The sequence below is a fragment of the Nocardia sp. 852002-51101_SCH5132738 genome (genome assembly GCF_001665695.1).
Lineage (GTDB): Bacteria > Actinomycetota > Actinomycetes > Mycobacteriales > Mycobacteriaceae > Nocardia > Nocardia nova.
The window spans coordinates 1-56,118 of record NZ_LZML01000032.1 but is presented as its reverse complement, the minus strand read 5'-3'; the positions used below and the strand labels follow the sequence as shown (position 1 = coordinate 56,118).

General features: G+C 67.8%; 58 protein-coding genes and 1 pseudogene (1 of these 59 only partly in view). 22 read left to right on the top strand and 37 right to left on the bottom strand.

Annotation, left to right across the window (positions count from 1 at the left end; genetic code table 11):
* From gltB to A5789_RS04885, 3 genes are all read left to right on the top strand, one after another.
* Positions 1 to 1,890: the 3' end of a glutamate synthase large subunit gene (gltB, locus tag A5789_RS04895; protein ID WP_064904431.1), read on the top strand. The gene continues 2,763 nt to the left of window position 1, outside the view; 1,890 of the gene's 4,653 nt are visible here — the last part of the coding sequence; the start codon falls outside the window, past its left edge; it ends in the stop codon at positions 1,888 to 1,890.
* Positions 1,891 to 1,949: 59 nt separating this feature from the next.
* On the top strand, positions 1,950 to 3,419 hold the full coding sequence (locus tag A5789_RS04890; RefSeq protein ID WP_063015301.1) for a glutamate synthase subunit beta: 1,470 nt from the start codon (positions 1,950 to 1,952) through the stop codon (positions 3,417 to 3,419).
* A 443-nt stretch (positions 3,420 to 3,862) separates the two neighbouring features.
* Positions 3,863 to 4,786 (top strand): cutinase family protein, encoded by a 924-nt coding sequence (locus tag A5789_RS04885; protein ID WP_082857092.1) that lies wholly within the window; start codon positions 3,863 to 3,865, stop codon positions 4,784 to 4,786.
* Between the two features lie 63 nt (positions 4,787 to 4,849).
* On the opposite strand, the gene A5789_RS04880 is transcribed toward A5789_RS04885, so the two are convergent.
* The 4 genes from A5789_RS04880 to lysX all read right to left on the bottom strand — a co-directional run bounded on the left by A5789_RS04880 (position 4,850) and on the right by lysX (position 9,893).
* Positions 4,850 to 5,164, bottom strand: coding sequence for a hypothetical protein (locus tag A5789_RS04880; RefSeq protein ID WP_064902488.1), 315 nt, complete (start codon positions 5,162 to 5,164; stop codon positions 4,850 to 4,852).
* Positions 5,165 to 5,417: 253 nt separating this feature from the next.
* Positions 5,418 to 5,687 carry a hypothetical protein gene (locus A5789_RS04875; RefSeq protein WP_064902487.1) on the bottom strand — a complete coding sequence of 90 codons (270 nt, stop codon included), beginning with the start codon at positions 5,685 to 5,687 and terminating at the stop codon, positions 5,418 to 5,420.
* 155 nt (positions 5,688 to 5,842) lie between these two features.
* Positions 5,843 to 6,487, bottom strand: coding sequence for a histidine phosphatase family protein (locus A5789_RS04870; RefSeq protein ID WP_063015304.1), 645 nt, complete (start codon positions 6,485 to 6,487; stop codon positions 5,843 to 5,845).
* 70 nt (positions 6,488 to 6,557) lie between these two features.
* Positions 6,558 to 9,893: a bifunctional lysylphosphatidylglycerol synthetase/lysine--tRNA ligase LysX gene (lysX, locus tag A5789_RS04865; RefSeq protein WP_063015317.1), complete on the bottom strand. Its 3,336-nt coding sequence runs from the start codon at positions 9,891 to 9,893 to the stop codon at positions 6,558 to 6,560.
* Between the two features lie 156 nt (positions 9,894 to 10,049).
* Here lysX and A5789_RS04860 point away from each other — a divergent pair, with 156 nt between their 5' ends.
* Entirely contained in the window at positions 10,050 to 10,271 is a 222-nt protein-coding gene (locus A5789_RS04860; protein ID WP_030516732.1) for an RNA-binding S4 domain-containing protein, read from the top strand.
* Positions 10,272 to 10,314: 43 nt separating this feature from the next.
* Here A5789_RS04860 and rraA read toward each other — a convergent pair whose 3' ends face one another.
* The 7 genes from rraA to A5789_RS04825 form a co-directional block, all read right to left on the bottom strand.
* Complete coding sequence (gene rraA / locus A5789_RS04855) at positions 10,315 to 10,800, bottom strand: ribonuclease E activity regulator RraA (protein ID WP_030516733.1); 486 nt, start codon at positions 10,798 to 10,800, stop codon at positions 10,315 to 10,317.
* A gap of 70 nt (positions 10,801 to 10,870) precedes the next feature.
* Positions 10,871 to 11,329: an SRPBCC family protein gene (locus A5789_RS04850; RefSeq protein WP_064902486.1), complete on the bottom strand. Its 459-nt coding sequence runs from the start codon at positions 11,327 to 11,329 to the stop codon at positions 10,871 to 10,873.
* 89 nt (positions 11,330 to 11,418) lie between these two features.
* On the bottom strand, positions 11,419 to 12,360 hold the full coding sequence (locus tag A5789_RS04845; protein WP_064902485.1) for a CopD family protein: 942 nt from the start codon (positions 12,358 to 12,360) through the stop codon (positions 11,419 to 11,421).
* Positions 12,357 to 12,911: a copper resistance CopC family protein gene (locus A5789_RS04840; RefSeq protein WP_082857247.1), complete on the bottom strand. Its 555-nt coding sequence runs from the start codon at positions 12,909 to 12,911 to the stop codon at positions 12,357 to 12,359. Before A5789_RS04840 ends, A5789_RS04845 begins: the two co-directional genes overlap by 4 nt.
* Positions 12,908 to 13,567, bottom strand: a complete 660-nt coding sequence (locus A5789_RS04835; RefSeq protein ID WP_064902484.1) for a YcnI family protein — start codon at positions 13,565 to 13,567, stop codon at positions 12,908 to 12,910. The genes A5789_RS04840 and A5789_RS04835 overlap by 4 nt, the downstream gene beginning before the upstream one ends.
* A gap of 75 nt (positions 13,568 to 13,642) precedes the next feature.
* Complete coding sequence (locus tag A5789_RS04830) at positions 13,643 to 14,152, bottom strand: hypothetical protein (RefSeq protein ID WP_063016494.1); 510 nt, start codon at positions 14,150 to 14,152, stop codon at positions 13,643 to 13,645.
* 109 nt (positions 14,153 to 14,261) lie between these two features.
* Positions 14,262 to 14,903: a DUF6474 family protein gene (locus A5789_RS04825; protein WP_030516739.1), complete on the bottom strand. Its 642-nt coding sequence runs from the start codon at positions 14,901 to 14,903 to the stop codon at positions 14,262 to 14,264.
* A gap of 397 nt (positions 14,904 to 15,300) precedes the next feature.
* Here A5789_RS04825 and A5789_RS04820 point away from each other — a divergent pair, with 397 nt between their 5' ends.
* Together A5789_RS04820 and htpG are read left to right on the top strand one after the other, a co-directional pair.
* Entirely contained in the window at positions 15,301 to 16,971 is a 1,671-nt protein-coding gene (locus A5789_RS04820) for a TM0106 family RecB-like putative nuclease (RefSeq protein WP_064902492.1), read from the top strand.
* Positions 16,968 to 18,983 carry a molecular chaperone HtpG gene (gene htpG / locus A5789_RS04815; RefSeq protein ID WP_064902483.1) on the top strand — a complete coding sequence of 672 codons (2,016 nt, stop codon included), beginning with the start codon at positions 16,968 to 16,970 and terminating at the stop codon, positions 18,981 to 18,983. The genes A5789_RS04820 and htpG overlap by 4 nt, the downstream gene beginning before the upstream one ends.
* Before the next feature lie 85 nt (positions 18,984 to 19,068).
* Here htpG and A5789_RS04810 read toward each other — a convergent pair whose 3' ends face one another.
* The gene (locus A5789_RS04810; protein ID WP_082940460.1) at positions 19,069 to 20,421 is read right to left on the bottom strand and encodes a lipase family protein; all 1,353 of its coding nucleotides are present in this window, start codon (positions 20,419 to 20,421) and stop codon (positions 19,069 to 19,071) included.
* A 235-nt stretch (positions 20,422 to 20,656) separates the two neighbouring features.
* Complete coding sequence (locus tag A5789_RS04805; RefSeq protein WP_030516743.1) at positions 20,657 to 21,424, bottom strand: SDR family NAD(P)-dependent oxidoreductase; 768 nt, start codon at positions 21,422 to 21,424, stop codon at positions 20,657 to 20,659.
* A 186-nt stretch (positions 21,425 to 21,610) separates the two neighbouring features.
* On the opposite strand from A5789_RS04805, the gene A5789_RS04800 reads away from it, so the two are divergent.
* On the top strand, positions 21,611 to 22,366 hold the full coding sequence (locus A5789_RS04800; protein WP_064902482.1) for a TetR/AcrR family transcriptional regulator: 756 nt from the start codon (positions 21,611 to 21,613) through the stop codon (positions 22,364 to 22,366).
* Between the two features lie 18 nt (positions 22,367 to 22,384).
* Here A5789_RS04800 and A5789_RS04795 read toward each other — a convergent pair whose 3' ends face one another.
* Positions 22,385 to 22,822: a VOC family protein gene (locus A5789_RS04795; RefSeq protein ID WP_064902481.1), complete on the bottom strand. Its 438-nt coding sequence runs from the start codon at positions 22,820 to 22,822 to the stop codon at positions 22,385 to 22,387.
* Positions 22,822 to 23,391 (bottom strand): DinB family protein, encoded by a 570-nt coding sequence (locus tag A5789_RS04790; protein ID WP_064902480.1) that lies wholly within the window; start codon positions 23,389 to 23,391, stop codon positions 22,822 to 22,824. The genes A5789_RS04795 and A5789_RS04790 overlap by 1 nt, the downstream gene beginning before the upstream one ends.
* A gap of 61 nt (positions 23,392 to 23,452) precedes the next feature.
* On the opposite strand from A5789_RS04790, the gene A5789_RS04785 reads away from it, so the two are divergent.
* Positions 23,453 to 24,442, top strand: a complete 990-nt coding sequence (locus A5789_RS04785; protein WP_064902479.1) for a YafY family protein — start codon at positions 23,453 to 23,455, stop codon at positions 24,440 to 24,442.
* On the opposite strand, the gene A5789_RS04780 is transcribed toward A5789_RS04785, so the two are convergent.
* The 4 genes from A5789_RS04780 to A5789_RS04765 form a co-directional block, all read right to left on the bottom strand.
* Entirely contained in the window at positions 24,425 to 25,141 is a 717-nt protein-coding gene (locus A5789_RS04780; protein ID WP_064902478.1) for a TMEM165/GDT1 family protein, read from the bottom strand. The two genes, A5789_RS04785 and A5789_RS04780, sit on opposite strands and share 18 nt — an antisense overlap.
* Positions 25,142 to 25,499: 358 nt before the next feature.
* Entirely contained in the window at positions 25,500 to 26,027 is a 528-nt protein-coding gene (locus A5789_RS04775) for a hypothetical protein (protein ID WP_030516749.1), read from the bottom strand.
* A 220-nt stretch (positions 26,028 to 26,247) separates the two neighbouring features.
* On the bottom strand, positions 26,248 to 26,871 hold the full coding sequence (locus tag A5789_RS04770) for a superoxide dismutase (RefSeq protein ID WP_030516750.1): 624 nt from the start codon (positions 26,869 to 26,871) through the stop codon (positions 26,248 to 26,250).
* Positions 26,872 to 27,131: 260 nt separating this feature from the next.
* Positions 27,132 to 27,740: a hypothetical protein gene (locus A5789_RS04765; protein WP_063016479.1), complete on the bottom strand. Its 609-nt coding sequence runs from the start codon at positions 27,738 to 27,740 to the stop codon at positions 27,132 to 27,134.
* Positions 27,741 to 28,188: 448 nt separating this feature from the next.
* Between A5789_RS04765 and A5789_RS04760 the strand changes: the two genes are divergently transcribed.
* From A5789_RS04760 to A5789_RS04745, 4 genes are all read left to right on the top strand, one after another.
* Positions 28,189 to 28,572, top strand: a complete 384-nt coding sequence (locus A5789_RS04760; protein WP_227463017.1) for a rhodanese-like domain-containing protein — start codon at positions 28,189 to 28,191, stop codon at positions 28,570 to 28,572.
* Positions 28,573 to 28,647: 75 nt separating this feature from the next.
* Complete coding sequence (locus A5789_RS04755; protein ID WP_227463016.1) at positions 28,648 to 29,730, top strand: DUF4328 domain-containing protein; 1,083 nt, start codon at positions 28,648 to 28,650, stop codon at positions 29,728 to 29,730.
* Positions 29,727 to 30,494: a glycerophosphodiester phosphodiesterase gene (locus A5789_RS04750; RefSeq protein ID WP_063016478.1), complete on the top strand. Its 768-nt coding sequence runs from the start codon at positions 29,727 to 29,729 to the stop codon at positions 30,492 to 30,494. Before A5789_RS04755 ends, A5789_RS04750 begins: the two co-directional genes overlap by 4 nt.
* Before the next feature lie 93 nt (positions 30,495 to 30,587).
* A complete protein-coding gene (locus tag A5789_RS04745; protein WP_063016476.1) occupies positions 30,588 to 31,544 on the top strand; it encodes a DUF5926 family protein in 957 nt (318 codons plus the stop codon).
* A 99-nt stretch (positions 31,545 to 31,643) separates the two neighbouring features.
* Here A5789_RS04745 and A5789_RS04740 read toward each other — a convergent pair whose 3' ends face one another.
* From A5789_RS04740 to A5789_RS04720, 5 genes are all read right to left on the bottom strand, one after another.
* Positions 31,644 to 32,192: a ferritin gene (locus A5789_RS04740; RefSeq protein WP_030516756.1), complete on the bottom strand. Its 549-nt coding sequence runs from the start codon at positions 32,190 to 32,192 to the stop codon at positions 31,644 to 31,646.
* 152 nt (positions 32,193 to 32,344) lie between these two features.
* Positions 32,345 to 32,884 carry a ferritin gene (locus A5789_RS04735; RefSeq protein WP_064902477.1) on the bottom strand — a complete coding sequence of 180 codons (540 nt, stop codon included), beginning with the start codon at positions 32,882 to 32,884 and terminating at the stop codon, positions 32,345 to 32,347.
* 10 nt (positions 32,885 to 32,894) lie between these two features.
* Positions 32,895 to 34,313, bottom strand: coding sequence for an LCP family protein (locus A5789_RS04730; RefSeq protein ID WP_369817497.1), 1,419 nt, complete (start codon positions 34,311 to 34,313; stop codon positions 32,895 to 32,897).
* A gap of 91 nt (positions 34,314 to 34,404) precedes the next feature.
* Positions 34,405 to 35,199 (bottom strand): CPBP family intramembrane glutamic endopeptidase, encoded by a 795-nt coding sequence (locus tag A5789_RS04725; protein ID WP_064902475.1) that lies wholly within the window; start codon positions 35,197 to 35,199, stop codon positions 34,405 to 34,407.
* Between the two features lie 49 nt (positions 35,200 to 35,248).
* Positions 35,249 to 36,022: a DUF2470 domain-containing protein gene (locus tag A5789_RS04720; protein ID WP_064902474.1), complete on the bottom strand. Its 774-nt coding sequence runs from the start codon at positions 36,020 to 36,022 to the stop codon at positions 35,249 to 35,251.
* A gap of 104 nt (positions 36,023 to 36,126) precedes the next feature.
* Here A5789_RS04720 and A5789_RS04715 point away from each other — a divergent pair, with 104 nt between their 5' ends.
* From A5789_RS04715 to A5789_RS04705, 3 genes are all read left to right on the top strand, one after another.
* Positions 36,127 to 36,546, top strand: coding sequence for a hypothetical protein (locus A5789_RS04715; RefSeq protein WP_064902473.1), 420 nt, complete (start codon positions 36,127 to 36,129; stop codon positions 36,544 to 36,546).
* 84 nt (positions 36,547 to 36,630) lie between these two features.
* On the top strand, positions 36,631 to 37,551 hold the full coding sequence (gene pheA / locus A5789_RS04710; protein ID WP_064902472.1) for a prephenate dehydratase: 921 nt from the start codon (positions 36,631 to 36,633) through the stop codon (positions 37,549 to 37,551).
* Complete coding sequence (locus A5789_RS04705; protein ID WP_063016461.1) at positions 37,548 to 38,249, top strand: histidine phosphatase family protein; 702 nt, start codon at positions 37,548 to 37,550, stop codon at positions 38,247 to 38,249. The genes pheA and A5789_RS04705 overlap by 4 nt, the downstream gene beginning before the upstream one ends.
* Here the strand turns inward: A5789_RS04705 and A5789_RS04700 are convergent.
* The 5 genes from A5789_RS04700 to A5789_RS04680 form a co-directional block, all read right to left on the bottom strand.
* Positions 38,246 to 39,079, bottom strand: coding sequence for an ESX secretion-associated protein EspG (locus A5789_RS04700; protein ID WP_063016459.1), 834 nt, complete (start codon positions 39,077 to 39,079; stop codon positions 38,246 to 38,248). The two genes, A5789_RS04705 and A5789_RS04700, sit on opposite strands and share 4 nt — an antisense overlap.
* The gene (locus tag A5789_RS04695) at positions 39,080 to 40,255 is read right to left on the bottom strand and encodes a PPE domain-containing protein (RefSeq protein ID WP_064902471.1); all 1,176 of its coding nucleotides are present in this window, start codon (positions 40,253 to 40,255) and stop codon (positions 39,080 to 39,082) included. It lies immediately after the preceding gene.
* A gap of 44 nt (positions 40,256 to 40,299) precedes the next feature.
* Entirely contained in the window at positions 40,300 to 40,611 is a 312-nt protein-coding gene (locus A5789_RS04690) for a PE family protein (protein WP_030516766.1), read from the bottom strand.
* A gap of 199 nt (positions 40,612 to 40,810) precedes the next feature.
* On the bottom strand, positions 40,811 to 41,164 hold the full coding sequence (locus A5789_RS04685) for a metallopeptidase family protein (RefSeq protein WP_063016452.1): 354 nt from the start codon (positions 41,162 to 41,164) through the stop codon (positions 40,811 to 40,813).
* A 4-nt stretch (positions 41,165 to 41,168) separates the two neighbouring features.
* Complete coding sequence (locus tag A5789_RS04680) at positions 41,169 to 42,326, bottom strand: septum formation family protein (RefSeq protein ID WP_082940458.1); 1,158 nt, start codon at positions 42,324 to 42,326, stop codon at positions 41,169 to 41,171.
* 105 nt (positions 42,327 to 42,431) lie between these two features.
* Here A5789_RS04680 and serS point away from each other — a divergent pair, with 105 nt between their 5' ends.
* From serS to A5789_RS04665, 3 genes are all read left to right on the top strand, one after another.
* The gene (gene serS, locus A5789_RS04675; RefSeq protein ID WP_064902470.1) at positions 42,432 to 43,694 is read left to right on the top strand and encodes a serine--tRNA ligase; all 1,263 of its coding nucleotides are present in this window, start codon (positions 42,432 to 42,434) and stop codon (positions 43,692 to 43,694) included.
* Positions 43,695 to 43,803: 109 nt separating this feature from the next.
* The gene (locus A5789_RS04670) at positions 43,804 to 45,675 is read left to right on the top strand and encodes a bifunctional diguanylate cyclase/phosphodiesterase (protein ID WP_227463015.1); all 1,872 of its coding nucleotides are present in this window, start codon (positions 43,804 to 43,806) and stop codon (positions 45,673 to 45,675) included.
* 63 nt (positions 45,676 to 45,738) lie between these two features.
* Positions 45,739 to 46,710 carry a DMT family transporter gene (locus A5789_RS04665; RefSeq protein WP_063016457.1) on the top strand — a complete coding sequence of 324 codons (972 nt, stop codon included), beginning with the start codon at positions 45,739 to 45,741 and terminating at the stop codon, positions 46,708 to 46,710.
* Positions 46,711 to 46,755: 45 nt separating this feature from the next.
* On the opposite strand, the gene A5789_RS04660 is transcribed toward A5789_RS04665, so the two are convergent.
* Complete coding sequence (locus A5789_RS04660) at positions 46,756 to 47,358, bottom strand: TetR/AcrR family transcriptional regulator (RefSeq protein WP_064902469.1); 603 nt, start codon at positions 47,356 to 47,358, stop codon at positions 46,756 to 46,758.
* Positions 47,359 to 47,473: 115 nt separating this feature from the next.
* Here A5789_RS04660 and A5789_RS04655 point away from each other — a divergent pair, with 115 nt between their 5' ends.
* Entirely contained in the window at positions 47,474 to 48,295 is an 822-nt protein-coding gene (locus A5789_RS04655; RefSeq protein ID WP_063016443.1) for an SDR family NAD(P)-dependent oxidoreductase, read from the top strand.
* A 93-nt stretch (positions 48,296 to 48,388) separates the two neighbouring features.
* Here A5789_RS04655 and A5789_RS04650 read toward each other — a convergent pair whose 3' ends face one another.
* A complete protein-coding gene (locus A5789_RS04650) occupies positions 48,389 to 49,945 on the bottom strand; it encodes a Rieske 2Fe-2S domain-containing protein (protein WP_064902468.1) in 1,557 nt (518 codons plus the stop codon).
* A gap of 161 nt (positions 49,946 to 50,106) precedes the next feature.
* Between A5789_RS04650 and A5789_RS04645 the strand changes: the two genes are divergently transcribed.
* Entirely contained in the window at positions 50,107 to 50,727 is a 621-nt protein-coding gene (locus A5789_RS04645; RefSeq protein WP_064902467.1) for a hypothetical protein, read from the top strand.
* A gap of 64 nt (positions 50,728 to 50,791) precedes the next feature.
* Here A5789_RS04645 and A5789_RS04640 read toward each other — a convergent pair whose 3' ends face one another.
* Positions 50,792 to 51,721: a hypothetical protein gene (locus tag A5789_RS04640; RefSeq protein ID WP_064902466.1), complete on the bottom strand. Its 930-nt coding sequence runs from the start codon at positions 51,719 to 51,721 to the stop codon at positions 50,792 to 50,794.
* Positions 51,722 to 51,844: 123 nt separating this feature from the next.
* Here A5789_RS04640 and A5789_RS04635 point away from each other — a divergent pair, with 123 nt between their 5' ends.
* Both A5789_RS04635 and A5789_RS04630 read left to right on the top strand, forming a co-directional pair.
* Entirely contained in the window at positions 51,845 to 52,633 is a 789-nt protein-coding gene (locus tag A5789_RS04635) for a 1-acyl-sn-glycerol-3-phosphate acyltransferase (RefSeq protein ID WP_063016435.1), read from the top strand.
* A 38-nt stretch (positions 52,634 to 52,671) separates the two neighbouring features.
* Complete coding sequence (locus tag A5789_RS04630; RefSeq protein ID WP_064902465.1) at positions 52,672 to 53,427, top strand: 1-acyl-sn-glycerol-3-phosphate acyltransferase; 756 nt, start codon at positions 52,672 to 52,674, stop codon at positions 53,425 to 53,427.
* Positions 53,428 to 53,500: 73 nt separating this feature from the next.
* Here A5789_RS04630 and A5789_RS04625 read toward each other — a convergent pair whose 3' ends face one another.
* The 5 genes and pseudogenes from A5789_RS04625 to A5789_RS37185 all read right to left on the bottom strand — a co-directional run.
* On the bottom strand, positions 53,501 to 53,836 hold the full coding sequence (locus A5789_RS04625; protein ID WP_064902464.1) for a hypothetical protein: 336 nt from the start codon (positions 53,834 to 53,836) through the stop codon (positions 53,501 to 53,503).
* A complete protein-coding gene (locus tag A5789_RS36290) occupies positions 53,833 to 55,161 on the bottom strand; it encodes a hypothetical protein (protein WP_155525819.1) in 1,329 nt (442 codons plus the stop codon). The genes A5789_RS04625 and A5789_RS36290 overlap by 4 nt, the downstream gene beginning before the upstream one ends.
* Entirely contained in the window at positions 55,158 to 55,463 is a 306-nt protein-coding gene (locus tag A5789_RS04620) for a WXG100 family type VII secretion target (RefSeq protein ID WP_064902463.1), read from the bottom strand. The genes A5789_RS36290 and A5789_RS04620 overlap by 4 nt, the downstream gene beginning before the upstream one ends.
* Position 55,464: 1 nt before the next feature.
* Positions 55,465 to 55,809, bottom strand: coding sequence for a WXG100 family type VII secretion target (locus A5789_RS04615; protein ID WP_064902462.1), 345 nt, complete (start codon positions 55,807 to 55,809; stop codon positions 55,465 to 55,467).
* A 101-nt stretch (positions 55,810 to 55,910) separates the two neighbouring features.
* Positions 55,911 to 56,118, bottom strand: a pseudogene (locus A5789_RS37185) (hypothetical protein); the annotation flags it as partial.

Below are 56,118 nucleotides of genomic sequence, written 5' to 3'. Positions count from 1 at the left end.
GCGGAGGCGCACGAGACCCTCGCCATCGCGATGAACCGCCTCGGCGGCCGTTCCAACTCGGGCGAGGGCGGCGAGTCGCCGGCTCGCTTCGAGCCGGAGGACAGCGGCGACTGGCGGCGCAGCGCGATCAAGCAGGTGGCGTCGGGTCGCTTCGGCGTGACCGCGCACTACCTGACCAACTGCACCGACATCCAGATCAAGATGGCCCAGGGCGCCAAGCCCGGTGAGGGCGGTCAGCTGCCCGCGCACAAGGTGTACCCGTGGGTCGCCGAGGTGCGGCACTCGACGCCGGGTGTCGGCCTGATCTCGCCGCCGCCGCATCACGACATCTACTCGATCGAGGATCTGGCCCAGCTGATCCACGACCTGAAGAACGCGAATCCGCAGGCTCGGATTCACGTGAAACTTGTCGCGGAGCCGGGTGTCGGAACGGTCGCGGCCGGTGTGTCGAAGGCTCACGCCGACGTCGTGCTGATCTCCGGCCACGACGGTGGTACCGGCGCCTCGCCGCTGACCTCGCTGAAGCACGCGGGCGGCCCCTGGGAACTCGGCCTGGCCGAGACCCAGCAGACCCTGCTGCTCAACGGTCTGCGCGACCGCATCGTGGTGCAGGTCGACGGCCAGATGAAGACCGGCCGCGACGTGCTGATCGGCGCCTTGCTCGGCGCCGAGGAGTACGGCTTCGCGACCGCTCCGCTGGTGGTCTCCGGCTGCGTCATGATGCGCGTCTGCCACCTCGACACCTGCCCGGTCGGCGTCGCGACCCAGAATCCGGTGCTGCGTCAGCGCTTCACCGGTAAGCCCGAATTCGTCGAGAACTTCTTCATGTTCATCGCCGAAGAGGTGCGGGAGCTGCTGGCCTCGCTGGGTCTGCGCTCGCTCGACGAGGCCATCGGCCGGGTCGACCTGCTCGACACGACCAAGGCCAAGGAGCACTGGAAGGCGAGCAAGCTGGATCTGTCGCCGATCCTCGACGATGTCGAGACGGCGTTCATGTACCAGGACCGCCGCTGCACCAAGACTCAGGACCACGGTCTGGACAAGGCGCTGGACAACCAGCTCATCGCTCAGGCGGCGGATGCGCTCGAGCGCGGCAAGCCGGTCAAGTTCGAGACCAAGATCACGAACGTGAACCGCACGGTCGGCACCATGCTCGGCCACGAGGTGACCAAGCTCTACGGTGGCGCCGGCCTGCCCGACGACACCATCGACATCACCTTCACCGGTTCGGCGGGCAACAGCTTCGGCGCGTTCGTCCCGGCCGGTATCACCCTGCGGGTGTTCGGTGATGCCAACGACTATGTGGGCAAGGGCCTTTCGGGCGGACACCTGGTGGTGCGGCCGTCGCTGAACGCGCCGGAGTCCTTCGTCGCCGAAGAGAACATCATCGCGGGCAACGTGATCCTGTTCGGCGCCACCAGCGGTGAGGCGTTCATCCGCGGCGTGGTCGGCGAGCGGTTCTGCGTGCGTAACTCGGGCGCCACCGCGGTGGTCGAGGGCGTGGGTGATCACGGCTGCGAGTACATGACCGGTGGCCGGGTCGTCATCCTCGGCGAGACCGGGCGCAACTTCGGTGCCGGTATGTCGGGCGGTATCGCCTACATCTACAACCCGAACGGCACGTTCGAAGCCAACCTCAACACCGAGCTGGTGGATATCGAACAGCTCGAGGGCGAGGACTTCACCTGGCTGCGCGACGTCGTCGCGAGCCATCGCGACGCGACGGGTTCGGCAGTGGCCGAACGCATCCTGAGCGATTGGTCGCAGCAGGTGAACCACTTCGTGAAGGTTATGCCTCGCGACTACAAGAAGGTATTGCTCGCTATCTCCGAGGCTGAGAAGGCCGGGCGGGATGTCGACGAGGCGATCATGGAGGCCGCACGTGGATAACGTGAGACGCGTGCAAGACGCACGGACGGTCCTGAGAGGCGAAAATACGGAGGCCGCACGTGGGTGATCCACAGGGATTTCTGAAGCACACCAGCCGGGAACTGCCCACTCGGCGTCCGGTACCGCTGCGCCTGATGGACTGGAAAGAGGTCTACGAGGAGAACTACTCCCACCAGACCCTGCAGACCCAGGCCAGCCGCTGCATGGACTGCGGTATCCCGTTCTGCCACAACGGCTGCCCGCTGGGGAACCTGATTCCCGAGTGGAACGACCTGGTCTACCGGGATCGCTGGCGCGAGGGCATCGACCGTCTGCACGCGACCAACAACTTCCCGGAATTCACCGGGCGGTTGTGCCCGGCGCCGTGTGAGGCGTCGTGTGTGCTCGGTATCAACCAGGATCCGGTCACCATCAAGCAGGTCGAGGTCGAACTCATCGAGAACGCCTTCGACGAGGGCTGGGTGCAGCCGGTCTATCCGACCCGCCTGACCGGGAAGAAGGTCGCGGTCGTGGGTTCGGGTCCGGCCGGTCTGGCCGCGGCCCAGCAGCTGACCCGCGCCGGCCACACCGTCACGGTGTTCGAGCGCGACGACCGCATCGGTGGCCTGCTGCGCTACGGCATTCCGGAATTCAAGATGGAGAAGCGCTTCATCGACCGCCGCCTGGCGCAGATGGAGGCCGAGGGCACCATCTTCAAGGCGGGCGTGAACGTCGGTGTCGACATCACCGCCGAGCAGCTGCGTGAGCAGTTCGACGCGGTGGTGCTCGCGGGTGGTTCCACCATCGCGCGGGACCTGCCGATTCCGGGTCGCGATCTGGACGGCATCCACCAGGCGATGGAATTCCTGCCGCTGGCCAACCGGGTTCAGCTGGGCGACCCGGTCGCCGACGAGGAGGGCCTGCCGAGGATCCACGCCAAGGGCAAGAAGGTCGTCATCATCGGTGGCGGTGACACCGGCGCCGACTGCCTGGGCACCTCGCACCGCCAAGGCGCGGCGAGCGTCCACCAGTTCGAGATCATGCCGAGGCCGCCGGAGGAGCGGGCCGAGTCGACCCCGTGGCCGACCTACCCGCTGATGTTCCGGGTCTCCTCGGCGCACGAAGAGGGTGGCGAGCGCGTCTTCTCGGTGAACACCGAACGGTTCATCGGTGCGGACGGCAAGGTCACCGGCCTGCAGGCGCACGAGGTCCGTAACGTCAACGGCCGCTTCGAGAAGGTCGAGGGCACCGACTTCACCCTGGAGGCCGATCTGGTCCTGCTAGCGATGGGCTTCGTCGGCCCGCAGAAGCCGGGTCTGCTCGAGGATCTCGGCGTGGGCTACGACCAGCGTGGCAACGTCAAGCGCGGTAAGGACTTCCAGACCACCGTGCCCGGCGTCTTCGTCGCCGGCGATATGGGGCGTGGTCAGTCGCTGATCGTATGGGCCATCGCCGAGGGCCGCGCCGCCGCCTCGGCGGTGGACAAGCACCTCGAGGGTGAGACCGCGCTGCCGGCGCCGATCGCTCCGACGGCGGTCGCCCAGCGCTGAGTCCCGGCCGGGACGGCGGGGGCCGACTGTCGGTCGAACAATCGAAAATACGAGGCGTCCGCCCGGGGTGGGGGCCCGGGGGGCACGGAATTTTTGACAGTAAATCGAAAAAAGATAAAACACGACCCAAAAGAGACAGGGCTCGAAAGCCCGTGGACGCCTCGTATTTTCGCCCTGTACTGCGAAAACGTGTACCCGCGTCCCAAACATCGGAAATCGGACGGGATTTCGAGCTCGGATGGCAGTTCCACCGTGCCGCCGTTATCCTGAGCACCGGTATGTCGTAAATGCTCTTGGTCCGCGTCCGAACTCGTTCACGAGTTCACGGACGCGGGCGGTTTTTGCTTCGCCGGGAATTTACCGCGCGGCAATGTGGCGGCGGCATCATCAGCGGCGAATACATATGGGGAGCCCCGGCGAGGGCTGGCTTGAACTGGAGCAGCATGCGGTTGAAGAAGGTTGTCGCGGCCGCCGGGGCGGCAGTCGCGGTACTGGCTGGTATGGCAGTGTCGGGTACCGCGGTCGGAAGCGGTTCCGCGAGCGCGGATCCCGGTTGCCCGAGCCTGTATGTCGTCGCGATTCCGGGCACCTGGGAGACCGGTGATCACAAGCCCGACCATATGGTCGGCCCCGGCATGCTGTCGGGTGTGACGCGCGGCCTGCCGAGTTCGACGGACGTCGACTACGTCAGCTACGCCGCGACCGCTTTCCCGTGGGAGGGCGATGTCTACGGCGCCTCCAAGAAGGAAGCGACCGACAACGCGCGCGGCCTCATCCAGGCGATGGCGGCCCGCTGCGCCGGTACGCACTACGCGATCGTCGGTTACAGCCAGGGTGCGGATGCCGCGGGCGATCTGGCCGCCGAGATCGGCACCGGCCTGGGCGCCGTTTCGCCGGACCGCGTTTCGGGTGTCGGCCTGATCTCCGATCCGCGTCGTTCGCCCACCGACGTCCAGGTCGGCCCGGTGGTCGGCGGCGCGGGCGCCGGTGGCCCGCGCGTGGGTGGATTCGGCTTCCTCAGCGACCGGGTGCGCACCATCTGCGCGGCCGGTGACCTGTACTGCTCCACCGAGGACACCGACTACGTCACCCGCTTCGCCGGCTTCCTGGCGCAGGCCTCCGGTGCGAGCGCGGCGAACCTGTGGCGCTACCAGCTCGAGGCGGGGTCGATCATCGGCGACCTGATGGCGCACGGCGGTGTCGCGGCCCTGCAGTCGCAGCTCACCGACGACGCCAACCAGCAGCGGGTGGAACAGCTCGAGCACTTCTACCAGTCCGGCACGCACACCTCCTACGGCAGCTATTCGGTGGGCGGCGGCCAGACCGCGATCTCCTGGATGCACAACTGGATCGCCGGAATGGCATGAGCCGGTAAGGCGCCCGTGAAGGCCACCCCGCGTCGAGCGGGGTGGCCTTCACCGTTTCGGGGATCAGCCGGCGGAACCGGTCGGCGGGAGCTGGGGCAGCTGCGGGCCGGGTGCCGGCTGGTTCTCCGGTCCGCGGTCTCGATCGCCGTGGTTGTCGCCGCGGTTGTCGCGATCGGGTCCGCGGTGGTCGCCGTCGTGATCGCGGTCGCCGGGGTGGTTGTCGCGGTCGATGGTGACCGCGCTGGGGGTGTTGGCCGGGGCGTCGGCGAAGGCCGGCACGGCGAGCGCGGACAGGGGAACGACGACGAGCGCACCGGCGACGGCGACGCGGGTCGCGAGGCGGCGGGTGCGGTTCTTCGGCTTCGCGGTGGTCTGCAAGGTTTCGGCCTTTCGTCTGCGAAATACGGAGCCGTGCTGGGGATTCGGACCGGGCGGCCCGGCGGCTCACGAGTACATCGAAACGCCGCCGGCTGGGACGGCGATGTTCGCGAACTGTGAATGAACTTTGAAGCGACCAGGCCACGGTGCCGCCATCCCGGTCACGAGCACCGAATCCGTGTTCCACACAGCGGACGAGGGCCGCTCCCGGAAAGGGAACGGCCCTCGTATGTTCCTCGGCTGTGCGGTTCGATCAGCCGAACGAGCCGGTGGGCGGGGGTCCGGGCAGGAAGCCGCCGGGACCGGACTGCCACGGGCCGTTGTCGTGATCGTGATCGCGATCGTGATGATGACGCCACCCGTCGTGGTCGTGATCGTGGTCGTGCCAGTCGATCTGCGTGGCGGACGGGGTATCGGCGAAAGCGGGTACCGCGACCGCGGCGACGGGGGCGGCCGCGATCGCGCCGGCGACGGCGACGCGGGCGATCAGCCGGCGGCGCGAGGAACTCGTGGAGGAGAGCAACGGACTACCTTTCTCGGAACACGGGCCGCCGGGCGGGGCCCGTGGTCATTCATGGAACGACTCGTTGCTGTGTCCGGCAGGCTTTCGGGCTGGCAATCGGCTGTGAACTTCCGCCACCCGCACAGCTTTCGGATGCTCCCGCCCCTACGCTCTGCTCAGATCGCGTCGCCGGCCGCAGCGGGACGATTCCGCGGCAGCAGATCCCACACGTGGCTGTTCTCGTTGATCGTCGCGGCGGTGCGATTACCGCTACGGGAGAACAGAATCCGGGTGATCGAGCAGTAGTCGATCGGAAAGGTCAGGGGGCGTTCGAGTCCGAGAATGTCCTGGAGCAGCACGTTCACCACTCCGCCGTGGGCGAAGGCGACAACCGTATCGGCCGGTTCGGCGGCCGCGACGAGTTCCGACACCGTGCCCAGCACCCGCGCCACGAACGCGGGCCCGTCGATCTGTTCGGGCAGATGTCCGGCCTTGATCCGGTCGTAGGTGGCGCGGAAATCGCGCTTGGCGTCCTCGATCGGGATATACGCGGGCAGATCGCGGTCGTATTCGGCCAGCCCGTCGAGTACCTCGACCGGCAGTCCCAACTTCTCGGCCGTCGGCGCGGCGGTATCGCGGGCCCGCCGCTGCGGACTGCTCACCACCCGCGCGATACGATGCTCGCCCCCGGCGAACCGGGCGATCACGGCCGGTACCCGCCGAGCCTGCTCGACACCGAGTTCGGTGAGTTCGGGATCGGCGGGACCGGAGGTGGTCAGCACCCGGCCGGGCTGGGCATGACGCACGAGAACAAGCTGCACGGATCTACTGTGCCGGACGCGGGTTCCGGGTTCGCGAACGGGTGCGCGCGCCCCGGCGCCGGCGGTGCGGTCAGCGTCCCTCGCCCTGTCCCGTGCGCGGTTTGACCAGTGGGAACGGCAGGGTTTCGCGGATACTGCGGCCGGTGATGAGCATGACCACACGATCCACACCCACACCCAGACCGCCGGTCGGCGGCATCGCGAATTCCAGTGCCTCGAGGAAGTCCTCGTCCAGTTCCATGGCCTCCGGATCACCGCCCGCGGCCAGCAGCGACTGTTCGGTCAGGCGGCGGCGCTGTTCGATCGGATTGGTCAATTCGCTGTAGGCGGTACCCAGTTCGACCCCCCAGGCCACCAGATCCCAGCGTTCGGCCACACCGTCGATGCGGCGATGCGCGCGCGTCAGCGGTGACACGGAGGTCGGGAAGTCGATGTAGAAGGTCGGCTCCTGGGTGCGTTCCTCGACGAGGTGCTCGTACATCTCGAGCACGATCTGCCCGGCGTCCCAGCCCGGCTGATACGGCACCTCGACCTTGTCGCACAGCAACCGCAGCCGATCCACCGGGGTATCGGGAGTGACGGTCTCGCCGACGGCCTCGGAGATGGCGCCGTGCACGGTGCGCACCGGCCAGTCGCCGGAGATGTCGACCTCGGTCAGCGTCCCGTCCGCACCCGGCCGCAGGGCCACGCAGGCGCCGTTGGCCGCGATCGCCGCATTCTGTATGAGCTGCCGACACGCGTGCATCATGCGCTCGTAATCACTGTGCGCCTCATAGGCTTCCAGAATCGTGAATTCCGGATTGTGGCTGTAGTCCACACCCTCGTTGCGGAACACCCGGCCCAGTTCGAAGACCTTCTCCATCCCGCCCACACACAGCCGCTTGAGGTACAGCTCCGGTGCGATGCGCAGGTACAGGTCCAGATCGTAGGCATTGATGTGGGTGCGGAAGGGCGCGGCGTTGGCGCCGCCGTGCACCTGCTGCAGCACCGGCGTCTCGACCTCGAGGAAACCCCAGCCGGTCAACGTATCCCGCAGCGACCGCACCACGGCGCTGCGTTTGGCCAGTACCTCGCGCGCCTCGACGTTGATCGTCATATCGACGTAGCGCTGCCGCACCCGCGCCTCGGGGTCGGCGAGTCCGCGCCACTTGTCCGGCAGCGGATGCAGGCATTTGCCGATCATCCGCCAGTCCTGGGCGAGCAGCGACAGCTCGCCCCGGCGGCTCGCGCCGATCTGGCCGCTCACCTCGATCAGATCGCCCAGATCGAAGTACTCGCCGAACGAACTCGAGCGGCGTTGGCCGACCCGGCCTCGGTCGATGAGGATCTGGATATCGCCGGACCAGTCGCGCAGCGTCGCGAAGGTGACGCCGCCGTGGTCGCGGATCCGCAACAGCCGTCCGCATACTCGCACCGTGGTGCCCTTGGGGGAGCGGCGGGCATCGGCGATCGAATGGGTCGGGGCGTAGGCCACCGGATAGGCGTCGATATCGGCCGATTCGAGCCGGCGCACCTTGTCCATCCGCACCCGCACCTGTTCGGGGCGGCGGGCGGCGGCCTGTTCGAGGGCCGAGGGCGGCGCCTCGGGCGGGCTGCCGTCGGCGTGCAGCCCGGTGATGGTGGCCGGCACCGCGGAATGCAGACCGGTGTGGGCGGAGGCATCCGGTTGCTTGCCGAAGCGCGGCAGGAAGCCCTCGGCCAGCGCGCTGGCGAGCGCGACCCGCGGCAACTGGCGGCGCTCCTCGAAGATGAAGAACCGCGGCACCCACTGCGGCTGATATTTCACATTCGACCGGTACAGCGCCTCGAGTTGCCACCAGCGGCTGAAGAACATCAGCACACTGCGCCACAGCCGCAGCACCGGGCCGGCGCCGATCCGGCTGCCCTCCTCGAAGACCGAGCGGAATACCGCGAAGTTCAGCGATACCCGGGTGATCCCGTACTGTTCCGAGGTCAGCGCCAGCTGGGAGATCATGAATTCCATGATTCCGTTGGGGCCCTTGGGATCTCGTCGCATCACGTCGAGCGAGACCCCGCTGCGGCCCCAGGGCACCAGCGACAGCATGCCCCACACCCGGCCGTCGCGATCGAGCGCCTCCACCAGCAGGCTGTCGCCGTCGAGCCGGTCGCCGAGCCGGCCCAGCGCCATCGAGAAGCCGCGTTCGGTTTCGGTATCGCGCCAGGAATCGGCGCGGGCGATCATCTGCGCCATCTCGTCCGGCGAGAGTTCGCTGTGGCGGCGGACCCGGACGGTGAAGCCCTGTTTGTGCAGGCGGTTGGCGGCCTGGCGCACCTGCTTCATCTCGGGCCCGGCCAGCGAGAACGAACGGGTGTCGAGAATCGCCTCGTCGCCCAGGCGCAGCGCGGACAGGCCGGCCCGGCGGTAGGCGGTGGCGCCGAGTTCCCCGGCGCCCATCACCGCCGGGGCCCAGCCGTATTCGTCGGCCAGTCGCAACCAGGCATCGATGGCCTGCGGCCACGCCTCCCGCACACCGATCGGATCACCGGAGGCCAGGCATACGCCGAGTTCGACGCGGAAGGTGATCGCCGCCTTACCGCTGGGCGCGAAAACCACGGCCTTGTCGCGGCGAGTCGCGAAGTAGCCCAGCGAATCCTCGACATCGGAGCGGGCCAGCAGGCCGCGCACCGCGGATTCGTCCAGCCCGGTCATCGCGTTGGAGGCGCGTTGCGACCGGAACAGCACCAGCGCGGCGGCCAGCAGTGCGATGGCACCGAACAGGCCGAGCAGCAGATTCACCACATGCGGCGGGTGGCCGTCGAAGTTGTTGTCGGCCACCAGAATTGTCGCGGTGACCCGCGAGATCGCCCACAGCGGGCGCTGCGCACCGCGCGGCAGGCTGCCGGGGAACAGTTCCACCAGCCCCCACCCGAGCAGGCTGCTGATCACCAGCCCGCTGACCAGGACGCCGAGCGCCTTCCACACCGCGCCCCGCCGCACCCGGGTGTAGAACTCCGGCCATGCCGCGATCATCAGGCCGATCACCGCGAGGTGGACGAACAGCGCGGCCAGCGCGTGCGGATCCTGTTCCTCGGCGAAATCCAGTCCGTTGGCGAGCGCGAACAGCGCCATGTACCCGACCAGCAGCCACCAGGCGATGCGTTTACGGGAGGCCGTCGCGCCGGCGAGCAGACCGACGATCACCGCCCACATCAGGTTCGTGTCGGGCGCGTCGAAATAGTAGGCGTCGAGGTAGTGCCGCGGGACCGAGGTGATGTAGCGCAGGCCGGGCGAAATACTCCACAGCGCACACAGAGCCGAGAACACGCCGAGCACCAGGCCGGCCAGATGAGGGACTTCGCTCAGCCGACCGTGGGCGCGATGCGGAACCGGTGACGAAGGTGATCTGCGGTCGCGCGAGTGGAGCTGGTCTTGCGTGGAAGTCACCGCACCAGTGTGCGGGCTGGGGCCGCCCGAGGGGAGAAGGCCACCGGGCGAGTCCTGCTCGTGCACGGTCATATTCGATCCTTTCGCCGGACCCCGGTGCCGACCGGGACGGGGGCGGCGTGCGGCCCGCCGAGCGCGGCGGTAAAGATGTAACCCATGTCGGATCCAGTCGATGTGCCGATCGAAGACGAAGTCATTCGACTCGGGCAATTCCTGAAGCTGGCCAATCTCATCGACAGCGGGTCGGAGGCCAAGACCGTGATCGCCGCCGGACTCGTGCGCGTCAACGACGAGGTGGAACTACGGCGGGGCCGCCAGCTCCATGCCGGAGACGTGGTCGCACTCGCCGGCCACCGCGTGCGGGTGGCAGGCGGATAGTTCGGCAGGCGCGGGGCCGGCCGGCCCGGCGGCGATCGGCGACTCATTCCGCGCGGACGACGACCCCGTCGTGATCGCTGTAGAGCATCTCGCCCGGAACGAAGGTGACGCCGCCGAATTCGACCGGCACATCGCGTTCGCCGGATCCGGTCTGCGTGCTCTTGCGCGGGTTGGTGCCCAGCGCCTTGATGCCGATGGGCAGGGTGCGCAGAATCGCCGAATCGCGGACGCCGCCGTTGATCACGACGCCGGACCAGCCGTTGTCGACTCCACGGCCGGCGATCACGTCACCGACGAGGGCGGTGTGAATGCTCGCGCCGCCGTCCACGACCAGCACACGTCCGTCACCGGGTTCGCTGAGAGTCTGCTTGACCAACAGATTGTCCTGGAAGCAGCGAATGGTGACGATGCGCCCGCTGAACACCGGATTGCCGCCGAACTGCGTGAATTGCGTATCGCAGCTGCGAATCTCGGGGCCGATCTCGTCGGCGAGGTCGGCGGTTGCCACTAGGTTTGCTGAATCGGTCACGAAATAAGCTTGCCATGCGGGCGACGATCGGATCCTGAGACCTTCGCCGCGTGACGCGGGGCCGCCCGGTTCAGCTGTCGAGGGTGCGCTGATACTCCGCGATCTTGGTCGTCAGATTGTGGGTGGTGTGTTTGACCGACAGTTTGACGAACGGCTCGATGGTCTTGCCCAGCACCTTGCCCGCGAGTCCGCCCGGCACCCGGTATTCGACGATGGCGTCCACCGTGCAGTCGCCGTCGCCGCGGGGATGGAACAGGAAGGTCGATTCGATCTCGAATCCGGTCACGGCCTTCACCGAGATCGCGACGTTCTTCTCCCAGCGCACGATCTCCAACCGCGAGGTCAGCGAGGCGGGGCCCAGTTTGATCTCGGTGTCGAACGTCGCGCCCAGCCCGGCCACCTGATCGGTGATCGGGCGGAAGGAATGGACCTCGGTGACGAATTCCGGCAGATGGCGATGGTCGTTGACGTAGTCGAACGCGGTCTCGGCCGGCGCGGCGCAATCGGCCACGATCTTCACTGCGGTCATGCGGTAACCGTAACGTGTTCCAGTCCGGCCCGGACCGGATGTAATTGCTATCACTCCAGTTCGGAGGCCTGTCCGGCCCGGGCTCGGACTCAGGCGGTCACCGCCAGCGTCGCCGCCAGGCCGAACACCGCGGCCATCACCACGACCTCGATCAGGGCGCGGCGCAGCGAGGAGTCCGCGGTCATCCGGTGGTCGGTGGCCACCGGAACCCAGCTGCGCCGCCACCACCAGCCGAGGCCGAGCAGCGCGACCGCCATCACCGTCTTCGCCAGCAGGATGCGGCCGTATCCGGTATCGACCAGGGCGGCCGGACCGCCGACCCGGACCAGCCCGTTCACCACGCCGGTCACCGTCACCGCGGCCACCGCGGGCAGCGCCCAGCCGGAATAGCGTGGCAGGATCACCGCCCACTCACCGCGGGTGCGCACGACCAGCGCCAGCGCCAGCAGCAGGCCGAACCAGACGGCGGCGGCCAGGGCGTGGACCGCGGCCAGCACCGATCCCAGCGTCTGCTGTGACATATGGCCGGTGATCGGGCGCAGCACCAGCGTCACTGCGGCGAAGACCAGCACCAGATCGGCGGTCGCGCGGTCCGGTCGCCGGAAGGCCAGCGTGCTGTAGCAGGCGACGGCCGCGGTGCCGATCAGCACGGCGATGCCGATCTGGCCCCCGCTGACATGCGTGAGGTAGTCGCCGAAATCGCCGGCGCGCAACCGGGTGAGCGGTACCCCCACCACCTCGGCGGCCTCGGTGGCCAGCAGCACGAATTCAGCCACCGCCCAGAGGCCGCCGAAGACGGCCAGCAGCCGCCACGCGGGCCGCAGCCGGTCGTGCAGGCGCGGCAGCGCGGCCAGGCCGAGAACCGTCGCGCCCAGCCCGTCGGCCAGAGTGCGCACCGGCGCCTCGGCTTGTACCGGATCGGGTGCGGCGAGCGCCCATCCGGCGGCGGCACCGAGGAGGGCGGCCGGGACGACCAGCAGCAGTGCGTAACGCAGTGCGGTCGATCTGCTGCCGGCCGTCCCCGGCCTCATGGTTTGCCGCCGCTGCCCGACCGTCGGGAGCGACCGCCGAACAGCGCGAACGCCAGTCCACCACCGAACAGCACGACCGCGGCCACGATGAACACCCACAGCGGCACGCCCCCGGAATCGCCGCCGCCGGAGTTGCCGCTCTTGGCATCGGCCTTGGGCCCCGGTGTGCCGTGGCCGGGCGTGGTCAGCTCGAAACTGCGGGTACCGCTGACCGGATGGCCGTCGGCGGAGGTGACCCGGTACGCCATCGTGTAGGTGCCGGCCGGGCCCAGGTCACCGACCTCGACGGTGACGGTCGGGCCGTCCACCACCGGCTTGCCCTTCGACCACAGATTCCCGTCCGGGCCGACGACGGTCAGCGACGGGAAACTCGGCTGCAGATTCTCGTTGAAGGTGACGCTCACCCGCGCGGGACCGGTCTCGACCTTCGCGCCGTCGGCGGGGTCGGTGGATACCACCGTCGAATGCGCGGCGGCCGGACCGGCGACCGTGATCGTCAGTGCGCCCAGCGCCAGCGCGCCGACCAGGGCGAACACGATGCGGCGCATCATGAGCGCCGGCTCCGGATCAGGCTGCCGAGTCCGAGCGCGGCACCGAGGGCGCCGAGAACCAGTCCGATACCGCCCAGCCAGCGCGCGGTGTTGTCGGACTCGTCGCTGTCGGACTTGTCGGGGGCAGCGCTCGGCATGCCGGCGTGATCGTCGTCGGATCCGGCGGCTCCCAGCGTGATGCTCGGAGCGGGATGCTCGGGTTCGTCACCGCCGGCGGGCATGGGCTCGCTCCAGTTGACGACCTTTCCGTCGCTGTAGGTCTGAGTGGCCGGGAAGTTGATCTTGTCCTGCTTCGGCAGCGGCCCGACCGCGACGGCGAAGCGCTGGAACTGCTCGGGAGTGATGCCGGGAGTGCCCGGGTTGGCGGTCCAGGTGACGGAGGTGAACTGGTTCTTGTCGTTCTTCTCGGTCTTGGCGGTCCAGCCCGGAACGGGTTCGGTGCGAGCCGCGGACAGTTGCGGCAGCGCGACGGTCAGCTTGGTGGTGGACGCCGTCGCCGATTCGGTCGGCACGCGGAAGGTGATGACCGCGTAGCCGCCCTGGGCCGCGCCGGGCGCGTCGGCGGTGACGTGCGCGGCCGCGGTGCCGGAGGCGAGCAGGGCGAGACCGGCGGCGGCGCCCGCGGCGACCAGGGCGCGCGACAGTGAGGTGGACATAGTAAAGCTCACGGTGGGTGACTTTCTCGGTACTCGGCGAGATGCCGGAGGAATTGCCTGTGGTCGAGGATCGGTTCAGGCGAGTACCGGGGGTGCGCGGGAGCCGAGGGCGCCGGCGCTCCATTGCTGCCGCGCTTGCCGCGCGGAGGTCCGCCACCGGGGTGTGGCGATATCCACCGGCGGTTGCGGCCGGGTGGTGACGGCGCGGACCGATCGGGAGACCGCGGCATACAGCCGTTCCACGGCCACGATCAGCACCGCGCACACCACGGTGGCGAGGGTGTGCGCCAGTGTCATCCAGTTGTTCGGGAAGATCGAGATCAGCCCGGAAAGGCCGCTCCCGCACGATGTTTCACCGGGCCGATGAGCGGGCAGCAGACTCAGCGCGATATGCGAGACCGCCTGTCCGCCACCGAGTGCCGCCAGGATGCCGATCCGGCCACGGGCACCACCGGTGGGCGGCAGCATCGACGCGAAGGTTCCGGTGGCCGCCGCGCTCAGCAGCAGCAGCGCCAGCGTCGCCGAGCCGGGATAGCCGCCGTCGGCCCATCCGTGCGCGGCCACCGCGAGGACCACCACCGCCATACCGACCAGCCCGCCCCGCAGGCCATCGATGCCCGGCCGCCGGACCGCTCGCCGGTAAGGCGGAGATCCGGTTGTGGGCCGGGCACGATGCGGCATGGCGAGCGGTCGGTCAGTGCACGCCGAGGCGCGCGAGGATATCGGCTTCGACGCCGGCCAGTTCGTGCGAGATGGAGTTGTGCACCGCACGCCGGCGCGGCGCGGGCATCTGCTCGGCGGTGCGCACGGCAGCGGACAGGCTGGCGAGCCGGTCGCGGGTGGCGGCCACGAACTTCTGCGTCTCGCCGCTCTTGTCACCGGAGTTCTCGATACCGGCCAGGGTCGATTCGACACCGGTGATACGGGCCTGCAGGCGGGCGCCGTGGCCGGTGAAGTTGCCCAGTTCGCCGATGCCGATACCCAGTCGATGGGCGCGGCGGGTGTCGATCTGGCCGCGGATGAAGGTGGCGGCCCGGTAGGCCAGCGGCGCCAGCACCGGCACCAGCACGCGCGCCACGCCCAGATACTTCTTCACCTGGCTCGCCGTGAGCAGTTCGCGGTCGGCTCGTTCGGCGGTCTTGAGGGCGGCCTTCTCCTCCGCCTTCAAGGTCGCGATCTGAGCCTTCGCCACCTCGCGCTGGGTGCGGATCTCGGCGCGCTGGCGTTTGCGTTCGTTGCGGGCGCCGAGTTTGGCCTCCATCGCGGCCTTGTGCTTGAGGGCTTTCGCCTCGGCTTTGCGGTCCGCACGCCGCTTGCGCTTGGTGAACAACCCCATCGAAAGCCCTCCGTCACGAAGTTCCGTCATGCTGATATACCCACATGCCACACGGTTTGCGCCAACTGTAGCGGGATGCGGACCCGAGGGCGCCGCCGCGGCGGACGGTTCGCGGCGATCCGAGCTCCGGACGGCGGGAGTGCCGAGGTAGCGGCCCCGCGTACACCCTGCACGCAGGCGGTTCGCGGGAGTGTCGGAGGTAGGGACCATACTGCTTACCGTGTATTCGGGCAGCGGCGACCGGGACGGTCGCGAGGAGGACGGCGGAGGCGACGAGCGGCGGGCTGCTGCTCGCCGAACCGCCGTAGTGCCCGCCGAAGTGGAACGGGCGCAGCAGGTTTCGGCCGATACGGTGAATATCTCGACCCCCGCCGAGGCCGGTGAACATCCGCCGCGAATCGCCTACGTCGACGCGCGCGCACTGGTCGGCTGCCGGCATCGGCTGCATCTGGACGCCACCCATCCGGAACGGCTGCTCGGGGTGCCCGAGGACGCGGGTGTCAAACAGCGCCGCGACGCCGCCACCGCGCATCGCACCAAGGTCCGCGACACACTCGTCGCCGCCGACCCACAGGCGTGGGTGATCATCGATCCGGATCAGACCGCGAGCGGTCGCGCCGAGGATACGCTGCGCGCGTGTTCGGAAGGGGCGCAGCGCATTTGGGGTGCGCTGCTGCCCCAGGAGCCCGATACCGGTCGTCGCGGCGGCTGCGAGATCCTGCTGCGCGACACCGATCGGGGCGGCTATATCCCGATCATCGTGGTCAACCACAAGGTGACCGATCCGCGCCAGCCCGATCCGGCCGATTTCCACCCCACCACCTCCGATCTGTACCACTGGGATCCGCGCCCCGACCGGCACGTCCGCGTCCGCACCCAGCCGCGAGACCAGCAGCGGCTGGCCCACCTCTACCGGATGTTGCAGCGGCACGGGCTGGCCAGTCCCGCCCTGGTCGGCGGGGCGATCGGCTATCACTTCGACCGGATCCTGGTGCACGACCTGGGTCCGGTGCTCGACGAGTACGACCGGCGTTATGCCGACCGCATCGCGGTGGTGCGCGGTGAGCTGCCGACCGTGCCGTCGAAGGTGCCCGAATGCCGGCAGTGCCCGTGGTGGACACGGGCGCCGATCGTCGAGCGAACGGGGATCACCGAACCTCCCGCGGTGAGCTGTGAGGGCTGGCTGGCGGACCATCGCGACGTCAGCCTCGTCGCACCCGGATCCCGCGCCGAACTGCTGCGCCGCCACGGCGTGCAGACCATCGACGATCTGGCCGAGTGGACCGCGGACGAACCCGAGGACTGGCAGTACGAGCCGTTCGCCGAGACGGTGGTGACCGCGCGCGCCTGGATCTCGGGCGCGCCGCTGGTCCGCCGCGTGGATCGGGTGCGGGTCACCCGGGCCGACGTCGAGGTCGACGTCGACCTGGAGAGCTATCAGGAATACGGCGCCTATCTGTGGGGCACCCTGCTCGACGGCGTGTATCGCCCCTTCTTCACCTGGGACCCGCTGCCGACCGCCGACGAGGCCCGCTCGTTCGCCGAATTCTGGACCTGGCTGATGGCGGTGCGCGCCGACGCGGCCGCGGCGGGCAAGACGTTCGCCGCCTACTGCTACTCGCGCACCGCCGAGGACAAGTGGCTCTACGAATCGGCGCGCCGCTTCGCCGGACGGCCCGGGATACCCAGCGCGGACGAGGTCCGCGCCTTCGTCGACAGCCCGCAGTGGGTGGATATGTTCCAGGCGGTGTCGGAGCAGTTCATCTGCCCGAACGGCAAGGGGCTCAAGAAGATCGCTCCGGTCGCCGGATTCGGCTGGCGCGATCCCGAGGCCGGCGGCGAGGCGTCGATGAGCTGGTATCGCCTGGCGGTCGGCTACGACGGTGCGCCCGATCTGACGCAGCGCACCCGGCTGCTGGAATACAACGAGGACGATGTGCGCGCGACCCAGGTGCTGCGCGAATGGATGGCGCCCGCGCAGCCCCGCGCGCACAGCGCCGATGCCGAGGTTCCCGCGATGACCGACTTTCGCGAGCCACCCGCGGTCCGTCGTAATATCTGCACGTGACCGATCACGTCGAACAACTGGAGTTTCAGGCCGAGACCCATCAGCTTCTGGAACTGATGATCCACTCGGTCTACTCGAACAAGGACACGTTCCTGCGGGAATTGATCTCGAACGCCTCCGACGCGCTGGACAAGCTCCGGCTCGAGTCGTTCCGGGACAAGGATCTCGAGGTCGACACCTCGGATCTGCATATCGAACTGGAGGTCGACAAGGACGCCCGGGTGCTGACCGTCCGCGACAACGGCATCGGCATGTCGCGCGCCGAGGTGGTCGACCTCATCGGAACCCTGGCCAAGTCCGGCACCGCCGAACTGCGTCGTCAGCTGCTGGAAATGAACGGAGCCGACGCCGATTCTCCGGGTCGCTCCGCGGGCTCCGCTCCCGCGGACCTCATCGGCCAGTTCGGTATCGGCTTCTACTCGACCTTCATGGTGGCCGACAAGGTCACGCTGACGACCCGCCGCGCGGGTGAGTCCGAGGGCACCCGCTGGGAGTCCGCGGCCGGCAGCTCGACCTACACCATCGAAACCCTCGACGAGGCGCCTCAGGGCACCGCGGTTTCGCTGCACCTGAAGTCCGCGGACGAGGACGATCACCTCTTCGATTACACGCAGGAGTGGAAGCTCCGCGAGATCGTCAAGAAGTACTCGGACTTCATCTCCTGGCCCATTCGGATGCAGGTGGAGCGCACCGTCACCGAGGGCGAGGGCGAGGAGAAGACCGAGAAGACCATCCTCGAGGAGCAGACGCTCAATTCCCAGAAGGCGCTGTGGACGCGCCCGCGCAGCGACGTCTCCGACGAGGAGTACAAGGAGTTCTACAAGCACGTCTCGCACGCCTGGGACGACCCGCTGGAGATCATTCCGCTCAAGGCCGAGGGCACGTTCGAATATCAGGCGCTGCTGTTCATCCCGTCGCACGCGCCGTTCGATCTGTTCATGCGCGAGCACAAGCGCGGGGTGCAGTTGTACGTGCGCCGCGTATTCATCATGGACAACTGCGAAGAGCTGATGCCGGAGTATCTGCGCTTCGTCAAGGGCGTGGTGGATGCGCAGGATCTCTCGCTCAACGTCTCGCGCGAGATTCTGCAGCAGGACCGGCAGATCCAGATGATCCGCAAGCGCCTGGTGCGCAAGGTGCTGTCGACGATCAAGGATATGCAGGGCGCCGAGTCGGCCGAATCCGGCGACGGCGACGCCACCGCGGAAGAGTCGAAGTACCGGACCTTCTGGAACGAATTCGGCCGAGTTCTCAAGGAGGGCCTGCTCTCCGACTTCGACAACCGCGAAACCATCCTGCAGGTCTCGTCTTTCGCCTCGACGCACTCGGATTCCGAGCCCACCACGCTCGCGCAGTACGTGGAGCGCATGGCCGAAGGCCAGGACAAGATCTACTACATGACCGGCGAATCCCGGCAGCAGATCGAGAATTCGCCGCATATGGAGGCGTTCGAGGCGAAGGGCCTCGAGGTGCTGATCCTCACCGATCCGGTCGACGAGATGTGGGTCGGCTCGGTGCCGGACTTCGACGGCAAGCCGTTCCAGTCGATCGCCAAGGGCGAAGTCGATCTGGAGACCGAGGAGGAGAAGAAGGCCTCCGAACAGCTGCGTGAGCAGCAGGAGAAGGATTTCGGCGATGTGCTGAAGTGGCTGCGGGAGACGCTGAGCGACAGCGTCAAGGAGGTCCGCCTGTCCTCCCGCCTGACCACCTCCCCGGCCTGTGTCGTCGGCGACGTCTTCGACTTCACCCCGCAGCTGGAGCGCATGTACCGGGCGTCCGGCCAGGCCCTGCCGGAATCCAAGCGAATTCTGGAACTCAACCCGGAGCACCCGCTGGTCACCGGACTGCGCGATGCGTACGCCGCGAACAAGGACACCGCCGAGGAGTCCGGAGAATTGGCCGCTACCGCCGAATTGCTCTACGGCACAGCGATTCTCGCCGAAGGTGGCGAATTGAAGGATCCGGCCCACTTCGCGCAACTGCTGGCGGACCGGCTCACGAAGACCGTCTGACCGCACCTCCGGAAACACGGTAAGGCTCGCGCGGAAGTCCGTGCGAGCCTTATCCTTTCGGCGCGGTGCGCCGATGGCCGTGTCCTCAGTCGAAGGTGCAGCCGGCGACCGGCTTGTCGTTCAGCCGATCGACCAGATACGAGATGGCGTTGTCGGTTCCGAACCCGTCGATGATTTCGGGTCCGAAGTGATTGGGCAGCGCCGCACCGGGCAGGATCGGCGGCAGAGTGTCGGTGCGGAACGTGACGGTCGCGCCGTGACCGCACCAGTCGCCGGCCAGCCGCCGGGCTTGGTCGTAGGGGACGGTGTCGTCGTTGATGCCGCTGGTGATCAGGACGGGCGCGCTCGGCGTGAGCGTGCCGATGCGCTGCCGATCCAGAATATCGATGGCGGCCGGTACCTCGCGCAGGTTGTCCAGGATCGACCGGTGATCGGCCGTGAAATCACTGCCGTGCAGGAACGGGTGCTTCAGGATCACATCGCCGATGCACTCGTTCTGCAGATCCGCGAGCAGTTCCTGGGCCTGCGGCGTGACCCGCTTGTCCAGTTCGGGCTTCAGGTCCGGATAACGAGCCAGGAATCCGTTGAGGGCGTATCCGACCACGCCGCCGATCAGATTGCCGTCGATCTTCTGCAGGACCGCCGACAGATCGGCCACCGGCGCGCCCGCCCAGACGCCCTTGAGGTCCAGTTCGGGGGCGTAACTCGGCTGTAGTTCCGCCGCGGCCGCGGTCGCGCCGCCGCCCTGGGAATAGCCCCAGAAGGCCAGCGGTGTGCGCGGGCCGGTGCCGGAGAGCGCATTCGCGGCGCGCGCGGCATCGAGGACGGCGTGCGCCTCCTCGACGCGGTTGACGTAGGTATGGACGCCGGGGGTGCCGAGCCCGATGTAGTCGGTCACGAAGACCCGGGCGCCGAGCGAGTTCCAGGCCATGGCCGAGACGGCCTCCTGATTCGCGGAGACGCTCGGCGGCGTGATGTCGGCGTAGAGGCCGGTGGAGAAGGCCTCCGACGGCGCGCACTGATCGCCCTGACCGGAGGTGCCGGGCGCGATGACGACGGTCGGCCGCGGCCCGGTGCCCTGCCACGGGCGAGTCGCGTCGATGTAGGTTCCGCTGACCGCGACCGGCTCACCGTCCTGGGTCTGCGAGGTGTACATGACCTTCTGCGCGCTCACCGGCCATGGCCCGAGCCCGGGCGGTGCGATGAACACCGGCATCGGCTCGGTCTTGATCACCGATCCCGGCGCGGTCGCGAATTGCGCAGGGGGAGTGTAGAACTCGCTCACCGGGGTGGCGGTGGCGGTACCGGCGGCCACGCCACCGAGCGTCGCCCCCGCACACGCCGCGGCCCCGAGCGCCACGATCCGACGTATGCCCCCGCGGCGCCGTCTCGGCGATCCACTCGCCCTCGAGTCCTGTGCACTGCGATCCAACTTCATCGTTACGACCTGGCCTTATGAACTTACTTCCCAGTAGAATAGGCTTTAACATAGCCGTATTTCCCGCTGGGGAGAAATTCATCGTCAGCCGCCCCGAAACCGCGCCGCAAAAATTGTGCCCGTTCACAACCGCCGGCCCCGAGCGCAGCCCACGGCCCGCGCAGCCGTTCGTCCACGAAATCGAAAGGCCGACACGGGATTCCGTGTCGGCCTCGAGCGCAATCGCGAGCCGGCGTCAGCGCGGCGCCATGCGCAGCGCACCGTCCATGCGGAAGGTCTCGCCGTTCAGGTAGTCGTGCTCGGTGATGTACTGCGCGAGCTGCGCGTACTCGTCCGGGCGGCCCAGGCGCGAGGGGAACGGCACACCGGCCTCGAGGCCCTTGCGGTACTCCTCGGTGACGCCGGCCAGCATCGGGGTGTCGATGATGCCGGGGGCGATGGTGTTGACGCGGATGCCGAACTGGGCCAGGTCGCGCGCGGCCGGAACGGTCATGCCGGCGACGCCGCCCTTGGAGGCGGAGTAGGCGATCTGGCCGATCTGGCCCTCGAACGCCGCCACCGACGCGGTGTTGATCACGACGCCGCGCTGGCCGTACTCGTCGACCGGCTCGGTCTTGGAGATGGCATCGGCGGCCAGGCGCATCACGTTGAAGGTGCCCAGCAGATTCACGGTGATCACGGTCCGGAACAGCTCCAGATCGTGCGGGCCGTTCTTGGACAGGATGCGTCCCGCCCAGCCCACACCGGCGCAGTTGACCACGATGCGCGGCGGCACACCGGATTCGACGACCTTCGCCACCGCGGCGGCGACCTCGTCGTTGCTGGTCACGTCGGTCGGGATCAGGGTGACACCGGCGGGGACGCTGTCGCCGGCCCGTTCGATCGACTGAGCCAGATCGAGACCGAATACGGTCGCACCCTGGTCGGCGAAGCGTTTTGCGGTCGCGGCGCCCAGACCGGACGCAGCTCCGGTGATGATCGCGGCGGAGCCCGAAATCTCCACGGTGTTTGGTCCTCTCGTTAGTGACGGCCCTATGGGTACTGGCCTTCCGTCAACAGCACCATATCGGGCGTGGGTGCGGTCACAGCCGGGGGTGCGCCGCGTGGGAAGCCGGCACCGCGCAGAATGGAAGACAACCAGCTAGTTTCGTTTGCGAACCGGTACGCGATCGATCGATGGAGTAACCACATGACCGCCTCGGCCCCCGCGGACCGCCGGCTCCCTCGGGGCCGGCACGGAATCCCGCGGGAAACGGTCGTCCAGGACCAGCGCGACCGAATCCTCGCGGCGATGGCGGATGCGATGGCCGCGCACGGCTATGTGGGCACGTCGGTCGCGGCGGTGCTCAAGCGAGCGGGTGTGTCGCGGGAGACCTTCTACGAGCAGTTCCGCTCGAAAGAGGATTGTTTCGAGGCGGCCTACGAGCGAGCGGTGGAACTGCTGATCGCACGTATGCAGGACGCGCTGCCACCGGTCCCGGATCGGTCCGCCGGGACCGGCACCGGCGGCAGCGATTCCGCACGAAATCCTGCGCGCCGGCCCGATGCCCCGGCCGGCCCGCCGATCGGCGCCTTGCTCGACGCCTACCTCGACGGTCTGGCCTCCGAACCGGCCTATGCGCGCCTGTTCCTCGTCGAGGTCTACGCCGCGGGGCCCAAGGCGATCGCGCGGCGCGCGGAACTGCAGGAAGCGTTCGTCTCGCTCGTCGCGGACATTCTCGACGCCCGCACCGATCAGCAGCGCTTCGCGTGCCGCACCATGGTGGCCGCCCTCAGCGCCATGGTGACAGCCCACGTCGCGGCCGATGATCTGGACGGGCTGCGCGAGTTGCGCGAGCCCATGCTCGAGTTGGTCCGCCGCAGCGGCGATCTGTTCGGCGGTGTGCCCGCCGACCCCGGCGCCCTCGATCGCACCGATCCGCGGGAGCATTTCGATCCCTGGTGACCACCGCGGGATGCCGACTCAGTCGAGGCAGAATTCGTTGCCCTCCGGATCGGCCATCACGATATGCCCGTTGCCCATCGGGGGAGCGGGTTCGTGGCGCTGCAGCCTGGTCGCGCCGCGGGATACGAGCCGCTCGGCCTCGGCCTCCAAGGCCGCCATCCGTTCGTCGCCGCTGAGGCCCGGGGCCGCCCGCACATCCAGGTGTACGCGGTTCTTGGCCTGTTTGCCCTCGGGCACCCGCTGGAAGAACAGCCGCGGACCGGCGCCCTCGGGGTCGATCAGCGCCGAAGCGTCGTTGCGCCGTTCGGGCGGCACATTCATGGCCGCCAGCGCCTCGTCCCAGGTCCGGAATCCGGGTGGTGGATCCTGCAGCCGGTAGCCGAGGGCGTCGGCCCAGAACTCGGCCAATGTCGCGGGATCGCCGCAGTCGAAGGTGATCTGGACATCGCGGGCCATCAGCTCGCCTCCTGTCGGTTCCGGTGCAGGTAGAGGTCGCGCAGCAGGCAGACCTCCGCCAGATGGTGGATCAGTTCGCGATGGATGTGCAAAACCAGTGCCGAGAGCGGGAGTTCGGCATAGGGCCCCTCGGCCGCACCGCACGGACGGTCGAGGCCGTCTTCGCCCAGCGATTCGATGCCGCCCAGCCAGGTGGCATATTCCGAATCGAGTTGGGCCAGTGCGTCTTTCGCGGTCTCGGCGTACTCGAACGAATAGTAGTCGGTGGTCGCGCGCCCGAAGTGCGCGGCGTTGCGCACGGCGAGTACGCCGACGATCACATGGCCGAGCCGCCACGCGATCGTCGTGAACGGCGCGGGCTCCGGCGGCGGGAAGGCGAAGTCGATGGTCATCGCACCGGAACCACCCTGGATCGGTGCGCTGCCGGCGCCGCGCGGGTGCAGGTTCCAGCAGCCGGGCACGGGTTCCCAGAAGTACTCGTCGTCGGTGAGCCCGTCGAGCCGGGGCCGGAGTTGGTTGGTCCAGTGCCAGTCGATCTGCTCGCGCAGCAGTTTGTTCCAGTCGGTCATGGACACAGCTTCGCGCGAATAGCGGACAGAAACCTTCCGCAATCTGTGCCACCATGAGCACATGACCGTCGAGGCGACTACCGAACGGGTGCTGCGGCTGCTGGCCCTGCTGCAACGGCGGCCGTCGTGGACGGCCACCGAACTGGCCGCCGAGCTGGGCGTCACCGATCGTTCGGTGCGCCGCGACGTCGAGCGTCTGCGCGCGATCGGTTATCCCGTCCAGGCCACGGCCGGTGTCGGCGGGGGATACCAACTCGGCGCGGGTAAGCGGCTGCCGCCGCTGCTGCTCGACGACGAGGAGGCCATCGCCACCGCGGTGTCGCTGCGCCTGGCCACCGGAGGAACCGTCGCGGGCGCGGGTGAGGCGGCGCTGCGGGCGCTCACGAAGCTCGATCAGGTGATGCCGCCCCGATTGCGGGCCGAGGTGCGCGCGGTCCACGACGCGACCGAGACCATGGCCGGTCCGGGAATCGAGATCGACGCCGAGTTGCTGATGACGCTCGCCCGGGCCTGCCGGGACGCCGTCCGGGTCCGCTTCCACTACGCCGGCCGCACCGGGGCCGCCGGTGAACGCACCGTCGAACCGGTCCGCATGGTCACCACCGGCCGGCGCTGGTATCTCATGGCCCGCGATGTGGACCGCGACGACTGGCGCACCTTCCGCCTCGACCGCATGCGGGAGGTGCAGGCCACGACCTGGCGTTTCCGTCCCCGCGACCATCCGGACCCGGTCGGCTACGTCCAGCGATCGGTGACCGAGGCGCCGTACCGCCACCTCGCCCGAATCCGTGTGCACGCCGACTCCGCCCGGGTGCGCGACCTGATTCCGCCCCAGGTCGGCCGCGTCGAAGACGATCGCGACGGCTGGTCGGTATTGACGGTGGCCGGCGACGACCTCGACTGGCTCGCGGTCCGCATCGTGCGCCTGGGTTTCGAGGTCGACGTCGTCGAGCCGCCGGAATTGCGGGAGGCCGCGGCCCGTCTGGCCCGCGATCTGTCGGCGATAGCCGAACCGGGCCGGGCCGCCGGCCGCTCAGCGCCCCTGCAGTGAATGCGGTTCCGCCGGCTCCTCCTCGGGCCGATCCGGGCGCCCGAGCAGGCCCCACACCGCACCGCCGAGCAGCGGCACGACGGCCGCGAGCGAGTATTCGCCGAGTTTGCCCAGGTCCGGCGCCACCGCGCCGAGCAGGGTGGCGGCACCGATGTAGAGGAACAGCAGGCCGGAAGCGACCGCGACCGCTCGTTCCGGAATGTGCTTGCCCACCGTGATGCCGATCGCGATGGCGAGACCGCCGGCCGCGACCATGCCCGCGACCGAACCCGCCCAGACGGCCACCCAGTTGTGATTGGACGCCAGCGCGATGGTGGCGAACATGGTCCGATCGCCGAGTTCGGCGAGCAGGAACGACGAGATCACGATGAGGAAGGCGCGGCCGGCGGAGGTGGGGCCGGTGGGTACGGGTTCGTCGGGATCGGGTTCCTCGTGCCGGGACGCCCATAGCGTCCACACACCGACCGCCAGCAGGATGATGCCGGTGCAGAGTGCAATCAACTCGGTGGGCAGGGCAGCTCCGAGGAAATGTCCTACGCCGACGGCGATCACATTCACCAGCACGCTCGCGACGGTGATACCGCCCAGCACGATCCACCAGCGGTAACGCAGAGCGAAGGTCAAGGCCATCAGCTGCGATTTGTCGCCGAGTTCGGCGACGAAGAGCACGCCGAAGCTCAGTAGTATCGCGGCGATCATTATCGGCTCCCAGGTCTCCGGCGTATCGGCCGAAGACGGGCGCCCTCAGCCGACCACGCCGCATGAACGGTGTGTCGTCGGCCGAAGGTCTCGTCCACCGGAAAACCGGTTCGCATGGCCGGATCCGTCCAGCGGATCAGTATGTCGACCATGCGATTGCGGGCTACTCCCCTTCGCTGTATCTCAGCCTACCCTTACCCCTACCCGGCTGCCAACTCCCTGTTGCCGAAATCGCAATGCGCGCAATAAGTTTGGCGATGCGGCCGAAAAGTTTCGGGTACCCGTCGAAGGGGTTTCGCCGGGGCTGGGCACCTCGTTCGGACCGCCGTGTCGCGGGTGGGAAGGGGCGTCGTGGACCTCAGGCGGCGAGCAGCATGGCCAGCACCGCGGTATCGGGATCCGAGATCGGATCCACGCCCACGCGGCTGACCATGGAGGTGACGGTGCCGTCGAGTTCGGCCTCCACCCACGCCGCCCGGTGCGCCAGCCCCAGATGCGGAACGCCCGGCAGCAGAACGCATCCCGACGCGGCGCCGACACATTCGGGTAGCGACGGATTCGTCTCGGAGGGCGGATGCAACATCATCAGCGCGGGCGGCACATGATCGGCGAAGCGCCCCGGCTCGATCGCTTCCTCGCCCAATACCGGCCCCTCGGCCACCACCAGTCCGACGGTACCCGGATGCGGGTCGTCGGGCAGTTCTTCGCGCGCCCCGAAGACCGTCGTGGTGGTCAGCAGGCCGGGCAGGCTCGCCACCCGCACCGCGAGCGCCAGCAGTTGCGCCCATTCCTTGGTCGTATCGGGCCAGCGCCCGGAGATCACGAAGCCACGCAGCAGGCCGCGGGCCTGGAACGGCGTGACCCCGACCGGATTGTTCGTACGCATCGGATGCCTCCCGAACTGTCAACGGGGGCGGCTCCGCGGTGAGCGAGCCCGTCCTCGGCCTATCGTGCGATAGGAGTACCCGAGAATGACTCGAACAATGTCTGGCACACAAGTACCAGAGAGTGCTAAATCGCAGGTAACACGGTCGAAACACGGCCCCGAACGCAACTCAGGCCATACCGGAACGGTATGGCCTGAGTACGCGGAGAGGCCGATCGGCTCAGCCGAAGATGAGGCCCTTGCCCTGGGCGACGGCCTTGGCGAAGCGCTCCTGCACGTCGGCCCAGTTGACGACGTTCCAGAACGCCTTCACGTAGTCGGCCTTGACGTTCTTGTACTGCAGGTAGAAGGCGTGCTCCCACATGTCGACCTGCAGCAGCGGAATGATGCCGAGCGGCACGTTGGCCTGCTGGTCGTACAGCTGGAAGGTCAGCAGCTTCTGGCCGAGGGTGTCGTAACCCAGCACGGCCCAGCCCGAACCCTGCAGGCCGTTGGCGGCAGCGGTGAACTGCGCGCGGAACTTGTCGAACGATCCGAACTGGTCGTCGATCGCGGCGGCCAGGTCCCCGACCGGCTTGTCGCCGCCGTTGGGGGACAGGTTCTTCCACCAGATCGAGTGGTTCACGTGACCACCGAGGTGGAAGGCCAGGTTCTTCTCGTGCAGGAAGATCGCGCCGTGGTCCTCGGCCTCGCGCGCGGCTTCCAGCTTCTCGAGCGCGGTGTTGACGCCGGCGACGTATGCGGCGTGATGCTTCGAGTGGTGAATCTCGTTGATCTGCCCGGAGATGTGAGGCTCCAAGGCGCCGTAGTCGTAATCCAGATCTGGCAGCGTGTACTCAGCCACGATGTCCCTTCCTCATGATGTCGGCGCGTGTACCCGGTCTTGTCGAGCACACCAACCTTCATTCGTACACCCGCTCGATGCAACCGGGTCCGGTCCACCCTAGATTCCCACGGCCCGAAATCGACTGTGCGGCCAGGATCGAGGGCGCATGCCCGAGATATGCCCCGGCTCGGAGATTTATTCACGCTGAACGCATGTCGGCGCACATTTCGCGTGGATCCCGATACCGGGTTCCGCCACTTCGGCGGCGCGATCCGGGCCTACATCGGCGGTGCGACGTCGGGCAGCATGGTGCGCGGATCGCACGAGTCGTGCGCCTCCCACCAGCGCCGCGCGCCGGCCGCGAATTCGTCGAGACCGACCAGACTTCCGTCGGCGGTCTCGATGGTGACGTCCTCGAACCAGACCCGCACATCCAGTTCGCGGGGATCGGTGCCCTCCTGCTGGGAGAACTCGAGGACGTGGGCAGGGGTCCGATCGCTGATCGTGGTGTCGAAGCTCAGCAGCTCGCGCCACAGCGCCCAGCCGCTGTCGTCGACGTCGATGAAATCCCAGCCGTGCAGGGCGCCGCCGCCGAATCCGGCGATGGCGTCCCCGAGGGTGTCGAGGGTGAGGGGGAAGATATGCGGTTCCAGATCATCCCAGCGCTGCTGGCGCAGGGATGCCGCGACCCGGCTGACCCCGGACAGTGTGAGCGACACCCGGCCGTCGGCGGGCTGCCCGTCACCGGGGAGGGTGAGCACCTCCAGTTCGATTCGAAGTCGTGCGTCCGCGGCGTCGACCACGAGTCCGAGACAGGTCGCCTCGGCGAGTGCGGTGTTGAGCCCGGCCGTATCCAATCCGTCGAGTAACGCCCTGCTCGCGTCCATAGCGTCAGGCTACCGATTCCCCGCCGTCGAGCTCGGTATTTCGGTTTCTCGCTAGTGTTGTCGGTTTTTTGCCGGAGAGAGGGAACCGATCGGTCAGACGGCCCGTCCAAGTATGTGTCGGGTTCTCGTAGCGGCCGGTCATACGCCGTTGACCAGCGCAGAGGCCCGCAGGCGGCGGCGGGGGCCGCTCCGGGACGAGGAGGGGAGTCCCGGAGCGGCCCCCGTTCCGTTTTCCCGAATCGGATGATGCGAACCGACCGGTCTCGCAAGTCGCAACCTGTGGATGAGGTTGTGGATTATGTGGATAACTGGGGGTGAGATATACACAGGTCGGTTTGCCCGGGGTGTGCGGCACGGTATCGACGGCCGGAACAAACCTGGAGTTCACCCGGGCGATCGACTGCCGGGTCTCCCCGCCGATCCGGGGGACATGGCAGGATCGTCCATTGTGACGAGCTCCGAAATCCCCTCGGTGCCGGTCCAGGATCTGCCTGCCGAATTCGACGCCGCACCGTCGGCGGGTGCCGGATCCGGTGCCGGCGCCCCGTCCGCGATCCTGCTCGATGTCCGCGAAGCCGACGAATGGCAGCTCGGCCACGCGCCGGCCGCGCTGCACATCCCGATGGTCGACGTGCCCGCACGCCTGGACGAACTGGACTACGACGCCGAGATCTACGTGGTCTGCCGGCAGGGCGGGCGCTCGATCGAGGTCGCCAAATATCTGGCGTACGTGGGATTCGAGGTCTACCAGGTCGTCGGTGGCATGGTCGCCTGGCAGCAGGCCGGACGCTTACTGAGCACCCCGGGCGATCACGAGGCGAAAATCTACTGACGAGCCGTCGAACACCACGAGCGCAACCGCACACCCGATGATGAAGGTCGACTGGATGGAAGGGGGAGCAGCCCGGTGAGTACGGTCGTGCAACCCTGCGCCCGGTGCGGCGCCCGCTGGGCGGTGCACGGCACCCCGATGCACTGGTGCCCGCGCTGTCGCGGTGTGCTGCTGTCGCCGGCACCCGTCGACGCGCCGCCGGAACGGCGTAACTACCGCTGGGTGGCCCGCCCGCCGGGGCGCGGCCCGCGGGGCGAACGTCCGCGTCCGGCGCCCGCGGTCGATCCCGCCACCCCGCGCTACACCGAGATTCCGCGCTGGGGACTGCGGGATCGGCCGCCGCACGTCGCCGTCACGCCGCAGAACCGGGTCCAGGCCGTCCTGCACTGGCTGACCGAACGGGTGGCCGGTCTGCTGCTCGCCACCGTCATCCTGTTCGGACTGTCGGCGGTCGCCGAATTCGGCCGCTATCTGATTCTGCTGCGCAACCGCACCCGGCTGATCCAGCCGCTGCTGCTGTTCTTCTCCGACCTCGCCGTCTACGCGACCTCGGTCGCCGCGCTGATCTGCGCGCTGGTTACCGCGGTGGGCCTGATCGGCTGGCTGGTCCGCGCGCGCCGCAGCGCCTATGCCGACAACGGCCGCCGCGATCCCCGCTCCCTGCGGGCGCTGCTGTGCGGCGGGATCATTCCGGTGGTCAATCTGGTCTGGCCCGGCGTTTTCCTCACCGAACTGGTCCGTCAGCTGGGTGGCGATCCGCGCACGCTGCGCGCGGTGCGGATCTGGTGGTGTGTCTGGGTTCTCAACGGTGTGATGGTGATCGCGTCGCTGTTCTGGCGCACGGCCGATACGCTGCAGGGCCAAGCCGACGGTGTGATCTTCACGGTCTACACCGATCTGGTCGCGGTCGCGGCGGCGGTGCTGTCGCTGTGGGTGCTGCGGATGTGCGAGGGTCGTGATCTGCGCGGCCGGATCCGGATGCCCAAGCGCTGGTTGCCCGCGACCGGTCCGGCGGTGCCGGTGATCGAGCCCGTCCATCCGGTCGCCGCGGTGGAAGCCGACAACCGGTCGGCCGGCGACCACGTCGAAGCACCGGACACCGAAGCCGAGCACACCGAAGCGGAGCGCGTCGAACAAGAGGAGGTCATGGCCAAGTGAGCCAGGGCAATCGCGCACCGTTCGTGGTCGCGCACCGGGGTGCGTCGGGGACCCGTCCCGAACACACCCTCGCCGCCTACGAGCTGGCATTGGAGGAGGGCGCCGACGGTGTCGAATGCGATGTCCGGCTGACCCGTGACGGTCACCTGGTCTGTGTGCACGACCGGACCGTGGACCGTACCTCGTCCGGCACCGGCCTGGTCAGCGAGATGACCCTCGACGAGCTGCGCGAACTCGACTTCGGCGGTGACGGCAGCCCCGCACCCGTGCTGACGCTGACCGAGCTGATCACGCTGGTACTGGACTGGCGCAGCCGGCCGACCAAACTGTTCATCGAGACCAAGCATCCGGTCCGCTACGGCGCGCTGGTGGAGAACAAGGTGCTGGCCGAATTGCAGCGCTTCGGCATCGCCACACCGGCCTCGGCCGACCATTCCCGAGCGGTCGTGATGTCGTTCGCCGCCACCGCGGTATGGCGCATCCGCCGCGCCGCGCCGCTGCTGCCGACCGTGCTGCTCGGTGAATCCTCGCGGTATCTGGGCGGCAGCGCCGCCACGACGGTCGGCGCCACCGCGGTCGGCCCGTCGGTGAAAACCCTGCGCGAACATCCCGAACTCGTCGACAAGGCCGCGGCGGCCGGCCGCGCCACCTACTGCTGGACCGTCGACGATCCCCAGGACGTCGAATTGTGCGCGGAGCTGGGCGTCAGCTGGGTCGCGACCAACCATCCCGGCCGGACCAAAACCGTGCTGGACGGTATCTGATCCACCCGGCCGGCCCCGGCGGCCGACTCGATGCGTCCCGCGGGGCGGATTCGGCGCCCCTGCGCGGCGGATTCGGTGCGCCCCTGCGCGCCGATGGCCGCGGAACATGTAGGTTCTGCGTTCGTGGGTAAGAAGAAGCGCAATACTCCCAAGCCCGACAGTAATCGGGCTCAGCGCCTCGCCGAACGTCGTGCGGCGCAACAGCAGGCCGCCTCGGCCGTCACGCGTCCCTTCGCCGGGCTGGCCGCCGAATGCGACCTGGTCGCACTCCGCGAGTTCGTTCCGTCGGCGACCGCGACCCTGAAACTGGCCGCCGGCGTCTCCGCCGAGCGTCCGGTGACCCTGGCCACCGTGCTGCCCGGCGCCGTCGCCGCCCTGGTCCGTGCCGGTGACGAGCCGACCGGTTTCGTCGGGGCGCAGGTGCAGTTCCAGTCGGAGAATCCGGCCGCCGACCTGGCCGCCGCGATTCTGTGGACGCAGGCCGCCGAACCCGGCGCATCGCTCACCGCGGCCAGTGAGGCCGCCCAGGACACGGTGCCCCCGCTGACCGAGGTGATCGACCCCAAGGCGCCTCTGGATCTGACCGTCCACCAGAACTTCCAGTGGTGGGTCCCGGAGGGCGTCACGCCGGATCCGCAGGTCGCCGCGACGATCGACCAGGCCGATCAGGCGATCATGCCGTCGGATCGGCTCGCTCTCGGCGCCGAATCCGTGGGCGCGGCGTGGTGGGTCGACGCGGGGGAGAAGGCGCATCTGCGCTGGGTCCGGCCCGAGGACGAGGATGACCTGATGCTGGCCCTCGCGCGCGTGCACGCCGCGGGCGGACTGCACCTGGGCGAGGGTTCCCGATTCGCGGGCTCGTTCCGCACGCACGGCCTGCTGGTGCCGGTCTTCGATCTGGATCGCGAACGCCACCCGAGTGAATGGGTCACCCCCGCAAACGAATTCGGCGCTCGTCTGGCCGAAGCGCTGGCCTCCGAAGCCCCGATGAGTTCCGACGAGCGGCGCTCGCGCGACGGGCTGCGCTCGCGCCAGGTCACCCTGCGCTAGCGAAACCCGCTGCGGGACAAGCGTTTCGCATCGGCTTCAGACGACGAACTCGGCCCGCCGGACGGCAGGCCGAGTTCGTTCTTCACGTTTCGTCTCGCGTCAGATGTTTCCGCCGGCCGCCGAGGGCGCCCCCGAGGCATCGCTCGGACCGCTCATCTCGCGGGAGACGAAATACTCGAGATCGAACAGATTCGACCCGGCCCGATCCGCGACGGTGAGCAGCGTGGTCATCCGCGCCACCTCTTCGACCTGTTCCTTCAGGAACCACTGCATGAACTGCTCGCCCAGGTAATCGCCCTCTTCGCGGGCGGTACTGGCCAACTGGATGATCTGCTCGGTGACGGTCTTCTCCTGCTGCAGCGCCAATTGGATCGGCTCGCGCGCATTCTCGAATTGCGAGCGCGCGCCATCGACTCCGGAGAGTTCGACGCTCATATCCCGATCGAGGAAATACTGCACGATCATCATCGCGTGATTGCGTTCCTCGATGGCCTGGGCATAGAAGTGCTTCGCCAGAACCGGCAGGTCGGCGTTGTCGAACCACACCGCGATCGCAATGTACTGGTGCTCGGCATTGAATTCATGCCTGATCTGATCGTGGAGCAGGGCGTGAAATTTGCTGTGCGAGGAATCGGGGTGGCTGGACATGGGCCCGACATTAGTGCTGGTCAACTTCGGCTGTCATCCAAGTACACCCTTAATGAGGCAAGTGTTGCCTTAGTTATCGCAGTCGCACCCTTGCGACGGGCCGCATTCGGTGAATTCGTCGACTGCCTGCGATTTCGAGCCTCGCCCGCATTTCATCGCCGCGCGCTTCCCGCGGGTTTCGGCGCGGAGGCATCAGGCGCGCGTGTGGCCGGAATCTCGCGCGCCACGAACTCCTCGATGTCGAACAGATTGCCGGCCGCGCGCTCGCAGACCGCCACCAGTGTGGTGAGCCGCGCCACCTCCTCGAGCTGGTCTTCGAGAAACCAGCGGATGAACTGTTCGCCGAGATAATCGCCCGCATCCCGGGCGGTCCGGGTCAGTGTGGTGATGAGATCGGTCAGCTCTCGTTCGCGAGCCAGCAGGAATTCCACGGTGGCCGAGGGTGATTCGAATTCCGAACACACCTCGTCGGTACCCGTGACCGTGACGGCGACATCCCGGTCGAGCAGATACTGCACCATCCGCAAAGCATGGGCGCGTTTGTCCTCCGCGCCTGCATAGCAAATACGTGCCAGCTGCGGCAGTCGCTGCGCGTCGAAATAGACGGCGGCGGCGAGATATTGCTGCGAGGCGGTGAATTCGTGCCGTATCTGCGCGCGCAGGAGTTCGGGGAAGGGGCCGGTACCGGGCATGTCCCCGACGCTACCGGGTGAGCAGATCGTCCGGGATCGCCTGGTCGTGTGCCAGCGCGTCGAAGAATCGGCTCGCCCGATCCTTGTCCCACAACAGCACATTGCCCGAGCCGGACTCGTCGGTGAAACCGCCGATCGGCACCGTGGTGGCAATCGTCTTACCGTGCAGCGCCCAGCCCAGCCGGCCGAGATCCCAGATGTGATCTCCCTTGTCGACCTGCAGTGAGGACGCCACATCGCGAGCCAGCGGCCACACCTTCAACGGATTGGCGAGCGTACCGGCGCTGGTCGCCTTGTCCAGCAGCGCGGAAAGGAACAGCCGCTGATTGTTCATGCGGTCCAGATCCGCCCGGGGCGTGGCCCGGGTACGCACGAAGCCGAGCGCCTGGGAGCCGGACAGATGCTGGCATCCCGCCGGGAGGTCGATGCCGGCCTTGGGATCGTCGATCGCATCGGGCAGGCACATATCGATCCCGCCGAGCGAATCGACCATGCCCGCGAAACCGCCGAAGCCGATCTCGGCGAAATGATCGATCCGCAGGCCGGTCGCGTTCTCGACCGTCTGCACCAGCAATTTCGGACCGCCCGCGGAGAACGCCGCGTTGAGTTTGTCCTTGCCGACGCCCGGAATGCTCACATACGAATCGCGCGGCAGACTCACCACGGTGGGCGCACCGGATTTCGGGATGTGCACGAGCATGATGGTGTCGCTGCGCTCACCACCGGCATCGGCGCTGTCGCCGGTCGACAGCTCCTTCTCCTGTTCCGGCGTCAGACCGACGCGGGTGTCGGATCCGGTGAGCAGCCAGTTCGTGCCGGCGGTCTGCGCGACCCGGTCGGGATAGGCGGACAGGGCGTCGATGCGGTGCAGTGAGCGATCCAGATAGATCACCCCCGCGACCGGCAGCAGAACGATGATGAGCAGCAGAATCAGCAACCACCTGCCCCAATGCCGTTTCCGGCGGGTGCGCGGCGCACGTGGTTCGCGCGGCGGGCGTTCGGTGCGGCGGGGACGTGCCGGGGGCGGCGGCGGTGGTTCCCGGTACGGAACCGGGCGCTGCGTCGGAGCGTGGGTGGGCGGTTCGCCGCCGGGTGCGACGCCGTGTTCGAAGGGCTGCGGGTTACCGCGCGGCCGGGCGGGACTGCTCGGGACCTGTGACCAGGCCAGCGGCGGATTGTTGCCGTCGCGGTGGATGACCTGGGTCGGTTCGATCGGTGGGCGCCCGGGCGGCAGCGGCCGGCCCGAGCCGGGAGGACGGCCCGAATTCGGCGGGCGGCCCGAGCCGGGTGGCATCGGCCGTCCGGAACCGGGCGGAACTCGCGGATCGTGGCCGTGCCGATCCGGCGGCGGCATGCGCCGACCGTCCGGGCCCGCCGGCGGCGGCACCCGGCGGGTCCGCGGATACTGCTGGGGGTCGTCGCCGTTCACCACCGAGATGGTACTGACCGGGGCGTTGTGCTCGTCGGCACAATGCGTCCGCGGGGGTGAACGTGGCCGATTCCCGCAGGTCGGCCCGGTCTTACGGCAACCAGGAGACGTGGCCGTGCAGTGCGGTGTAGCCGATGTAGGCGACCGAATCGATCGTCGCGTGTGCCAGGATCAGCGGCCACAGCCGTCCGGTCCGCTGCCAGTACCGGCCGAAGATCACCCCCATCACCAGGTTGCCGATGCCTCCGCCCAACCCCTGATACAGGTGATAACTGCCACGCAGCAGCGCCGACGCGGCCAGTGATCGGTTCTCCGACCACCCGAGCGCGCGCAGCCGGCTGATCAGATATCCGACGACGATGATCTCCTCGGCCACGGCATTCGCGATGGCCGAGAGCACCAGCACCGGCAATCGCCACCAGTGGTCGTGCAGGGAACTGGGCACGATCGTCACGCTGAGCCCCAGCGCATGGGCGGCCAGATACAGACCCAGTCCGGGCAGGCCGATCACCGCGGCGAGGACGAGGCCGGGGACCACGTCACCACGCCACCGGAGCCGCGCCAGCCCGATCAGTCGCGGCCCGATTCCGCTGCGCCACAACAGATACAGTCCCAGCGCACCCCAGCCGATCAGTCGTGCGACGCTCAACAACTGAAACAGCAGATCGATCGTCGACTGCGCGGCCCGCGAGGGATTCAGCGCGACCTGCTGCCCGCCGATTCCGCCCGGCGCCAGCGCGCTTTCCAGTAGCGACAGTGCCGCACCGGCCCCGCTCGTCCCGAAGGTGACGACCAGGACGATCGCGATCTCCACCCGGACGGCGAACCGGTCGCGCTCCGCAGCGGGATCGGGCCAGGTAGCTGCGAAACGATCACCCGGAACCATAGGAACAATCTAGGGGTGCTCGGCCGCGTGCCGCGTATCCGGCGTGCTCTCAGGCGGAGCGATCGGAGCCGTGCATGCGGTCGAGGAACGGGCAACCGGCGAGGATCCGCACCGCGCGGCTCAGTGACTGCACATCGTCCACCGGTGCGTGGAAGGGCAGTCGCACATCGTGATCGGTGTCGGGTCCCTCGACCCGGAGCGTGACGCCGTAGCGGTCGATGGCCAGCGGCCGCACCGAACCACCGCGCAGCCGGACCGGCAGGTGGCGGGCCAGCCGGGCGATCACATCCGCGTGATCGGAGTCCATATGGTGCAGCCAGGCCGCTTCCAGCTCCCAGAACGGGTCGGCGTCGGCGCTGCGCAGATCGTGCGGGCAGACCGATTCGGCGCCGGCGGAATCGGCGACGACTGCCGATTCCAGCACCACTCGCAGCAGCGTGCTGGTGTGACCGACATCGAGCAGACCCGGATGCGGATATTCGCTCGCGACCTGAGATGCCAAGGCGCGCTGGGCATGTCCGGGTACCGCGCGCACCCGCCCGCGCAGCCAGACGAGCGCCCGCACGGGCTCGCGCAACGCCAGGGGTGCGTGGTCGGTCAACTCCAGCACCCCCGGCGAACCGACCTCGGCCGCCGCGGCGGCGACCGCCGCCGAATTGCGCGCGACGGCGACGACCACATCGCCGCACGCGCGCAGATGATGCACGGTCGTGGGAATCGGATCGGTGCCGGGCAGGGCCAGGACGGAACTCTCGGCATGGGCGCACGCGCTGCGGATCCGCTCCGCGGCGGATGGAGCGGCGGACGTGATCGTGCGGCGCATACAGACCTCCAGTGACGAACCCGGGATACGGCGGATAATTAGGTAAACCTAAGCTAAGTCACGGCCCGTCGTTGCGCAAGCATTGCGCTCGCTACGGTGGAAATGTGCCGCACGATTCGACGCCCGCCTCCGAACCCGTTCTGCTGTCGCTGAGCGTGCCCACCACGGGCCCGTCCGATCTGGTGGACGGGCTGGTCCGGCTGCCGTCGGCGAATCCCCAGGCGCCGGTGCTCGACCTGACCCTGTCCGATGAGCGCGTCGCCGAATTCCTGGTCGGCGTGGCACATTCCGATACCGGATTCGTCGCCGTGACCGCCTCGGGCGAGCGGGCGGTCGCGATCGTCGCCGCCACAGTGGCCGCGTTGTGCGGCGAGAATATCCGGACCGCACTGACCAGCCCCGATATCGAATTCCTGCGCGGCCTGTCGGCGCCGGCCGTTCAGGCGCTGCGCGAGGTGCTGCTGGCCGTCGAAACCGAACGGGTGGAGGCGGTGACGGCGGCGCTGCGGGTGCTGGCGCCCTGATCGCCGCCCGCCACGACCTGGGCTGTTACCGCTGGGTACGCGCAAACGGCGAGCGCGCAGCCAACTGCCAGTAATGTCGTATCCGTGCCGCGTATCGCCTATTTCGGACCGTCGGGAACTTTCACCGAGATGGCCCTGGCCCGACTCGAATCGGACGGGGCCTTCGACGAGCCGGTCGAGCGGATCGCCGCACCCAGTCAGGGCGCGGCACTCGAGATGATCCGCTCCGGTGCGGCCGACGGCGCGGTGGTGCCGATCGAGAGCTCGGTGGAGGGTTCCATCTCGGCGACCCTGGACGCCCTCGCGGTGGGCCCGCGGCTGCAGATCATCGCCGAAACCGAGCTCGACGTGGCGTTCACGATCGTGGCGAAACCCGGTATGGAACTGTCGCGGGTGCGCACGGTCGCGGCCTATCCGGTGGCGGCCGCGCAGGTGCGGTTGTGGCTGGCGGATCGGATGCCGCAGGCAGCGCTGTACACGTCGGCCTCCAACGCGGCCGCGGCCGAGGATGTCGTGGCCGGCCATGCCGACGCCGCGGTCTCGACCACGCTGGCCGGTGAGCGCCTGAACCTCATCGAACTGGCCACCGGCGTCGCCGACCACGACCAGGCCATCACCCGCTTCGTGCTGGTCACTCCGCCGTGCGAGGCGCCGGCCCGGACCGGCGCCGACCGCACCTCGCTGGTGGTGCTCGAATTGGCGAACGAACCCGGGTCGCTGATGCGGGTTTTCGCCGAATTCGCCACTCGCGGTGTCGATCTGACCCGGATCGAATCCCGGCCGACGCGCACCGGGATGGGTACCTATCGCTTCTATCTGGATTGTGTCGGCCATATCGACGACACCGCCGTCGCCGAGGCCCTGAAAGCGCTGCACCGGACCGCCGGGCGGATCCGGTACCTGGGCTCCTGGCCGGCCAGTTCACCGAGTGGTTCGCCGCCGCCCGCCGACGAGCCGGCGGCGGCCTGGTTGGACGATGTGAAAAAGGGGGTGGACGCCTCATGACCGAAATCGGTGCGACTCTCGATCCCGTCCGTGGTTCCGGCAGGTTGGTGCTGGTCCGTCACGGCGAGACCGAGGGCAATGTCGCGAAACTTCTGGATACCCGCGTTCCCGGCTTACCGCTCACCGAACGCGGTGTGGCTCAAGCCAAGTCGTTCGCCGCGCGGTTGGCGGTGCCGCCGGTGCGGTTGTATTCCTCGGTGGCGCTGCGTGCTCAGCAGACCGCGGGCCATATCGAATCGGTGACCGGTGTGGGGGCCGAGGTGGTCGACGGCGTGTACGAGGTACAGGTCGGCGAGCTGGAGGGGCAGAACTCCGAAGCGGCGCATCGGGAATTCCAGCGCGTCTACCGGTCCTGGCATCTGGGCGAGCTGAATACGCGGCTTCCGGGCGGCGAATCCGGCGAGGAGGTCCTCGAGCGGTATCTGCCCGTGCTGGAACAACTCCGGGACACCTATCTGCTCCCCGGTTCGAATTCGCGCGACGTGCTGCTGGTCAGTCACGGCGCCGCGATGCGACTGGCGGCCCGTGAACTCACCGGCGTCGCACCGCCGTTCACGACCAACAACCATTTGGACAACACCGAGACCATCGAACTGGCCCCGACGGCCGACGGCGGTTGGACCTGTGTCCGCTGGGGCCGCTATACCCCGCCGTTCGGATACCAGGTCGAACCGAAGGCCGACGACCCGATGGGTTAGCCGACGCCGGGCGTCGTCGGCTTGAAATCCTCGCGGAGCGGAAGCTTTTCGATGAGGTCCTTGATCGCGGTCCGCAGCCGGCCCGGTGTTCCGCTCGCCAGCGAGGTCCACATGACCTCGTCGTCGGAGCGGGTGGTGACCCCGATGAATCGTCCGTTGCGGGTGTTGTACACCGCGATCATCCCGTCGGAGATGTCACGGCTGGCATCGTTGTACACCACGCCGACGATCGAAGCATGCGAATGGATTTCGACCAGCGCCGAGGCCAGCGCCTGCGCGTCGCGGGGCGGCCGCCCCACCCGGCCCAGGCGCTGGGCGGTGGTCGTGGCATCCCCGGCATCACCGAGGATCGGCTTGAGTTCCTCGGTCAGGACGTTCATTCCACTGAGCTCGAGCGCCTCCGCCGGACCCAGCGCCGCCATGATCGTGCCCGGCAGGTCGTGTCCGGCCTCGTCGATGCTGTAGGAATTCGGCCCGCGCAGGGCGACGACATCGAGGTTGTCGCCCTTCGCGAGGCAGAATCGGTTCACCCGGTCGCCGACGTACCAGCGCATCGAGATCACCCAGTGTGGGCGGTACAGCCCGCGCAGCCGGTCTTCCAGGTCGTGATGGACGACCCCGTCGACGAGTAGCTCACGCGCGGTGAGCGATTCGGCGGCCGCGGACATCGCCCGGTCGTGGTCGACGACGTTGTCGTAGCGGCCCATCGCATTCAGCACGACCGGCACCTCGTCGATCTCCAGTTTCTCCAGCAGAAACTGCATCTCGTCGAGCGACAACACGACGGACTCGAGCATTGACGGCCCGCGGCCGGCGCCGAGTACGGTCACTTAGCGCGCTCCCGCGACCGGGTCCGCTCCGATGACACCGGACGCGATGACCCGGCCGTCGGCGAAGTGCTCACCGCGCAGATAGTCGTTGCCCTGGTGCTCGCCCTCGTCGTCGTCGCTGTTCACCTGGCGGCCCAGCAGCGGGTTACCGGCGGCGTTGTTCGCGCGGGCCGGAGCCGGTGCGCCCATCTGCGCGACGGGTGCGGTCTCCGCCACCGGCGCGGTCGCGGCCGGACCACCGATCACATTGCCGGCGCCCCAGCCCTCGGGGAGTTGCAGCGTGCCGGCGCCGTTGCCGATACCGACGGTGCTTCCACCGAAGGACACGGCGCGAGTGGCGGCCGCGGCGCCACCGGCGGCGGCGACACCACCGATGCCGCCCATCATCATCGGCGACATGCTCGCGGCCGGCGCAGCATGGCCGGTGGCCGCGGCGATCGCGGTACCGGCGACATTGCCCACCGTGGAGACACCCGTCGAGGCCACCGATCCGGCGACATTGGCCGCCTGGGTCGCGGCGCTGACCACGCCCGGATCGCTCGCGAGCGCCTGTGCCACACCGATGGCGGTCTGCACCGGGTCGCTGCTGGTGTTCTGCGACGCCGCCTCGGCGCCGCTGTCGGCCAGTCCGGCGCCCGCCGCGATCGGCGGCGGCGTCAGGAATTCGGCCGGAGTCGCCGTCATGGCCTCGACGGTGGATTCGTAGGTGTCCATGACCAGGGCGGCCTGCACATCCAGTGCGGCCTTGGCGGCTTCGGCCGCCTCGCCGCTACCGTCCAGATCGCCGCCGTGGGCATGTGCCGCGACGCGCGCGGCATCCACCGCGGCGATTTCGGGCAGGCTCGGCATGGCAAGGGTGGCAACGGTATTGGCGGTGGCGTGTGCGGAGGCCTTGGCCGCCATCGCCGCCGCCTGCACGCCCTGCTGTTCGGCCCAGCCGGTGAAGCCGGCGAGTTTGGTCAGTGCGACGGCGCCGTTGAGGCCGATCATGCCGACACCCAGTTCGGCCATGACCCGGGTGACGGTCGCGGTCGCGTCGACCCACGCCGCCGTCAGCCCACCCCATGCCGTGGCCGCGGCAGCGGCCGGAACGGCATGCGGACCCGCGGTCAGCAAACTCGAGTTGCCCTCGGCGAGCCGGGGCAGCCAGTAGATTCCGGTGATCCCTGCGGTCATTGTCTCTCCCCTGAACGAATGGTGTGGTGAAGGATCGGCGCCGGTCAGAACTGAATGGCGGCGGTGCCGGCCGCGTTGACCGCGTCCTGGGCGATGTAGGAGGCCAGCTGCTGACGCAGGATGGCGGCCGCGTGATGCAGCTCGAGGATGGCCTGCGCGGCCGCGCGGTCGTGGCTGAGAGCGCCCTCGTTCAGATGGGTTGCCGCGGCGACGGATACCTCTTCGGCGCCGGCGGGGACGACGTGGGTGGCCGGACCGCTCAAAGCAGTGGCGGCCGTGAGACGTTCGGCGAGCAGATCGAGTTCCGCCGAGGCCGCGAGGACGACTTCGGGCTGTACACCGAGCAGACCAACCATGACTCGAACTCCTTCTTGTGGCGGCTATGCAAGTGTCGAGGCTGCCCGAGCCTCAGTGCTGTTCCGGCACAGAGAATCCGGCAGACCCGTCGGTGGAACCACGAGAATTCCCCCTACGAGATGATTGGACGCGACGGCCCCCGGTTCGGTTCCCTCGAGTCACGAATCGATTCGACTTTACCCGCTACGCGCGTAAAAACTAGCCCCATCCCAGCTGATGCAGTCGCTCTTCGTCGATCCCGAAATAGTGAGCTATCTCATGGATCACGGTGATGGCCACTTCCTCGACGACCTGCCGTTCGTCGTCGCACATTTCCAGAATCGTGTCGCGGTAGATGGTGACGGTGTCCGGCAGCGCGCCGCCGTACTGACTGTCCACCCGGTCGGTCAGGGCAATGCCGTGATAGAGCCCGAGCAGATGCGGATCCTCGGAATTGCGGGGTTCGATCAACACCACGACGTTCTCGATCGCCTGGGTGAGCGCGGCCGGAATCGTATCCAGCGCATCGCCGACCAGTTCTTCGAACCGGCTCTCCGACATCGACACCGGCATGGCGTCAGCGCTGCGGCGGAATCGGCGCGGGAGCCGCGCCCGGCAGCGTCGCCGGGGTGGAACGCCCGGAACTCGGCGGCGGCACCGGAGCCTGGCCGTCGATCAGCACATCGCCCTTGGCCGATCCGGTGATCGTCGCGAAACCGTCCTGAGAGCCCTTGCCCACCAGGCAGTTCAGCTTGTGGCTGCCGACCAGCCAGCTGCGGGCGTCGAGGTTGTCCCAGAAGATGGTCAGCGTCTTGTTGATCAGCGCGTCCTGGCCACCGAGGTAATCGCCTGCGGCCCGGCCACATTCGTCCTGCATGAACTTGTCCTGATCGGCGTTCGCCGGCGGGCCGCCGTTGAAGTGGGTGCCGAGATCCACCGTCGACATCACCTCGTAGGCGTGCGGCTGGCCGCAGGGGACCGGTTCGTTGGTCGGCAGGTTCTGATTGATGCCGATGCAGGTGCCCGGATCGAAGACGCGGGACTGGTCGCTGTCGCGCACCCGGCCCACGGTCTGCTGTGTGGCGTTGCCCGTGGCGCTCACCAACTGCAGCCCGCACCGGATGGTCCGATCGCCGTTGCGCCAGCCCGGTTCACCCGGGTTGACCATGCCGACCACGAATCGCCCGCGCGGGTCGAGCCGGCCACCGAGGTAGGCGGCCGCGGCCGATGCGCAGTGTTCGTCGCGCAGTTCGCCGAAGCGCAGCGAATCGGGGAAGGCCGAGCCCGGCCCGAATTCACGACCCGGATATTTGCTCAGGTCGATGTCGGCGGTGACCTCGAACAGATGTTTGTCGGCGCAGTTGACCTTGGTCAGATCCAGGGTTTTGGTGCTGGTCCAGGTGAGGCAGTCGCCGGTCTTGGCGGCGCCGAAGGCGGCGTCGGCACGACCCGCGGGCGGTTTGCCCGATCCGGGATCGTGCACCTCCAGTCCGTGCGAACTGCGAAACCCCGAGATGGACAGCGTCACCAGCGCCGCCACCACGGCACCGACGGCGACCGCGAGCAATCCCCACCGCAGCCGATGCGGATGCAACGCCTTGCCATCCTGCCCCAGGCGTTTCCCGGCGCCCGGCAACGGGCGGCGACGTTTGGCCCCGGCACGCCTGCGGCGAGGCGTGTCGGATTCTTCGTTTCCCGGTTCCGGCGCCGCTGGCGCCCCATCGTCGGAGGACATCGCCGTCCATCATGGCAGGCCCCGTGCGAGGCCTGCCACGATCGGTTCGGATTTCACCGGATCCTCAGAAAATGCGGTGGACACCTCCCACTAGGCTGATTGCCCATGATCGACCTCCGATTCCTGCGCGAGAATCCCGAAGCGGTCCGTGCCTCGCAGCGTGCCCGCGGTGAGGACCCGGCGCTGGTGGATGCCCTGCTCGAGGCGGATGCCGCCCGCCGCGCCGCGGTCGCGACGGCGGACAACCTGCGCGCCGAACAGAAGGCGCTGGGTAAGAAGGTCGGCAAGGCGTCCCCCGACGAGCGTGCGACGCTGCTGGCGCACGGGCAGGAGTTGTCGGCGAAGGTGAAGGAGGCCGAGGCCGCCGAGAACGCCGCCGACGCCGAACTCGACACCGCCCACCGCGCGATCTCGAACGTCGTGCAGGAGGGCGCGCCCGCGGGCGGCGAGGACGACTTCGTGCTGCTCGAAACAGTGGGCACGCCCACCGAATTCGACTTCTCCCCGCGCGATCATCTCGACCTGGGCGAGGCGCTCGGACTGATCGATATGGAACGGGGCGCCAAGGTCTCGGGCGCGCGCTTCTACTTCCTGACCGGCTACGGCGCCCTGCTGCAACTGGGCCTGCTGCAGCTGGCCGCCCAGCGCGCGGTCGCCAACGGTTTCACCATGATGATCCCGCCGGTGCTGGTGCGCCCGGAGATCATGGCCGGAACGGGCTTCCTGGGGCAGCATTCGGCCGAGGTCTACCACCTCGACGACGACGATCTGTACCTGGTCGGCACCTCGGAGGTCCCGCTGGCCGGCTACCACTCGGGCGAGATCCTCGACCTGAGCGACGGGCCGAAGCGCTATGCCGGCTGGTCGTCGTGCTTCCGCCGCGAGGCCGGCAGTTACGGCAAGGACACCCGCGGCATCATCCGCGTGCACCAGTTCGACAAGGTCGAGATGTTCGTCTACTGCCGTCCCGAGGACGCCGACGCCGAACACCGCCGCCTGCTCGACTGGGAGAAGGAGATGCTCGCCGCGATCGAGGTCCCGTATCGGGTCATCGATGTGGCCGGCGGCGATCTCGGCAGCTCGGCCGCCCGCAAGTTCGACTGCGAGGCGTGGGTGCCGACCCAGCAGACCTATCGCGAACTCACCTCGACCTCGAACTGCACCACCTTCCAGGCCCGCCGCCTGTCGGTGCGCTACCGGGACGAGAACGGCAAGCCGCAGATCGCCGCGACCCTCAACGGCACCCTCGCGACCACGCGGTGGATCGTCGCGTTGCTGGAAAATCACCAGCAGTCCGACGGCTCGGTCCGGGTGCCCGCCGCACTGGTCCCGTTCGTGGGCCGCGAGGTGCTCGAGCCGCCGCGGTGATGATGGCGGCACCGCCGCGGTGATGATGGCGGCACCGCCGCGGTGACTTCGGCCTCGAATCCGGCGGTTGTCACTACTGCTATGCACCGCGTTGTCTAGGCTGGACGGCGTGCGAGGACTCGGGTCTCGCGGCGATACCCGCACGCAGGTTCGGGCGGCATCGGCGCTGGCGACGGCAATGGTCATGGCTCGGACCACCGGGGCGTTCTACGTCATGGGTGGGGTCCTGGGCCTGCTGATCACTGCCATCGCACCGGGAAACGAGGGCAACCGCCCGCTGGTCGGCTCGGCCGCAGCGGTCGCGCTGTTGCTCGGCGTGAGCCTGCTGATCTGGGGTCCTCGCCAGCCGCACTGGGTGCACCACGGGTATGTCGCGGTGGCGACGGTGCTGGTCACCATCGCCGTGCACTGGTTCCCGAATACGGTCGGCGCGATCACGCTCGCCGCCTTCTACGTCTTCGTCGCCGCGGATGCCGCGATCTTCTTCGCCTGGCGGCTGGCCGGGGCGCATGTGGCGTTCGCGGTCGTGCTCTGTCTGTGGGTGGTGCCGTCCCGGGGTCTGCCCTGGTGGTCGGGCATCATCCCGGCCGGAATCACGGTCGGCGTCGGCATCGTGGTCGGCATCCTCACCCGGATGGCCTCGGACGCCGATATCGACACACTCACCGGGCTGTTGAACCGCCGCGGTTTCGACCGCGCGCTCAACAGCGCCATCGGACATGCCGGGCGGACCGGTCAGGGGCTCGCGTTGGTACTGGTCGACCTGGACCGGTTCCAGAAGATCAACGATCATCTCGGCCATCGCGCCGGCGATGCCGTGTTGCAGCGCGTCGGCGACACCTGGTCGAAGCTGCTGGGCCCGGATCAGCTGCTGGCCCGATACGGCGGCGACGCGTTCGCGCTGCTGTTGCCCAACACCACCGAACAGGCCGCGATTCTGCTGACCGAACAGCTGCGTGCCGCGGTCACCACGGGATGTTCGGCGGGTGTCACCTCCTGGCAGCCCGGCGAGTCCGGCTCGCTGCTGGTCAGTCGTGCCGATGTCGGCCTGTACCGGGCCAAGCAGGCCGGGCGCAATCGCACGGTGCTGGAATCGTCGCGGCAGCTGCCGCTGGCGGTCGAACTGCGCGAGGCCATCGATACCGGCGCGCTGGACGTGCACTACCAGCCCATCGTGAGCCTCGGTGAGGACGGCGCCCAGGCGGTCGGTGTGGAGGCGCTGCTGCGCTGGTCGTCCAACGCCCAGCCCGACGTCACCACCGAGGGGCTGATCCGGGTCGCCGAGGAATACGACCTGATCTCCGACCTCGACGAACTGGTCCTGCGGCGTGCGTGTGCGGATGCGGCCCGGCTGCAGGAGACCTTCGCCCAGCTCGATCTGACCTTGAACGTCAACGTCAGCGGTCTCGAATTGGCCGAGACCAACTACGCCGACCGGGTCTCCGGCATCCTCGCCGACACCGGCTGGCCCGCCGACCAGCTCGTCCTCGAGGTCACCGAGAGCGAATTGGCCGCCGAATCCCAGACCGCCATCGCGAATCTGCACCAATTGCGCGACAGCGGCGTTCGTATCGCCATCGACGACTTCGGCACCGGCTACTCCTCGCTGAGCCGGTTGGCCACCATCCCCAGCGACATCCTCAAGGTCGACCAGTCCTTCGTCGCCGCGATCCGTTCCGATTCGCCCGCGCCGCCGCTGCTGGGAGTGATTGCGGCGCTGAGCAAGTCGCTGGATCTGCAGGTGATCGCCGAGGGTGTGGAAACCGAGTACCAGGCGGCGGTGCTGACCGAACTCGGCTTCGCGCTCGCCCAGGGCTATCACTACAGCGATTCGCATCCGGTCTCCGAGCTGATCAGCGATATGAACTCCAACCGCGGCCTGGTCGGCGCCGGGACGACCGATCGGGATTTCGCCGCCAAGGGCTGGGTCCCGGTGGACAACAACGGCTTCGACCCGGAGGGCCTGGGCCATCGGGGCTGACCCGGACCGCCGGGCGATTCGGGTCGCGGCATCGGCTCGCCCGGACCAACTACCGTGGCGGATATGACCGCAGTCCGCGAACGAACCGACGTGCGGCGCTGGATCGGTGTCCTGCTCGGCCTGTGCTGCGGCGCCGGTGTGGCGGTCCAGGCGCGAATCAACGGTGATCTCGGCGATCGGCTGAACGACGGAATCGCCGCGGCCGTCATCAGTTTCGGCTCCGGACTGCTGCTGCTCCTTCTCGTCAGCGGTTTCAGCGGGCGAATGCGTACCGGCCTGGCCGCGATCCGCCGTTCGGTGCACGCCGGTCGGTTGCGGTGGTGGCATCTGCTCGGGGGATTGTGCGGTGCGTTCTTCGTTGCCTGCCAAGGCTTGTCCGTGGCGACGATCGGCGTCACCGCCTTCACCATCGCCGTGGTCGCGGGTCAGTTGACCAGCGGACTCGTCGTGGACCGTCTGGGTGTGGGACCGGCCGGCGTGACGCCCGTGACGCCGGTCCGACTCGGTGCGGCGGTACTCGCGGTCGGTGCGGTCTGTGTCGCCGCCCTGGGCCGCTCCGGCGGCGAATCCGGGGCCGGTGGAGGTGCGGCCTATCTGCTGATCGCGCTGCCCGCTCTGGCGGGCCTCGGCCTCGCGTGGCAACAGGCGGTCAACGGGCGGCTGGCGACCGTCGGCGGGCCCGTGCCGGCCACCACGATCAACTTCGCGACCGGAACCGTGGGCCTGCTGGTGGTGGAGGCGGCGCAGCTCGCTCGGATCGGCTGGCCCACCGGCTTTCCCACCGAACCGTGGCTCTATCTCGGCGGGGCGATCGGGGTCTTCTTCATCGCGGTGGCGGCGCTGATCGTGCGCTGGATCGGAGTGCTCCTGTTCGGCCTGACCTCGGTGTCCGGCCAGCTCATCGGTTCGGTGGTCCTGGATGTCGTCGCGCCGACGGGCGCCCGGCTGTCGACGCTGACCGTCGTCGGCTGCGGACTGACGTTGCTCGCCGCCGCCATCGGCGTCCTCGGGCAGGGCCGCGCAGAACCGGACTGACGGCGATATCGGCGCGCTGCCGCACCAATCAGCGCGCCCGGTCGCTCAGGGCCGGAAGGCGCGAAGTGTGAGCTCCACCAGCGCGTCGGCGTACGCGTCGTCGAGCGGCCCGTACCGCAGCAACCACCGCTGATACACCGGGGCATACAGCATTTCGAGCATCAGATCGAGGTCGGCATCCGCCCGGACCTGCCCCGCCGCCTGCGCGCTGCGTAACCGCTCCTTCTTGGCCTCGTCGACGGGACGCCGCAACTGCCGGTCGTACTGTGCGGCCAGTTCAGGATCGTTGATGATCTCGGTGTTGAGCGCCCGCACCGGTTTCTCGAAGTCCGCATCGGCGAATTCCGCGACCGTCGCTCGCATCACGAGTTTCAGATCCGCTTCGATATCCCCGGTGTCCGGCAGCGAGATGTCCTGCCCGTCGGTTTCGCTCAGGTGCAGGAACGATTCGAAGATCACCGCGCCTTTGGACGGCCACCAGCGATAGATCGTCTGTTTACCGACCCCCGCGCGCGCGGCGATCGCCTCGATCGAGACCTTCCGATACCCGACCTCGGAGATCAACTCGCGTGTGGCCGCCAGAATCGCCCGCCGTGACGTCTCGCTGCGCCGGGTGCTGTCGGGTTCGGGTTTCGCGGTAGCGGACACGCGGTCGACCCTAGCATTTCTACCGAGACGAGACGGTTCGTGTTGACAAGTCGAGACGCGATCACCACACTTGCTCAAGACGAGACGGACCGTCTCATGATGAGAGGATGTGGATATGACCACCGGTAAGACCTGGTTCATCACCGGCGCTTCCCGTGGGCTGGGGCGTGCGTTCACCGAGGCCGCCTTGTATGCCGGTGATCGAGTGGTCGCGGCCGCTCGTGACGTCGAACCGCTACGGGAATCCGCTGTCGCACATCCGGATCGGCTGTTTCCGCTCAGCGTGGACGTGTCGGATCGCCGGGCCGTATTCGAGGCCGTCGAGCAGGCCGTTGCGCTGGTCGGCGAGCTCGACGTCGTGGTGAACAACGCGGGCGGCATGCTCTACGGCATGGTCGAGGAGGCGACCGAGGACCAGATCCGCGCGCATCTGGACGTCAACTTCTTCGGCGCGGTGTGGGTGGTCCAAGCCGTGCTGCCGCGGCTGCGCGCACAGGGTCACGGCCGCATCCTGCAGGTCACCTCGATGGGAACCGCCGGCGGTATGGCCGCCGTCGGCTACTACGGCGCCGGGAAGGCGGCGCTGGCCTCACTGACCGAAGCGCTGGCGATGGAGGTCGAACCCTTCGGAATCAAGGTCACCAACCTGGAGATGGGCGGTTACGACACCGGCCTGTTCACCGCGGGAACGACCGCCACCGCGGCCCTGCCGCACTACGAACCACTGCGCGAAGAACTCGCACGCATGTGGGGCGACGAATCCGGTCCGGCGCCGAGTTCGGCAGCGCCGGTGATCATGAAACTGGTCGAACTGGAGGATCCGCCGCGACGTCTGATCGTGGGCGGCAACTCGTTCGATCAGGTCGCCGACCTCTATGCGGCGCGCTCCGACGGTTATCGAGCCTGGGAGTCCCTCAGCCGATTGGCCCCAGGCTGATGGGCGGACGGGTGAACTATTCGTGCAAACCTGAGCCGTCCGTGCGGAAATCCGCTCAGTCGTCCCGGGTTTGCACGAATAGTTCGCCCTTGTTCACAACTTGCGGGAACGAAGTTCGTGCCCCTTGGACGTCTTGCACCGCCCGGTCTCCAGATCCCACTGCCAGCCGTGCAGATTACAGGTGAGGGTATTGCCTTCCACCACACCGAATTTCGATAGATCCGCCTTGAGGTGCGGGCATCGGCGCTGCACCTCCCACCCGGCCAGCTCACACGAGGCGGAATCGTCGTGCGCCTCGGCGAACCAGCCGTCGGCATAGGCGATGCGCTCGTCGGTGAGGCATTTGAAGAAGGTGTAGAGGAATTCGTTGTAGCCGCCGATTCGCCACGCCTGGAAGCGGGTGGACAGGAAGATGGTGTTCACCCAGTCCGGCTCGTTGTCGCGCAGCACGGTGCGCACCAGCTGCGGGGCGATGCGGAACCCGTAGCGGTACTTACCTTCTCCCTCGATCGGCCCGCGCACCAGCCGCTTCGGAAAGTCGAGGACCACGGTTTCCTCGCCCATCACCAGCCCGACCGGATAGCCGATACCGTCGCAGATCAGATCGCTCTGCGCCATGATCGGTTCGAACAGCTCCTTGAGCCGAGGCAGCAGCGGGGTACCGTCTTCGGTTGCCCAGGAAGCCTTTTCGCGCTCCAGCACCGGTGCCATGCGCTGCGCCATCCGCTCGATGTAGCCGGCCTTGTCGTCGTAGATCTCGGCCGGGTCGAACGGATGGGTCAGATCCAGTTCCTTACCCCGCACATCGGCGACCGAACCCGGAATCATCAGCACCCCACCGGAATTGCCGTGGATGCGCATCTGTTCCAGGAAGACCATCTGGTCCGGGAAGATGTTGCCGTTGTCGGCGGAGTAGCGGTTCTCGCTGTCGTCGTTGAGGTAGCGCAGCTCGTCGTCGAGGAACACCGGCGGTCCGGCCGAGGGCACCACCCAGGTGGCCCCGACCTGCTCGATATAGCTGCGCGCACGATCCATCCCGCGCTGGCGCTTCTGCTTGCCGAAGTTCGCCTTGGTCTTGCTCGGGATGTCGTAGACCATCGGGTACCAGATGGCGCCCGAATACTGCAGCAGGTGGATGTCGATATGCCCGAACTGCTCGTGCAGGACGTCCATATCCACCGGCCGCGCGTCGTTCATGTTGAAGCACACGGTCTCGCGATCGGAGACGACCAGACCCGAATCACCGATCGGCCCGTCGGCCGGCGCCCGCAGCGCGATGATCATGATGTCCAGTTCGTGCCCGTCCCGGCCGGTGATCGTGTGCTTGACCGAGTTCTGGGTCTCGAAGAACGTGTGGAAGCCCAGCTTCTCCAGCTCGCGCTGCAGATCCGGCACCGGATAGTCCGGCAGCAGAACGGTGGCGTCCTTGTTCACGTGATCGAGCAGATTCTTCGCGTCGAAGTGGTCGCGGTGCAGGTGCGAGACGTAGAGGAAATCGCAGTTGCCCAGCTCGTCCCAGTCCAGCCCGGTGTTGTCCGGGAACGGGACCCACGACGCGAAATAGGCCGGATTGACCCACGGATCACAGAGGATCGTCCCGGCCGCGGTGCGGATGTGGAATCCGGCATGTCCGACGCTGGTGATCTGCACGAAGAAGTCCCTCCTGAACCCGGCTACCAGCCACCCAGGGTAGCGGTTGAACGGGCTTGTTCGGCCTCAGGGCCGCTATTGCCTCGGTCGTCGCACCGGCGCAGTGTAGAGGTGCACGGTGGCGCCACCGGGGCGCTGCCCCGAGTACGGAGGAAGGGACCGTGTACGCACGTTCTACGACTATTCAAGCCAATCTCTCCGCCATCGACGCCGGAATCGCGCATATGCGCGACGAGGTGATGCCGGCGCTGGAGGACATGCCCGGCTGTATCGGGATGTCGTTGCTGGTCGACCGCCGATCCGGTCGCTGCATCGCGACGAGCTCGTGGGAGTCCGAGGACATGATGCGCGAGAGCGCCGATCGGGTGCGCTCGCTGCGTGATCGCGCCGTGCAGGTGTTCGGTGCCGGCGAAGCGCGGGCCGAGCAGTGGGAGGTCGTGGCCATGCACCGTGACCATCGCACCCGCGCGGGCGCATGCGCCCAGCTGACATGGGCCAAGGCCGAGGGCGGGTTCGGCGCCGCGGTCGACACCTACAAGTCCGTGGTGGTCCCGCAGGTGGAGCAGATGCCGGGGTTCTGCAGCACGAGCCTGCTGGTCGATTGGGCCGGCGGGCGCGGCGTCGCATGCGAGACGTTCGACAGCTACGAGGCGATCGAACGCAACCGCGAACGACTCGCGACGTTGCGCCGCGAAGGCACCCGCCGAGCCGGTATCGATGTGCTCGATGTCGGAGATTTCGAGATCGCGCTCGCCCATCTGCGCGTCCCCGAACTGGTCTGAGGCGGTACCCCCGTTGTCAGGTCGGGATGTTGCGGTTACCGGGCTACCGCAACGTCTCAGCGCATCAGGCGGAAACGTCGCCGATGCAATATCCGCTATCGGTCGCCTTCACGGTGTATGTCCGTTCCTGCTGACTGCCGCCGGCCGTGACCGTGGCCGATATGGACAGATAAGTGCTGTTCAGAGCAGCGGAACTGAGCGACTGATCGGCGAAGGCGGTCGCGGTGGCGAGCTTGGCCGCATCGGTCGCCAGCGGCGGGCGCGATGTGCGTCCGGTGCCGTTCGGATCCCAGGCGGTGTCGGCGGTGCACACCAGAGGATGGGAGTTTTCCTGGTCCGCCGCGTCGATCGGATGTCCTGTCTGGCGTGACAGATAGCGTCGGACGACGTGGCGGGCGTCGGCGGTCTGGGCCTCGCTGCCGGTGCCGAAACCGATCTCGGCGCCGGCGGGGTAGACCCGTGGGCAGGCGTATCCGGTGGCGATATCCGCTCGCTCGGCGACCACGGTCACGGCATCGGCGGTTCCGCTCGCCGACTTCCACACGAGGGCGGTGCCGTTGTCGCTGCCCGGCTGCGCCAGCGCCGACTCGATGGCCGACTTGTCGGAGTACATCGTCTCGACGTTGCGGGGAGCCATCGTCCAGCACTTGGCTTCCATATCCGCCGGAGTGAGTTGCCGCAGATCGTTCACCCAGCGGGTCATGGCCGCGGTGGCCTGCGGATCGGCCGTCACGAGGGCCACCGCGATCGCGGATTCGGGCGGCGCGGGGGTGGCCCGGGGCGCGGGAGCGGCGATACGGGAGGACGAGGGAGCGGCGAATTGCGTTGCCGCGGAAGAATTATCGGACTTGTGATAGTCGGTGCCCTCGATGCCGACCTGCGAATCACATCCGGCGAGGATGCCCGCGACCACGATCGCCAGACCGCCTGCCCGCGCCGCCGAGAGCCGCCTGCCGCGTCGCGCCGCGCGGCCGGTATGCAGCGCCACGCCCATACCCCCTCGTGGTTTCCGGCCGCCTGCACGCGATGCTGGACTGGGGCTTTCCACTGCGCTGAACCTCGTTTCCTGTGCGGCGGTCGGTAGCGAAAATGTGACAGCGACTACGCTAGCGGAATTGTGGAACCCGTATACCGGACGATCATCGGCCTGGCCCGGACCGTCTTCTTCGTACAGGGACTGAAATTCGACGTCACGGGGGCTGAGAACATCCCCGCGCAGGGCGGCGCGGTCATCGCGATCAACCACACCGGCTATATGGACTTCACCTACGCGGGCCTGCCTGCGCGGACGCCGAAGCGCTATATCCGGTTCATGGCGAAGAAGGAAGTCTTCGACAACTCGATCTCCGGGCCGATCATGCGCGTGCTGCGGCACATCCCGGTCGACCGCGCGGCCGGCGCGGACTCCTACAAGGCGGCCGTGGACTATCTGCGCCGCGGCGAACTGGTCGGGGTGTATCCCGAGGCGACCATCAGCCGCAGCTTCGAGATCAAGGAATTCAAGTCGGGTGCCGCCCGGATGGCCATCGAGGCCGGTGTCCCGATCATTCCGATGACGATCTGGGGTGCGCAGCGGGTCTGGACCAAGGGGCATCCGAAGCGCCTGGGCCGCACCAACACTCCCATCTCGATCGCCGTCGGCAAGCCCATCCTGCCGCCCGCCGAGGCGGACGAGAAGGCCGTCGCCGAACTCACCGAGACCGTGCGCTCGACCATGCAGGACATGCTGCTCGGCCTGCAGAAGGACTACACGCACGAGCCCGGCGCATACTGGGTGCCGGCCCGCTTGGGCGGCGGCGCACCGACGCTGGAGGAGGCCGACGCGATGGACGCCGCCGAGGCGAAGGCGAAAGCGGAGGCGCGCGCGGCACGTCGTGCCGCCGAAGCGGGAGATGCCGACTCCTGACGGCAGGATCGGCCCGGTCAGTACCAGGAGTGTCACCGATGACGCGAGAGCCAGTTTTCGACGTCCTCACGGGATTGGTCCGCACCATCTTCTGGGCACAGGGCCTGAAGATCGACATCGTCGGCGGCGAGAACATCCCGCGCACCGGTGGTGCGGTCCTGGCCGTGAATCACACGGCCTACCTGGACTTCATGGAGGTCGGACTGGTCGGCCGCGAATCCGGCCGCAACGTCCGCTACATGATGAAGGCCGAACTCGAACACGGCATCGTCGGCTGGCTCATGAAGCACTGCAAGGCAATCGGCGTGGACCGCACCGCCGGCGCCGAGTCCTACTCCCGCGCCGTCACCGCCCTGCGCGACGGCGAAATCGTCGTCGTCTACCCCGAAGCCACCATCAGCCGCAGCTTCGAACTGAAGGAATTCAAATCCGGCGCCGCCCGCATGGCGATCGAAGCCGGCGTCCCCATCGTCCCCATGACGATCTGGGGCGCCCAACGCGTCTGGACCAAAGACATCCCGAAACAATTGGGCCGCAACAACTTCCCGATCAACATCCAGGTAGGCGAACCCATACCCCCCGCCGAACCCGCCGAAGACCTGACCGCCACCCTGCGTTCCAGCATGGAAAAACTGCTCGACGCGGCACAACGAGACTACGAAATGCCACCCGGCGCACGCTGGGTCCCCGCCCGACTGGGCGGTACCGCACCGACATTGGAGCAGGCGAAGGTACTGGAGCGCGAAGAGATGGAACGCCGCGCCGCCGCGAAAGCCAAACGCGCCCAAGGGTGAACGCGCTCCACCCGCCGCGATTCGAGTGGCTGCGCTACCGTGCCTATCTTGGTCGGCTATGGTCTGAAAGCGCTCAAGGCGCAAACATAGTGATGTCATCCAGCGCATCTTCTGCCCGACCCGCCGTTGCCTCATCGTCCAGAAGCGCTCGCAGGGCAGGAACGACGCGCTCCTTGTCTATACCGCCGTGCAAACGGGCGAGGTGTCCGAGTGCCGTCGCAGCGACCGCGCGGATACGCCAGTCAGAACTGGCAAGCAGCTCCAGTGCCCGGTCGGTCACCCACCCCAAGTCGGGGTCGTGCAGTGCAAGCCGGAGGATGGCTTCACCGGCCGACTCCGATACTCCCGAGTCGATCATGCTCAGAGCGGTTTCGCGGTCGATAGGTTCCAGTCGTTGGTACGTGTTCATCGTGGTTTACCTTTTCTGTCGACGATACCTGCGTTCACCAGGGCGTTCTGCATGTCCGGGGTGAGCTGATCCCAGCTTCGCTGATGTCCGTGATAGATGCCCGATTCTGGGTGTGTTTCATCGAAAACATCGAATTCCCCAGTATTGGCGTCGTACCCGACTCGTCTGCTTGTTGTCGGCTTGATAAGCACCGAGTTCTCCAGTGTTTCCTGGCCATGGGTCGGCTCTGGTGCGGCGGTGCCGCGCTGGTCTTTTCCGTGCTTCGGCGACTTTTCATAGGTTAGCGCACCCGGTTTCCCGCTGGAGTCGATCTCCGCGCGCATTGCGATTATGACAGAGAGTCTGTCTATGGTTCGATTGAGTCCATCTGTCCGAACACTCTTGAATGCATCGACAACCCCCTTCGAACGGGCATCGAGGGAGGATAAGCCGAGAACAATCGGCATTGTGCTCGCCCGGTAAGCACTTTGGATCGCGTCCAGGGTGCCGTCGACGGACACTTTACTGCCGCGTGCCGCCATACTTTCCGAGAGTCCTACATCGAACAGGCGTCCTGAACGGCCATGTCGCGAAACGGCTTCGACGCCGACGCTCCCTTCGCTCAGATTGATCGTGTCGGCGCAGGCTGTGGCCAACGTTGTCGTTGCTTCGTAATAGTCGTGGATCGGCGGAGCCAGATAACCGGCGGCCAGTGAAACAAGTTGGGCGCTGGTCCTTATATCGTTGAGACGATGCTGGATTTCGTATCTATGTTTACTGTCGTCCATTCCCGTGAAGAGATCCGAGATCAGCATGATGTGATCGGCAGCGCCGGATATCGCTCGATTCTCAGCGAAGGCCTTCCATGTTTCATGAGCCTTCTGTAGTTTGTCCGCGTCCCCGTTGGGAATCATCCCGAAAGATTTGACAACCTTTCGAAACAGATCATCGAAAAAAGCCTTTGCACCGCCATTGTCGCCGAATCCGATCCCGCCGCCGCGTGCGGAAGGCGGCAAGACGACCTTGTATTCACTGACCTGACTGATATCCGGCTGGGGCGGAGGAGGATCTGATCGATTTGCGACGGCCCAGTTGTAGCCTTGGGCGTACAAGACAGCGCCGTAGTTGGTCAGTGCATTGGCCAGGCTGGCGCAGGCCTGCAAGGTGCTGCGGGCTGCCGCGTCGTATGCCTGTCCCCATTCCTTGCAGCCCGGAGCGTCCCCGGCCATTCCGTCGCACTGCCCTTTGGCGGCTTCGTGAACCGGTTTGTCTGCGGTGCGGATGCTTTCGGCCAAATTACGGCACTTGGCGGCTGCGTCGTAGTACGTCTCCCAGTCGAGGATCACCGCTGTCCGCTCTGCAGCATTCGCCAGTTGAGTTCCAGCGCGCGAGTGTAGGCGGCATGGGCCTCTTTGGCCGCGTCGCTCATATCCTTGACGCCTTCGACCAGTTCCCTCGCTCCGTTGATCCATTCGCGGTGTGCGTCGTCGTAGGCGCGGGCGGCCAGGCCTTCCCAGCCGGTGCCCTGCAAGCTCGCCACTCGCTGTTCGATATCCGACAGGTGGTCCTCGATGAAGCCTGCCAGCCCGGACAGGCGGGAGACGATGTGGTCCAGGTGTTCGAGGTCTACCGAGAATCGTGAGGGCACGTCAGGTCCAGTTCAGTCTCGGGATGTCCAGGGCCGCCGCACTGTTCGCGTCGACCGACCGGAATGTCTCCGCCGTCACGCCGAGTTTGTCGGCCAAGGTGGCGAGGGCCTGGAAGATCTGTCGGCCGCCGTCGTGGACCTCGGTCCAGCCTTCGGAGAACTCGTCGGCGTAGTCGCCGGTCCAGCTGTCGGACAGCAATTCCGAAACATCTTTGGCTGCGGAATCCAATGCATTGTGCAGTGTTTCGGCCAAACCGTAGATGTAGACGCCCACATCGCGTACCCGTTCGGGCGCAACGGTGAAATCTTGGCCGGGACCTGGCGAATTCCCCCCACTATCGCTCATGCCCCGATGCTATGTGAGAGCCCATCGATGGTCCAGGTGGCGGTCGGCCGCTGCCCGGGATGCCGAGTCCGCCGCGGGCGACCGCGACGGGACTGTGGGGATCAGCTCGGGTCGGACCCGCGGATGGCGGCGAACCAGGTGGCGGTGGCGGCGGCTACCACTGTCGCTCCGGCGAAGGCGGGGACGCCGCCGCCGGCGACATATATCCAGAACAGGCCGGCGAAGGGGGCGACGACGGCGAACTGGGCGTCGAGGAGCAGGCGGCGGCCCAGGCGGGTGGACGCGGCGGCGTGGGAGGGGCCGTCGGGG

What these genes read in the sequence shown, in the direction of transcription:
- A5789_RS04685 (WP_063016452.1), bottom strand. Translation starts at nt 41,164, where the DNA reads ATGCCGGTGTCGATGTCGGAGAGCCGGTTCGAAGAACTGGTCGGCGAT.
- A5789_RS04840 (WP_082857247.1), bottom strand. Translation starts at nt 12,911, where the DNA reads ATGATGCGCCGCATCGTGTTCGCCCTGGTCGGCGCGCTGGCGCTGGGC.
- A5789_RS04780 (WP_064902478.1), bottom strand. Translation starts at nt 25,141, where the DNA reads ATGATCGCCGCGATACTACTGAGCTTCGGCGTGCTCTTCGTCGCCGAA.
- A5789_RS04835 (WP_064902484.1), bottom strand. Translation starts at nt 13,567, where the DNA reads ATGTCCACCTCACTGTCGCGCGCCCTGGTCGCCGCGGGCGCCGCCGCC.
- A5789_RS04850 (WP_064902486.1), bottom strand. Translation starts at nt 11,329, where the DNA reads ATGACCGCAGTGAAGATCGTGGCCGATTGCGCCGCGCCGGCCGAGACC.
- A5789_RS04745 (WP_063016476.1), top strand. Translation starts at nt 30,588, where the DNA reads ATGGCCGCGGAACATGTAGGTTCTGCGTTCGTGGGTAAGAAGAAGCGC.
- A5789_RS04765 (WP_063016479.1), bottom strand. Translation starts at nt 27,740, where the DNA reads ATGGACGCGAGCAGGGCGTTACTCGACGGATTGGATACGGCCGGGCTC.
- A5789_RS04885 (WP_082857092.1), top strand. Translation starts at nt 3,863, where the DNA reads ATGCGGTTGAAGAAGGTTGTCGCGGCCGCCGGGGCGGCAGTCGCGGTA.
- serS (WP_064902470.1), top strand. Translation starts at nt 42,432, where the DNA reads ATGATCGACCTCCGATTCCTGCGCGAGAATCCCGAAGCGGTCCGTGCC.
- A5789_RS04810 (WP_082940460.1), bottom strand. Translation starts at nt 20,421, where the DNA reads ATGAAGTTGGATCGCAGTGCACAGGACTCGAGGGCGAGTGGATCGCCG.
- A5789_RS04655 (WP_063016443.1), top strand. Translation starts at nt 47,474, where the DNA reads ATGACCACCGGTAAGACCTGGTTCATCACCGGCGCTTCCCGTGGGCTG.
- A5789_RS04625 (WP_064902464.1), bottom strand. Translation starts at nt 53,836, where the DNA reads ATGAACACGTACCAACGACTGGAACCTATCGACCGCGAAACCGCTCTG.
- A5789_RS04705 (WP_063016461.1), top strand. Translation starts at nt 37,548, where the DNA reads ATGACCGAAATCGGTGCGACTCTCGATCCCGTCCGTGGTTCCGGCAGG.
- A5789_RS04665 (WP_063016457.1), top strand. Translation starts at nt 45,739, where the DNA reads ATGACCGCAGTCCGCGAACGAACCGACGTGCGGCGCTGGATCGGTGTC.
- A5789_RS04800 (WP_064902482.1), top strand. Translation starts at nt 21,611, where the DNA reads ATGACCGCCTCGGCCCCCGCGGACCGCCGGCTCCCTCGGGGCCGGCAC.
- A5789_RS04795 (WP_064902481.1), bottom strand. Translation starts at nt 22,822, where the DNA reads ATGGCCCGCGATGTCCAGATCACCTTCGACTGCGGCGATCCCGCGACA.
- A5789_RS04825 (WP_030516739.1), bottom strand. Translation starts at nt 14,903, where the DNA reads ATGGGGTTGTTCACCAAGCGCAAGCGGCGTGCGGACCGCAAAGCCGAG.
- A5789_RS04690 (WP_030516766.1), bottom strand. Translation starts at nt 40,611, where the DNA reads ATGGTTGGTCTGCTCGGTGTACAGCCCGAAGTCGTCCTCGCGGCCTCG.
- A5789_RS04680 (WP_082940458.1), bottom strand. Translation starts at nt 42,326, where the DNA reads ATGTCCTCCGACGATGGGGCGCCAGCGGCGCCGGAACCGGGAAACGAA.
- A5789_RS04775 (WP_030516749.1), bottom strand. Translation starts at nt 26,027, where the DNA reads ATGCGTACGAACAATCCGGTCGGGGTCACGCCGTTCCAGGCCCGCGGC.
- A5789_RS04735 (WP_064902477.1), bottom strand. Translation starts at nt 32,884, where the DNA reads ATGCCCGGTACCGGCCCCTTCCCCGAACTCCTGCGCGCGCAGATACGG.
- A5789_RS04725 (WP_064902475.1), bottom strand. Translation starts at nt 35,199, where the DNA reads ATGGTTCCGGGTGATCGTTTCGCAGCTACCTGGCCCGATCCCGCTGCG.
- A5789_RS04860 (WP_030516732.1), top strand. Translation starts at nt 10,050, where the DNA reads ATGTCGGATCCAGTCGATGTGCCGATCGAAGACGAAGTCATTCGACTC.
- A5789_RS04615 (WP_064902462.1), bottom strand. Translation starts at nt 55,809, where the DNA reads ATGAGCGATAGTGGGGGGAATTCGCCAGGTCCCGGCCAAGATTTCACC.
- A5789_RS04740 (WP_030516756.1), bottom strand. Translation starts at nt 32,192, where the DNA reads ATGTCCAGCCACCCCGATTCCTCGCACAGCAAATTTCACGCCCTGCTC.
- A5789_RS04695 (WP_064902471.1), bottom strand. Translation starts at nt 40,255, where the DNA reads ATGACCGCAGGGATCACCGGAATCTACTGGCTGCCCCGGCTCGCCGAG.
- A5789_RS04720 (WP_064902474.1), bottom strand. Translation starts at nt 36,022, where the DNA reads ATGCGCCGCACGATCACGTCCGCCGCTCCATCCGCCGCGGAGCGGATC.
- A5789_RS04630 (WP_064902465.1), top strand. Translation starts at nt 52,672, where the DNA reads ATGACGCGAGAGCCAGTTTTCGACGTCCTCACGGGATTGGTCCGCACC.
- A5789_RS04790 (WP_064902480.1), bottom strand. Translation starts at nt 23,391, where the DNA reads ATGACCGACTGGAACAAACTGCTGCGCGAGCAGATCGACTGGCACTGG.
- A5789_RS04640 (WP_064902466.1), bottom strand. Translation starts at nt 51,721, where the DNA reads ATGGGCGTGGCGCTGCATACCGGCCGCGCGGCGCGACGCGGCAGGCGG.
- A5789_RS04830 (WP_063016494.1), bottom strand. Translation starts at nt 14,152, where the DNA reads ATGGCGGTGGTGGTCCTCGCGGTGGCCGCGCACGGATGGGCCGACGGC.
- A5789_RS04845 (WP_064902485.1), bottom strand. Translation starts at nt 12,360, where the DNA reads ATGAGGCCGGGGACGGCCGGCAGCAGATCGACCGCACTGCGTTACGCA.
- A5789_RS04785 (WP_064902479.1), top strand. Translation starts at nt 23,453, where the DNA reads ATGACCGTCGAGGCGACTACCGAACGGGTGCTGCGGCTGCTGGCCCTG.